This window comes from Flavobacterium sp. (genome assembly GCF_035456085.1).
GTDB lineage: Bacteria > Bacteroidota > Bacteroidia > Flavobacteriales > Flavobacteriaceae > Flavobacterium.
Genome location: NZ_DATIDY010000210.1, coordinates 1 through 41455 on the forward strand (window position 1 = coordinate 1; position 41455 = coordinate 41455).

General features: G+C 33.9%; 34 protein-coding genes and 1 pseudogene. 15 read left to right on the plus strand and 20 right to left on the minus strand.

Going from position 1 to position 41455, the window contains the following annotated elements:
* From VLC96_RS15980 to VLC96_RS15990, 3 genes are all read right to left on the minus strand, one after another.
* Nucleotides 1-409 (minus strand): lipoyl(octanoyl) transferase LipB (locus tag VLC96_RS15980; RefSeq protein WP_414655577.1); only part of this gene is annotated, 409 nt, incomplete at its 3' end.
* Nucleotides 410-522: 113 nt separating this feature from the next.
* On the minus strand, nucleotides 523-4068 hold the full coding sequence (locus VLC96_RS15985; RefSeq protein ID WP_325264517.1) for a T9SS type B sorting domain-containing protein: 3546 nt from the start codon (nucleotides 4066-4068) through the stop codon (nucleotides 523-525).
* Nucleotides 4069-4157: 89 nt separating this feature from the next.
* On the minus strand, nucleotides 4158-4898 hold the full coding sequence (locus VLC96_RS15990; protein ID WP_325264519.1) for a hypothetical protein: 741 nt from the start codon (nucleotides 4896-4898) through the stop codon (nucleotides 4158-4160).
* Nucleotides 4899-5385: 487 nt separating this feature from the next.
* On the opposite strand from VLC96_RS15990, the gene lysS reads away from it, so the two are divergent.
* From lysS to VLC96_RS16005, 3 genes are all read left to right on the plus strand, one after another.
* Nucleotides 5386-7089 carry a lysine--tRNA ligase gene (gene lysS, locus VLC96_RS15995; protein WP_325264521.1) on the plus strand — a complete coding sequence of 568 codons (1704 nt, stop codon included), beginning with the start codon at nucleotides 5386-5388 and terminating at the stop codon, nucleotides 7087-7089.
* A 98-nt stretch (nucleotides 7090-7187) separates the two neighbouring features.
* Nucleotides 7188-7418, plus strand: coding sequence for a DUF433 domain-containing protein (locus tag VLC96_RS16000; protein ID WP_325264523.1), 231 nt, complete (start codon nucleotides 7188-7190; stop codon nucleotides 7416-7418).
* Nucleotides 7418-7777, plus strand: a complete 360-nt coding sequence (locus tag VLC96_RS16005) for a DUF5615 family PIN-like protein (RefSeq protein ID WP_325264524.1) — start codon at nucleotides 7418-7420, stop codon at nucleotides 7775-7777. The genes VLC96_RS16000 and VLC96_RS16005 overlap by 1 nt, the downstream gene beginning before the upstream one ends.
* Here the strand turns inward: VLC96_RS16005 and VLC96_RS16010 are convergent.
* The 13 genes and pseudogenes from VLC96_RS16010 to VLC96_RS16070 form a co-directional block, all read right to left on the minus strand.
* Nucleotides 7774-8799, minus strand: coding sequence for a 2-hydroxyacid dehydrogenase (locus tag VLC96_RS16010; protein WP_325264525.1), 1026 nt, complete (start codon nucleotides 8797-8799; stop codon nucleotides 7774-7776). The two genes, VLC96_RS16005 and VLC96_RS16010, sit on opposite strands and share 4 nt — an antisense overlap.
* Before the next feature lie 229 nt (nucleotides 8800-9028).
* Nucleotides 9029-10648 (minus strand): LVIVD repeat-containing protein, encoded by a 1620-nt coding sequence (locus VLC96_RS16015; RefSeq protein ID WP_325264527.1) that lies wholly within the window; start codon nucleotides 10646-10648, stop codon nucleotides 9029-9031.
* A gap of 176 nt (nucleotides 10649-10824) precedes the next feature.
* A complete protein-coding gene (locus VLC96_RS16020) occupies nucleotides 10825-11796 on the minus strand; it encodes a transporter family protein (RefSeq protein ID WP_325264529.1) in 972 nt (323 codons plus the stop codon).
* A gap of 86 nt (nucleotides 11797-11882) precedes the next feature.
* Complete coding sequence (locus VLC96_RS16025; protein ID WP_325264531.1) at nucleotides 11883-12920, minus strand: cytochrome-c peroxidase; 1038 nt, start codon at nucleotides 12918-12920, stop codon at nucleotides 11883-11885.
* A gap of 49 nt (nucleotides 12921-12969) precedes the next feature.
* Entirely contained in the window at nucleotides 12970-13770 is an 801-nt protein-coding gene (locus tag VLC96_RS16030) for an MbnP family protein (RefSeq protein ID WP_325264534.1), read from the minus strand.
* Nucleotides 13771-14112: 342 nt separating this feature from the next.
* Nucleotides 14113-14478, minus strand: coding sequence for a hypothetical protein (locus VLC96_RS16035; protein WP_325264535.1), 366 nt, complete (start codon nucleotides 14476-14478; stop codon nucleotides 14113-14115).
* A gap of 370 nt (nucleotides 14479-14848) precedes the next feature.
* Entirely contained in the window at nucleotides 14849-17065 is a 2217-nt protein-coding gene (locus tag VLC96_RS16040) for a nitric-oxide reductase large subunit (RefSeq protein WP_325264537.1), read from the minus strand.
* Nucleotides 17066-17165: 100 nt separating this feature from the next.
* Nucleotides 17166-18440 (minus strand): alginate export family protein, encoded by a 1275-nt coding sequence (locus tag VLC96_RS16045; RefSeq protein ID WP_325264538.1) that lies wholly within the window; start codon nucleotides 18438-18440, stop codon nucleotides 17166-17168.
* A 12-nt stretch (nucleotides 18441-18452) separates the two neighbouring features.
* Nucleotides 18453-19013 (minus strand): SCO family protein, encoded by a 561-nt coding sequence (locus VLC96_RS16050; RefSeq protein ID WP_325264569.1) that lies wholly within the window; start codon nucleotides 19011-19013, stop codon nucleotides 18453-18455.
* 115 nt (nucleotides 19014-19128) lie between these two features.
* The gene (locus VLC96_RS16055; RefSeq protein ID WP_414655578.1) at nucleotides 19129-19908 is read right to left on the minus strand and encodes a formylglycine-generating enzyme family protein; all 780 of its coding nucleotides are present in this window, start codon (nucleotides 19906-19908) and stop codon (nucleotides 19129-19131) included.
* A gap of 25 nt (nucleotides 19909-19933) precedes the next feature.
* A pseudogene (locus tag VLC96_RS16060) lies at nucleotides 19934-20266 on the minus strand (c-type cytochrome); the annotation flags it as partial.
* Nucleotides 20267-20343: 77 nt separating this feature from the next.
* Complete coding sequence (gene nirK, locus VLC96_RS16065) at nucleotides 20344-21801, minus strand: copper-containing nitrite reductase (RefSeq protein ID WP_325264540.1); 1458 nt, start codon at nucleotides 21799-21801, stop codon at nucleotides 20344-20346.
* 419 nt (nucleotides 21802-22220) lie between these two features.
* On the minus strand, nucleotides 22221-23186 hold the full coding sequence (locus VLC96_RS16070; RefSeq protein ID WP_325264542.1) for a DUF438 domain-containing protein: 966 nt from the start codon (nucleotides 23184-23186) through the stop codon (nucleotides 22221-22223).
* A gap of 444 nt (nucleotides 23187-23630) precedes the next feature.
* Between VLC96_RS16070 and ric the strand changes: the two genes are divergently transcribed.
* The 8 genes from ric to VLC96_RS16110 all read left to right on the plus strand — a co-directional run bounded on the left by ric (nucleotide 23631) and on the right by VLC96_RS16110 (nucleotide 30822).
* Nucleotides 23631-24362, plus strand: coding sequence for an iron-sulfur cluster repair di-iron protein (gene ric, locus VLC96_RS16075; RefSeq protein ID WP_325264544.1), 732 nt, complete (start codon nucleotides 23631-23633; stop codon nucleotides 24360-24362).
* 28 nt (nucleotides 24363-24390) lie between these two features.
* Entirely contained in the window at nucleotides 24391-26502 is a 2112-nt protein-coding gene (locus tag VLC96_RS16080; RefSeq protein WP_325264546.1) for a ribonucleoside triphosphate reductase, read from the plus strand.
* A 115-nt stretch (nucleotides 26503-26617) separates the two neighbouring features.
* Nucleotides 26618-26785 (plus strand): anaerobic ribonucleoside-triphosphate reductase, encoded by a 168-nt coding sequence (gene nrdD, locus VLC96_RS16085; protein ID WP_325264547.1) that lies wholly within the window; start codon nucleotides 26618-26620, stop codon nucleotides 26783-26785.
* Nucleotides 26739-27455: an anaerobic ribonucleoside-triphosphate reductase activating protein gene (locus tag VLC96_RS16090; protein WP_325264549.1), complete on the plus strand. Its 717-nt coding sequence runs from the start codon at nucleotides 26739-26741 to the stop codon at nucleotides 27453-27455. The genes nrdD and VLC96_RS16090 overlap by 47 nt, the downstream gene beginning before the upstream one ends.
* Before the next feature lie 32 nt (nucleotides 27456-27487).
* Nucleotides 27488-27937, plus strand: coding sequence for a CopD family protein (locus tag VLC96_RS16095; protein ID WP_325264550.1), 450 nt, complete (start codon nucleotides 27488-27490; stop codon nucleotides 27935-27937).
* Between the two features lie 329 nt (nucleotides 27938-28266).
* Complete coding sequence (locus VLC96_RS16100) at nucleotides 28267-29409, plus strand: hypothetical protein (RefSeq protein ID WP_325264551.1); 1143 nt, start codon at nucleotides 28267-28269, stop codon at nucleotides 29407-29409.
* An 82-nt stretch (nucleotides 29410-29491) separates the two neighbouring features.
* On the plus strand, nucleotides 29492-29926 hold the full coding sequence (locus VLC96_RS16105) for an RrF2 family transcriptional regulator (RefSeq protein ID WP_325264552.1): 435 nt from the start codon (nucleotides 29492-29494) through the stop codon (nucleotides 29924-29926).
* A 152-nt stretch (nucleotides 29927-30078) separates the two neighbouring features.
* Entirely contained in the window at nucleotides 30079-30822 is a 744-nt protein-coding gene (locus VLC96_RS16110; protein WP_325264553.1) for a DUF3667 domain-containing protein, read from the plus strand.
* A gap of 57 nt (nucleotides 30823-30879) precedes the next feature.
* Here VLC96_RS16110 and VLC96_RS16115 read toward each other — a convergent pair whose 3' ends face one another.
* Nucleotides 30880-32694, minus strand: a complete 1815-nt coding sequence (locus VLC96_RS16115) for a hypothetical protein (protein WP_325264555.1) — start codon at nucleotides 32692-32694, stop codon at nucleotides 30880-30882.
* A gap of 259 nt (nucleotides 32695-32953) precedes the next feature.
* Between VLC96_RS16115 and nadA the strand changes: the two genes are divergently transcribed.
* The 4 genes from nadA (at nucleotide 32954) to VLC96_RS16135 (ending at nucleotide 39707) form a co-directional block, all read left to right on the plus strand.
* A complete protein-coding gene (nadA, locus tag VLC96_RS16120) occupies nucleotides 32954-33880 on the plus strand; it encodes a quinolinate synthase NadA (RefSeq protein WP_325264556.1) in 927 nt (308 codons plus the stop codon).
* Nucleotides 33881-33883: 3 nt separating this feature from the next.
* The gene (nadB, locus tag VLC96_RS16125; protein ID WP_325264558.1) at nucleotides 33884-35419 is read left to right on the plus strand and encodes an L-aspartate oxidase; all 1536 of its coding nucleotides are present in this window, start codon (nucleotides 33884-33886) and stop codon (nucleotides 35417-35419) included.
* A gap of 241 nt (nucleotides 35420-35660) precedes the next feature.
* A complete protein-coding gene (locus VLC96_RS16130) occupies nucleotides 35661-36830 on the plus strand; it encodes a S1 family peptidase (RefSeq protein WP_325264560.1) in 1170 nt (389 codons plus the stop codon).
* Between the two features lie 69 nt (nucleotides 36831-36899).
* A complete protein-coding gene (locus VLC96_RS16135; RefSeq protein WP_325264562.1) occupies nucleotides 36900-39707 on the plus strand; it encodes a DUF2135 domain-containing protein in 2808 nt (935 codons plus the stop codon).
* 196 nt (nucleotides 39708-39903) lie between these two features.
* On the opposite strand, the gene VLC96_RS16140 is transcribed toward VLC96_RS16135, so the two are convergent.
* The 3 genes from VLC96_RS16140 to VLC96_RS16150 form a co-directional block, all read right to left on the minus strand.
* Entirely contained in the window at nucleotides 39904-40155 is a 252-nt protein-coding gene (locus VLC96_RS16140) for a DUF6755 family protein (protein ID WP_173503714.1), read from the minus strand.
* Nucleotides 40156-40173: 18 nt separating this feature from the next.
* A complete protein-coding gene (locus tag VLC96_RS16145) occupies nucleotides 40174-40590 on the minus strand; it encodes a Rieske (2Fe-2S) protein (protein ID WP_325264565.1) in 417 nt (138 codons plus the stop codon).
* Nucleotides 40591-40830: 240 nt separating this feature from the next.
* Nucleotides 40831-41400, minus strand: coding sequence for a 4Fe-4S dicluster domain-containing protein (locus tag VLC96_RS16150; protein ID WP_325264567.1), 570 nt, complete (start codon nucleotides 41398-41400; stop codon nucleotides 40831-40833).
* Between the last annotated feature and the right edge of the window lie 55 nt (nucleotides 41401-41455).

Below are 41455 nucleotides of genomic sequence, written 5' to 3' on the forward strand. Positions count from 1 at the left end.
ATGCAATTCCATATTCTGCCAAAGTTAAAATGATGGCTTCTTCCAGAAAACGCAAGTATTTGTGAATATCAGAAAAGAAATTTTCTAAATCTAATATCGGATAACCTACAATTTGTCCAGGTCCGTGATAAGTTATGTCTCCACCACGATTGATTTTGTAGAAAGTTGCTCCTTTGGCTTCCAATTGTTTTTCGGAAAGTAATAAATTTTCTAAATCACCACTTTTACCTAAAGTATAAACGTGTGGATGTTCAACAAACAACAAATAATTAGGCGTTGCAATAGTGGTTTCTTCTCTCCTATTTTGGATTTTCAAATCGACAATTCCTTTGAATAATTCTTCCTGGTATTCCCAAGTCGATTTGTAATCTTTATTTCCTAAATCTTGAAGTTGAATCGTTTTGTTCATTTTTGCTGAAGTGATAAAATCTTAGATAAAAAGACTTTTTTTGCAAATGTACAAACTTTAAAAAGATGTTTAACCATTCTAACAGGTTTCCAAAAAAGGTTAGAAAAAAGAAATTACCGCTTTAGCGAAAAATGTCCTTTAAATTCCTCTTTATTTCCGTTTTCATTATACGAAACAACAAACCAATAATCTGTCGAAGGCATTTCTCTGCCTAAATACGTTCCATCCCAGCCTGGATCTTTAGAGGGGAAAAGTTGTTTTAATAATTTTCCATATCGATCATAGATAAAAACCACTGCTTCATTCTGAGATTTCAAATCCGAAATATCCCAGAAATCATTATAACCATCACTATTCGGCGTAAAATAATTAGGGAAATTAATCAGCAGAATTCTGTCTTTTGAAATTGGTTCAGAACACCCATTGGCATCAATGACTTTTATAGAATGATATCCACGCGAAATATTTTCGAACAAAGGATTTTTTTGAGGCATTCCGTCATCAAGTTGGTATAAATAATTTCCTTCGTCAGATGCTTTTATTTTTATCTGATTATCCCCAAAAGCTTTTGAAACTTCCCAATCAATTGACTTGAGAGTTGCATAATTAATTGTCACATTGATAGTTTGCTCAATCGCACATTCATTGAGATTTGGTGTAAAATGATAACTTCCATTTGCTGAATCATCAATTGTAGCTGGCTCCCAAATCCCTTTTATGCCATTTGGCGAAATCTCATTTAAAGCAGGAATTGCATTTCCTTGGCAAAGACTCAAATCCGTAAACCCTGGATTTTGTCGATCTCCTGAAACATTAATAGTTATTGGAGTTCTTTCACTTTCGCACAAACCAAGTGTTTGACTCACATAATACGTAGTTATTCCCAAATCTGAAGTAGAGGGAACGGTTGCGACATTCGAGACAGTTCCGCCTGTTGAGGCTGTCCCATACCAATTGAGAGTCGCGTTTGGTAAAGGAGTTGCATTTAATGGAGTTGCATTACTGTTTTTACATAAATGGTCATTTTCTATTACGGCCAATGGTGCAGGAATTGTTGGTTTGACTAGCGTAATTTGACTCGGAGCGGAAACGCAACCTGTCAAAATATCTCGTATAGTTATGGCATAAGTTGCGGGAGTAAGATTGGAAAATTGATTACTCGATTGATAATTTTGTTCATCCAAACGGTATTCATAATTCGGATTTAATGGAGAATTTACAACTATTGAACCAAAAGCATCTGTACACGTTGGATCTGTTCCCGTAATTGATGGTAAATCTGGCGAAATTGGCATTGTAACATCTAAATCAAAAGAATTATCACAGCCTGTTAATAAATCCGTTACCGTTGCAGTAAATTTTCCTGAAACAGCAACTTTGACAGGATTTGGTGTGTTTGCTGCTAAAGATGGTCCATTCCAAACTATTGTGCTGTTAACTATTGAAGAAGCTGCAGTCAAAAGTATTGCACAATCTTGATAAGCGTAAGAAGCCGTTATGTCCGGCAAAATAGCTCTTGGAGAATTCAACGTTACCTGATTGCTAACTTCCCGACAATTTGTTATTGTATTTCGAATAGTGATTGTATAATTTCCTTCGGGTAAATTAGCAAACAAAACATCGGGCTGAAAAGTATTCCCATCCAAACTATATTCGTATTCAATGCCTAAAGGAGAATCTAATTTTATACTTCCAACGGGGATCAGACAGGTAGGTTGACTTACAACACTTATCACTGGCACTGGACATAACGGATATGTTTTTGCAATAAATTCATCTGCTTCATAACAGCCATAACCGATTGGTTTCACTCTTAATTTTACTAAGTCATCTGGATTAAGATTCCCTACAAAGAACGAATTATCAGTAATTGTTCCGCCATCGATTACAGGTCCATTATTAACGGTATAACTTATTTCGTATCCTGTCGCTCCAGTAATTTTATCCCAATTAAATTGTATATCGTGCATTGTAAGCACATTATTTCCGATATACGGTTTGGATAACGGAGTTACTCTGACAAAAATATCTGTCTCGATCTCTAAATTCTTTTTGCTAAACGAAATATCATCAATTGCAAAATCATTACCAACAGAAGCATTATTTGAATTAATTATTTGAATATCAGCTAAATCTGATACCGTACCAGAAGAATAATCCACAGAATATTTAATCCAAGACCCACAAGCATCATCTGCAGGAGCAACAAAAGGATTAGCATTATAAACAACTCCATTTATAACTACAAAAAGTTTTGCCGGGTTTACATTTGACAGTGATTTTACCCAAAAACTAAATTGATAATCTGTTGTTCCCTCTACTCTGATAACCTGTTCCCAAACCAAAGAATTCGTAGCTGCAGAAAGATTGAAATCATCTCCATTTACAACCAACATATTTCCGATTCCGTAAGTATGATCACCACAATTTAAAAAATTAGAATCCCAGTCGGCAGGATTTGTTAGAACGCTATACGCTTTAGGCAAATTTTCAGAATTGGTAGGATAATATTTTTGAGAAGTATCAAATCCAGTATTTCCCATAGAAAAATCACCATTGTAAATTAAATTTTCTGTTCCCGGTGCATAGGAAGATTTTAAAATATAATTGGTCGTTACTGTAGGAGTCACAGTTTGTACAGGATTCAAAGGATCAGTAATCGAAGGATCGCGTGGAAACGAAAACCATTCGTATACACCATTCCCTCCGCTTGCTGTTAATACCGTACTTTCGCCTTTGCATAAATCAGTGTCACCACTTATCGTAAGTAATGGAGGATTAATTGGAATTACAACATCACACGAAGCCATCGCTCCATCGAGATCAACGACTGTGAGGATATAATTTCCCGGTTGCAAATGATCAAGATTAGGGATATCAATACCAGTAATTGCATCTTTGAGTTTCCACGAAGCAATGGTCGGAGTTCCTCCAATGCTGTAAGGAAACAATTCGGTTCCTTTTGAACCAAATGATAAAGAATAAGTTGCTGTTAAAGGAACGCCTTCGAGTAAAGAAAAATCATCTAGAGCAAAATCATTTCCAACCGAATTGATATTATCATCCCAAAGATTAATATTTACACAAGTATCTGTCGCTTTAAACCGATAAGTCACCTTTTGCCAACCATCTACTGGCAAAGGAGCCACCGTATTTCCTGAAACCAAAAGAATATCTGTTGCATTTGAAAAATCTATTCTAATATCAGCTTGTGTTGCAGCATTGGTTACCAAAGGAGAAATAGAGCGAACCCAATAACTAAAGGTATAGGTTTTACCAATTCCTAAGCCGCAAATTCCGGTTAAGCCGTGACCAACTTTCCAGAAATATTGCCCATTTCTAAGATCACCACCATCAACAACCAGCATTTGTTCACCTGTAGCACTGTGATCATCAACAGACAAAAAGCCAGAATTGAAATTCAAAGGATTGTCTGTTTGCGCATTGTTTCCTGGAACAGAATTTCCCGATAGCGGAGCGGTTAAAGTAGTGTAACCACCGCTGTCAAATTCAAAACTGGAACTAGCGCTATAATGTTCCATATTACCATCAACAAGTAACTCTTGAGAATTCCCTACAGCTATTACAAATAAAAAAAACAATAACACAGCAAGTGTATTGACATTGTTTTTTTTATATGGGGGTATATTATTTTTCAAAGTGACTGTTTTACAAAAGATTATGTAAAAATAGTCTACTTAATAATATGTTACAAGACAATTTTTTAATTAAATAAAATCAAAAAAAATTAATCCATTCTTTCCGATTCTAAAATCACTTCAAGATTCGTGATTGAAGGATTTTGTAAACAATCGGACAAAAGAAATTCAAGTTTTAGTGATTTTTTGTCGTTGCTAATTTGGGCGAGACGATTGGAAACTGATTGGATTTTTTGAGGAAAATGATAATCCAGAACATATTTTTGAACCAACTTATATCCTTTGTATTTCTCTTTTAGTTTTACAATTTCATCAGATTGTTTCTTTTGAAGCATAGTGTCTATAATTTTTACATTTCGGTTAAAATAATTTCCGTTATAATTATAACTTACTTTATAATAATGTTCCTCGGCACTTAGTGCATAATTATTTTTAATGTCATCAACGTATTCCTGCGTTTTGTAAAGATCAACTATAGCTTCTGGCTTTTCAAAATTTTGAATAATTGTGGTGCGGAATTCTTTGTCATAAGAACTCGCCTTTATATGAACTTTAACTTTACAATATTTTAAAAATACATTTTGATCCGCAACTGGAGTTCTGGAAAAAGTTTCGTGATGTTTGTTGATAAAATCTTCAAAAACATATGTCGAGTCTTTGAAAACATTTTCTTTGGAATAATTCTCTCTGGCAAGCAGCATATAACTATTTTCTTCTCTCAAATTATCGACCTCAATACTTCCGCTTCCGTCTGTGTTTAAATGAATGGTTTCGGTTACTTGGCAACTTACTGTTAAGAATAAAAGAAACAGCAGGAATATTTTTTTCATTTGGTTAAAACGCTAAAATTAAAATTCAGAAGAAGCGAAGTTAGACTATTTCTTACATGCTTAGTATTTTTTTGTCATTCAATTTCCTGCAAGATTTTTCCAAACCTTGTAGGTATGTTACTGAATCATTTCTTATTACATGTTTACCATTGCGTCAAAAGAAATACCTACAAGGTTTGAAAAAAAACCTTGCAGGAGGATCTTTAAATTAATTTCGTTTTGAACGTTTTGTCTAATGTGTTATGAAAATCTAAATCTCTATAATAACCCCGCTAGTAGTGAAAATCCTTGTGGGCTGGGGTTCAGCCTACAAGATTACTTCACTATACTTTTATTTTCATATGTGTTCAGTGAATTTCATTTGCAACGGATAGCGGGACTAAAGTTGATGAAAAACCGGGATTTTCTGTTGCCAAAAAATCTAAAAACTGCTTTCTGAAATTTGCAATCTATTTGTTATCTTTGCGCACTTAAAAAACAGTATATAATGGCCTTATCAGAACAAGAAATCATCCGAAGAGAGAAACTTCAATCTTTACGAAATTTGGGAATCAATCCTTATCCTGCTAATCTTTTTCCTGTAAATCATACTTCGAAGCAAATAAAGGAGTCTTTTGAAGAAGGTAAAAAGGTGATTGTTGCCGGGCGTTTGATGAGTGTGAGAGATCAAGGAAAAGCTTGTTTTGCTGAGTTGCAGGATAGCGAAGGACGTATTCAATTGTACGTGAATCGCGATGTTTTGTGCGAAGGCGATGATAAAACTTTGTACAACCAAGTATTCAAGAAATTGACCGATTTGGGAGATTTTATTGGAATCGAAGGAGAATTATTCACTACACAAGTTGGTGCGAAATGTATTCGTGTAAGTGGTTTTACGTTTTTGAGTAAAACTTTGCGTCCGTTACCATTGCCAAAAGTGGATGAAGAAGGAAAAGTTCATGATGCTTTTAACGATGCGGAATTGCGTTACAGAATGCGTTATGTGGATTTGACAGTGAATCAACACGTTAAAGAGACTTTTATCAAACGTACTAAGTTGTTCAACTCTATGCGTAGTTTCTTTAATAATGCAGGTTACCTTGAGGTTGAAACTCCGGTTTTACAATCGATTCCTGGTGGAGCTGCTGCGCGTCCATTTATTACGCATCACAACTCGCTTGACATTCCGTTATACATGCGTATTGCGAATGAGTTGTATTTAAAAAGATTAATCGTTGGTGGTTTTGATGGTGTTTATGAGTTTTCGAAAAACTTCCGTAATGAAGGAATGGACAGAACGCACAACCCGGAATTTACCGCTATGGAAATATATGTAGCCTACAAAGACTACAACTGGATGATGGAATTTACTGAAAACTTACTGGAACATTGTGCGATTGGTGTAAATGGAACTAGTGAAGCTACTTTTGGTGAACATAAAATCAACTTTAAAGCGCCTTACGCTCGTGTTACGATGACGGATTCTATCAAACATTTTACAGGTTTTGATATTTCTGGGAAGACAGAAGAAGAGCTTTTCGAAGCTGCAAAAGGCATGGGAATTGAAGTTGACAAAACAATGGGTAAAGGAAAATTGATTGATGAAATTTTTGGAGCAAAATGTGAAGGAAATTATATTCAGCCAACATTCATTACCGATTATCCTAAAGAAATGTCGCCTCTTTGTAAAGAACACCGCGACAATCCAGATTTGACAGAACGTTTTGAATTGATGGTTTGTGGTAAAGAAGTTGCGAATGCTTACTCAGAATTGAATGACCCAATTGATCAAAGAGCCCGTTTTGAAGACCAAATGCGTTTGGCTGAAAAAGGTGATGATGAAGCAAACGGAACTATTGATGAAGATTTCTTAAGAGCTTTGGAATACGGAATGCCACCAACATCTGGTTTAGGAATTGGAATGGATCGTTTGATGATGTTCCTGACTAATAATGCTTCGATTCAGGAAGTATTGTTCTTCCCGCAAATGAGACCTGAGACTAAAAAATCTCAAATTGAATTAACTGAAGAGGAGAAAATAATCTTAGTTTTATTAAAAGGAAACGAGAATAAAATGGATTTGGGCCAGCTAAAAGTTACTTCTGGTTTAAGCGGTAAAAAATGGGATGTTTCTATGAAAAACTTATCCAAACATGGTTTGACGAAAGTGACCGTTGATGGTGATTTAAAAATTGTGGAATTGGTGGAGTAATTATTTATTATAAATATATAATTTTAAAGGAGTTTCAAATTTGAAGCTCCTTTTTTTATATTGAATATTATCTTTATATTTGAGTAAAATTAAATGCGATGGAAAATCTAATTTCAAGAATCTCAATAAACCCTGATGTTTGCCACGGCAAGCCAACAGTCAGAAATATGAGATGGCCCATAGAAGTAATTTTAGACATGCTAGGTTCAGGAATGGAAATCACTGAAATTTTAGAAGATCATCCTGAATTAGAAAAAGAAGATATTCTAGCCTCTTTGTATTATGCTAAGTTATCTATTTCTGGAGATATTCTAAAGGAAGTGAGTTAATGAAATTTCTCTGCGACGTCCATATTTCTATAAAACTTGCAAAACATCTCAATAATAAAGGTTTTGAATGTATTCATATAAATAATATTCTAGACAAATGGTTTACATCTGACAGTAATATTGCAAAATATTCAGATGCAAATAATTTAACTCTTATCACCAAGGATTTTGATTTTAAAAATTCATTCCTTGTAAATAAAACTCCTAAAAAACTAATAAAGATTAATTTAGGCAATATATCAAACGCCCAATTAACTGAATTTTTAGATCGATGTATATTTGACATAGAAACCATTGATAATAACCACAATCAATATATGATTGAAATTGATACCCATTTTTTAAAAGTGACTATCTAAACCAACTGTGCCGCTTTATTTTCAATTTCCTTATTCTCTAGCAAAACTTGAATATTTCCTAATGTTACCAACGCAATCTGCTTTAAAGCCTCATCAGTGAAGAATGCCTGATGCGCCGTTACCAAAACATTGGGAAAACTCATCAAACGCTGAATCGCATCATCCTGAATAATATCCGCTGAAAGATCCCTGAAGAAAAGTTTTTCTTCCTGTTCGTAAACATCGATTCCTAAATAACCTATTTTTCCTTTTTTCAAACCTTCAATAACGCTTGCAGTTTCAATTAAAGCCCCACGGCTTGTATTGATAATCATAACTCGATCTTTCATCAAAGCAATTGATTTTTTATCAATAATATGTTCCGTATGCTCATTTAACGGACAATGCAGCGAAATGATCTCGGACTCTTTAAAAATAGTTTCTAATGAAACAAAAGTTACTCCATCCTTAGTCATTTCTGCGTCAGTAATGATATCAAAAGCTAAAACTTTACAGCCAAAACCTTTTACAATTTTTGCAAACGCTTTTCCAATATTTCCTGTTCCAATTATTCCAATAGTTTTTCCGTGCAAATCAAAACCCAACAATCCGTTTAATGAAAAATTCTGTTCTCGGACACGATTATAAGCTTTGTGGGTTTTGCGGTTTAAAGTCAAAATCATTGCTATGGCATGTTCTGCAACGGCTTCTGGGGAATAAGCTGGAACACGACAGACTTTTATTCCGAATTTTTTAGCGGCTTCCAAATCAACATTATTGAAACCAGCACATCGCAAAGCAATAATTTTAATCTCTTTTTTAGCCAGTTTTTTAATAACAGCTTCATTTACAACATCATTTACAAAAACACAAACAACATCCGTGTTTTGAATTAATTTTGCTGTTTTCTCATTTAATTGCGTATCAAAAAAATCTAATTTGTAACCAAAGTCAATGTTGTATTTTTCAAAAAAGACTTTGTCATAAGGCTGGGTTGAAAAAAAAGCAACTTTAGATGTATCTGATGTTTTCTTTGTAGACATAATAATGAGGTTGGTTTTTGATGATTCTAAAATTACAAATAACAATTGAATCCACCTAAAAAACACTGTGTTTCAATCACTTAAATTATCAGCTAATCACAATCCAACTTCAATTTTTAGAAAACAGTTTTCGGTTTAAAAGAAAGAAATCATTATTTATAATGTGCAACCATAAAAAAAGGAGCTTCAAAATCGAAGCTCCTTTTTAAGATATTCAGAGGCTAGTTTATTATTTCAATTTACCTTCATTTCTATCATCAATGTAATTTCCTGTAATTGTAACACCGCTATTTTTAGTTACAGTTCCAGTGATTATCATGTGTCCGCCTGCGCCTAAAAACTCAAGTTTAGCGCCGCTGTTCAAAATCACATTTCCATATACCATTAAATCTCCTTCGATTTTAAGAGTTCCATTAACAATTAAAGTAGAAGCATTTCTGGTTGTTCCAACGAATAAAGAACCTTTTATAGAAAATACACCATTGCTATTTACAGTAGCACCTTGATCTACAGCAAGATTCCCACAGTAATTAAGATTCTGATTTACATTAATCATATGAATCAAATAATCACCTTTATAATTAAACGTATCTCCTGAATTTACATTCAAATAAGCATAACCTGGATATTCAACGAAACTATCACAAGCAAGTGACGGAGCAGCAGGACTGATTTTTTTGATAATTTTTAATCCTCCATTTCCTGTTGCTACATAAATATAGTCTCCAACACTTTTTACATAATTCGATGAACCATCTAATTGGATAGAACCCAAAAGATTTAAATTATTATTTACGTTTTTGTAAACAGAAACACCAGCAGCTCCATTGGCAACATATACAAAATCACCGTTTACAGAAACAGCATTTGTAACTACATCGCTTGCATCAATACCTGTATAATCATGAGGTAAGTCCAAAGTTTGAAGCAAACTTCCTGAATTCAGGTTATAAACTTTAAGTCCTTGATATCCCTCAGAAACCAAAACATTATCCCTTTGAAAATCAATTGTTCTTTTGGCATCTGGAACATCTGTAGAAACAGAAAAAGCGATTTGCAAATCCAAATTGTCAGCATTAAAAATCTTCACGCCATTAGTACCACTTAAAACAACAATTTTGTTATTGATACTTCCTACAGCTCTCAAATCAGCAATTGGAATAGTAGTTTCTACAACATTTGTAGCTTTATCAATTTTAGCCAGAACTCCGTTGCTTCCAGAAACTCCAAAATATTTAGCATCTGCAACTGCGACTCCAGTTCCAACATTGCTTGTCAAAGAAACTGTGTCATAAAAGCTAGTTAATAATCCTGATTGAAGAGGCATTTTTCCAACGAATGCTGGAGTTTTTAACCCTGGATTCTGATCAATATCAACTGCTCCTGATAAATATAAATTACCGTTGTTGTACACAACCGTATTAACATCAATATTTGGTAATATTGCCTGAACGATTAACCTTGGGTTATTTGGTTGCGAAACATCAATTACATCAATCGCACCTAAATAAGCATCTCCTTCAGTATTATACGAAACATAAACATAATTATCCTTAGCATCAACGTGAGTTGCTTTCAGAGTTAAGCCGTTATACTTTGGAGGAGTGATTTCTGCCAATAAAGCCATTGGAAAATCAGAAGAAGTTTCTGTTGAAGGTTTACCTGTAATACCAGTTTTCAATCCAAAAACACCAGAATTATCATAGTTCATCCTAGCTGACAAACTTTGTGCACTATTGTTTAAAATAACTTTTGCATCTTCACTTCTGTTAGAATCGTTATCATCATTTTGACAACCTTGGAAAACCAATAAGGAGCATGCCATTAGCCCCAAAATACTTTTTTTCATTTAGTAATTAGATTAAGTTTAATGTTTTTTTGGGGGTATGCAAAATTACTTCTTTTTACATTATTTGAATCGCACGAACATTCTTTTGAAGAATAAAACTTTATAAACTTAAATAATCAAAATCTATATTTATATTTAACAAAAAAGACTTCAATCGAAGCCTTTTTTTAAGATTTTTATAAACTATAATTTAGGTTTATACTCCATCGATAATTGGCAACTACATTACCATTTGATAAATTTTGGTTCACAGGAGCTAAATAATTGAGGCCGAGCGACAATCGGTCTTTTCCAATCTCAACTCCAACTTTACTAAACAAAACATCTCCAGAGGTATCGTCTAACTTTAAACCATGCTGATAATTACTTTGATAAATTTCGCCAGCTAAACCAATTTGAGGGGCAATTGAAAGCGCATTTTTTTCATATAAATAATAAAAATTACCCGAATAATTGAATTGATTTCCGAAACGATATTCTTTTTGATTTTCAGTTTTAATGACATAATTAAGCATTGTATTCAGACCAAATTGTTTTCTTCTAATGGTATATTCTGTCGCCAATAAATAATCCCAACTGCCCGTTCCAACCTGATAACTAGGATTTATACTTCCGGCGCTAGCTTCATTAAATTTACCTGTTGGCATTTTGAATCCTCCACCCAGTTGCAACGTATGACTCACAATTGTACTGTCTTTATGCGTTTGATACAAAGTGTACATTCCCAAAACAGTAATATCACCCAGACCACTGATATCCTGCATTCCAGTTGCAGTTTCTCTATTGTGAAAATGATATGGAATCAATGCTGAAATTTGTACTTTATCTCCAACTGGAATTCTGCCCCAAACTTGTATTGTATTAAAATTTTCTACATACCAAGGAGAATTGCTATACAACCCGTCATTAGTTTTGTATTGTTGATTGAAATATCGGATTCCAACAAAATTTGCATTTAATACCGAAGCAAATCCCATGCTTCCGCCACTTGCCGAACAACCACAAGCATCGCAATCATCGCCTTCATCTTCTTCCAATTTTGAAAAATATTGATACTTGGCAAATGGATTTTTGGCAGTTAAAGTATCTTTTTCAGCAGCATTAGCCCATTGAAAAATAATTAGAAAAAGGATTAGTATTTTTTTCATTTTAATTTATTTTTTTAGCTTCTAAGTTGCTGAGAATCTAAGATGCTAAGAAACTTAGTCACTTAGATTCTTAGTAACTTTATCTTTTAATATTCAGAAAATCGTTTATCGGTTAGATATTGGTTGTCTGTTAAGGTTTTTAGAAAGGCAATTAATTTTATCTTTTCTATTTCAGTTAAAGCGATTCCGAGTGTTCCATTTTTATACAAAATTGGATCTAATGTTTCTGATGCAACAACTCCTGAATTATAATGTTCTAAAACTGCCTCCAAAGTAAAAAATCTTCCATCGTGCATGTATGGAGCCGTTTTTTCGATATTGCGTAAACTTGGAACTTTAAATTTATAATAATCAGATGTCAACTGAGTAACGCGATATCGTCCTACATCATTGACCGCCAGATTTACTGGCAAACCATTATTTCGAAATGAGTTGTCAGTAAACAAATCCGTTGCATGACAAGAAGAACATTTTGCATTAAAAATTACATAGCCATCTAGCTCTTCATTAGTCAATGTTCCGCCCGATTCGTGGCGACGATATTTGTCAAAACGCGAATTTGATGAAGTCAACATCACCATAAATTGTCCCAAAGCTTTAAGCATGTTTTCTGAATTGATTTCGCCATCAGCAAAAGCAATCTTGAACAGTTTTTGATATTCAGGATCAGCTTTCATCATCGCAATCGCTTTTGTAAAATTGCCATTCATCTCTACAGGATTAGTAAATGGAATCACAGGTTGTAAATCCAAATGATTGGTTGCCCCGTCATACATAAACGTAGTCTGATACGCCAAATTCTGTATTGGCTGTGTGTTACGAGTACCCACAGCGTTATCAACACCATGACTCACAGTATGCCCGTGATGTGTAAATGCATTTTGCTGAATATGACAAAATCCACAAGAAACCAGCCCATCCGAAGATAATCTACCATCATAGAAAAGTTTTTTCCCAAGTTCAAAACCTTTTTCTGTTGGTGGATTATTAGCCAAATCATACGCTAAAGCTGGAAAATTTGGCGGAACTTCAAATGCTAATGGAATGTTTTGATATACATCATCATTGTCTGTACAACTCCAGAAAAAAGGCAAAATGAGCAATAGTAAATATTTTACTTGCATATTTATTGTTTTAAAAAAAGCAGATTATAACCAACTACTTTTGTCCTTTTTAGTCGTTGTGAACATGCATTACTGTAAACATATTTGAAAGATTTGCAGTGATTAATGGCAAGTTTGTTCCTCCCATAATCATCGCTCCCATTCCTCCTTCATTATAATCGGAAAGTTTGATTTTATTTCTGCCATCAATAATTTTGGCTACATCTGCGAAAATGTGAATATCTGGAGTTATATTAGTTCGCACCAAAGCCTTAGTTGGTAAATCAAGCGTAACTTCGGTATAATTATAGTCAGTTCCTGTTTGTCCGGTATGAACCATAAACGAAGTTGGCGTTGTTACTGATGCTGAAGTGAAAGTACCTTCAAAAAGTACAAATTTATAACCTGCGCTCCAAGACCATAACATTCCGGCTTTGTCTGCAATGGTTAAAAAATCTCCTTGCCCTGATGCGCCTAAATCAAATTGCGCTTTATCAACACCTATTCCGAATTTAATTTTGGTATAATCGTCTGCAGGAATATTTTCTAATTCTATTTCGTGAGCTTCAGAATTATTTTCATCGATTACAAAATAACTTTTAGATTTTGGATAGATAAAAGTGGTCCCATCTTCTTTGGTCAAAACGATGTTACTGATAATGTATTTTATATCAGAAATTTTCAAAGTTTCATTTTGAGACGTAACGTTATTTTGTGTATTTAGAATCAAATTGCTGCTTCCAAAAACGTTGTCAAATTCTACTCCTAATTTTCCTTCTCCAGCTGTGGTTTCGTCATTATCGTTTGAACAAGAACCCAATGCAAGCGTGATAGCAACGAATGCTATTATTTTTATAATTTTAGATTTCATTTTTATTTTATTTTAATTTTAATAAATGCAAGTATTGTGATAGGTTGCATTAAACCTAAATTTAGCATTAGAAACAGATTATTTTTTTTAAACACATAGAAACATAGATTATTTAGTTCAAAAAAAGACACTTCGCTTGAGATAGATTACAGAGACTATGTGAAAAAACAGGGTTTTCTATTTTACCTATTTAGCATTTTCTGTATATCTATGCTTCTATGTGTTTAAATTTATCTAAACAATAATTCTAATGCGTAACCTTGATTAGAATAAATCATTTTAATACAATCCATACCTCATCAACTGCTAATCGCAACAGATTAAACAAATGAGTTTTACTATTTAAGAAATAAAAATGGGTGGGCGAAAAACAGCATCACTATCCAAATAGAAGTATAAATTAGAATAGTTTTGGTTTGCTTTTTCTTTATTTGAAGTATAAAAGGTATTGATTTTAAAAGATTTTATTTCTTCAAAATACAATACTTCAATTTGTTGAGTAGTAGTTTTTTTGTCCGATGATTTAGGATTTTCGGCATCTGATGCTTTGGCTAATTCTTTCATCAAATGACATTTACCATTACAATGCATCATGGGTTTTGCTTTATTTTCGCAAAGCACTTTTGAAATATAATCATAATTGACCACGTACTCAACAACCGGAAATATCGGTTTTATGAGCATCATTAGCACAATTATAAATATCATTTTTTTCATGGTGCAAAAATATAGATTAAAATTTGGTATTACACAGATAAAGTTAAAATATAGCTAATACAACCCGCTGGGTAAAATTATTTTTAACCACATAGAAACATAGAATTTATAGTGCTCAAAAAGGATTTGATAGTCGTTTTACTTATCACATAGCCAATCTATGTGGAAAATAGGCTTATTTCTATTTATTCTTACAAGGATTTGCTATTAAATCTATGTTTCTATGTGGTTTGTTTTTGTTCAAACTTGACCCGAGCGACAGTTTCATCCAACGGGTTAATACATTCTTTTTTACTACAGAATAAAAAAGCTTGTATTAGAATTTTGAATCTAGATACAAGCTTTTCGATTTATAGATAATCTAGTTTTTTCTTTTTAGATTATAAATAGTTTCACTAACTGCAAACCAACAGAAGTAAAAAATACCTACCGAGAAAATAATATCACCAACCATTCTCAACCATTTTAGAGTTTGAATCGTAGGAGAATAAAGCAACTCAGAATCTCTTGCAAAAGAATATCCTTTTGTGATAGAAGTATACGCCTGAATAATTCCAATAGGCAATAAACTTAAAAGCACCATTGCTATAAGTCCGATATTGAGACCCCAAAAAGCTCTTTTCAATTTTGTTTCGTCCCAAATTCTATCAGAATAAAAACGCAGACAAATTAGAATAAATCCCATCCCTAACATACCGTAAACCCCAAATAAAGCGGTGTGAGCATGTACTGCAGTTGTATTTAACCCTTGAATATAATACAGTGCGATAGGAGGATTAATTAGAAATCCAAATACACCAGCTCCAAGGAAGTTCCAGAAGGAAACCGCAATAAAAAAGTAAATTGGCCATTTGTATTTTTGCATCCATGACGTGCTTTTCAATAGCGACCAGTTTTCTTTTATTTCATATCCCATCAAAGTAAGCGGAACAACTTCTAAAGCACTGAAAGTAGCGCCAAGAGCGATCGCTTTTACAGGAGTTCCAGAAAAATATAAATGGTGTAAAGTCCCTAAAATCCCTCCTGCTAAAAAGATAGTTGCTGATGCAACCGAAACTCTTCCGGCTGTTTTAATCGAAATTATTTTCATTTGAGAGAAAATATAAGCGATAACAACTGTAGCAAATACCTCGAAGAAACCTTCGACCCAAAGATGCACAAGCCACCATCTCCAATAATTAATTACAGGCAAACTACTGTTTTCTCCATACATTAAACCTGAAAAGAAAAACATTCCAATTGCCATTACTGAAATTAGCAGTATCGTTAATAAGGATTTTGAAGCATCGTTTTTACGAATAGCAAAAACAATATGCTGGCTCACCATAAGTACCCATAATACTAATCCGACACCCAGTATTATTTGCCAGAAACGGCCTAAATCCATGTATTCATAACCTTGGTGGCCAAAGAAAAAGTTCATTGTCAGGCTTAAAAATTGGTGTACACCCAACCATTCTCCAAGCATAGAACCTAAAACGATAAACAATAAAGCAACAAACAAAAAGTTGATTCCCAGAATATGATATTTGAATTCTTTGCCCGAAATCATTGGAGCCAGGAAAAGTCCTGTAGCCAACCAAGTAGCTGCAATCCAGAAAACAGCCAATTGTGTATGCCAAGTTCTAGTAACCGAATAAGGAAGAAATTTAGATATTTCGAAACCAAAGAAAGCCTGTCCTTCTACGGTATAATGCACCGTAATGATACCTAAAACAATTTGCAAAACAATTAATAAAGAAATAATAAGGAAGTATTTCAGCACTGCTTTTTGCGAAGGCAAAAATTTTAGATTTATTAATGGATCTGACTGTGGCTTAGTTAGCAAATCTCCTTTTTCGTGATTACTAAGATAATAATACGTCAATACTCCGATGAAAAACAATAACAAAACAATAGACAAACCAGACCAAATAATAGAACTGTTGGTTATTGTGTTATTAATTAATGGTTCATTTGGCCAGTTTGAGGTATAAGTATAATCAGCATTAGGTCTGTTTGTACTTGCCGCCCATGAAGTCCAGAACAAAAAGGCATTTAGTTGCGCTAATTTTTTAGCATCCGTCAAAGCTCCTTTTGGAATAGCATATTGCTCTTTTCCCTCTGAGAAAATTTTGGTATAATGCGCTGTATTGCTTTTTGTCGCATTCAGACGTTCTGCCGAAATAGTGATTGTTTTGGTATTTTCATCATACGTATTGGTTTTGATGTCTTTGATCAATCGCGCTTTGAGGGCAGCTTGTTTTTCTACATCTAACTCGGCGTAAGTGGTATTAAACTCTTTTGCCCATGTGTCCAACATAAAAGTTGCTTCTTTATGGAGCCAATCGGCTGTCCAGTCGGGAGCTACATAACTACCATGTCCCCAAATGGAACCAACTTCCATTCCTCCAATAGATTCCCAAACATTTTGACCCGTTTGAATATCTTCTTTTGTATAAATAACTTCCCCTGTATTTTTTAATATTACTTTCTCGGGAATTGGTGGCTGAGTCTGGTAAATTTCTCTACCAACTCCTATAAGAACTATAAATGAGATTGCGACCACACTTATAAATGCTATCCAGGTTTTTTTCATTTTATTTTATTTAGATTACTATTTATTGAATTATTACTGTGATTTTTTTTGTGTTTTTATTTTGTCAAAAAAATTTGGGGGAACCTAATTATGAATGTTTTTATTTAAAAGAAAAAATCTGAGGATTAACGTTAATCATAACCCAAGCCCAATTGTTGGTATGATCAACATCGCCTCCTTTGACTCTTTGCATCGAATCGGTAGCGAACATTTGAGAATATCCACCTGTAATATTGATGTATTTATGAACGGCGTAGCCAGCAGTAAAATCGACTTCGGTTCCAAGATAGTTACTCATTTCGTTTGCATTAGCATCTAAAATCGTGTTGGCTGCGTTAAAAACATGAGGCAATAAATTGAATTGCCATTTGTTTACTGTATATCCAAATTTTAAGAAGGCATCTTGCAAGCCTACTGTATTTTTATAATTTCCAACATAGAAATAATCCATGTATCCGTTGAACCCATGATTCGTTCCAAAAATTGGATTGAATGATTTTATGTCGGTACTGGTATCTTTTTGACTTTTTCCTGAAACAAATTCATAACCCAAACCTGCTTTGAATTTATCTGTCAAAGCGTAATTAAAATTTATTGCGGCATCAAAAGCACTTACGTTTAAAGTATTGCTTTTTCCCGTTTGTCCATAGAACCAAAGATTCCCATCCCAACTTTTGCCTTTAGTGTTCATATACGTTCCGAATGTTTGCATATAATCTACTTTCAATTCTGGAAGTGGTGTTGGAATTGGAGGAGTTAATTTGTTTTCGAAACCTGTATTTAAGAACAATAAACTCGTATTTATTTTTCCAAATTCTGTGTGGTACCAAGCGTACTGCATGGTTTTGTAAGTAGCAACGGTATAGGGCGTAGCAATATCAGATTCTCCGTTGGCATTCAAAGCAAAGCCCATATCCAACTGGCTTTTGTTATTTTTATAGCTAACCAACACGGCATCGTGGCTTTGTGCCTGTGGAGCCCAATCAGCTTCACCAAGAATACGCTGGTTGTCATAAGAAATCACCTGACGACCTAGGCGTGTACTCCATTTTTCATTGAAATTATATTGTGCCCATGCCTCAAATATTTGGATTCCATTTACATCTGATTTGGTATTTGGCGCTACATCTCCCCAAACGCGGACATTTTGCATTGTCAATTTGGTTACGAACTTATCTTGCTTAAAATTTAAATTCAAACGTGTTCTGGAATTTATAAACTGAGCTGGGGTTTCTCCGTGTGGAATTGGCGCTTTATAACCATTTCTGAATTCGTAACGAGGCTTAATCTGCAAATTTGCATCAAATTCCTGGGCAAAAGTTGTCATGCTGGTCATTGGAATAAATAACAATGCCATTTTTTGTAGTAGCTTCATGTTGTTGATTTTTTAGTTTAGCTTAGCGGCTTCTTCGGTTATTTTTTGAACGGTTGCGTCAGAGTTCACACCCAATCCTTCTTGTTGGAAAACTAATTCTCCTTCGGAATTAAAAATACTTATAATATTAGAATGAGAAAAATCCAAAGGTGAAATTTTCTTGTAATTCACAGCCAAAACTGCGGCAAATTCTCTGGTATTTTCTTCAGTTGAACGCAAAAACTCCCATTGTCCGCTGTCCATTTTATTGGCAATAGCAAATTCTTTTAAGCGTTTTGGAGTATCGGTTTCGGGGTCAATGCTGATTAACACCAGTTCTACATTCTCTTTAATATTTTCCGGCAAACGTTTTTCGATATTGCGCATATCTGCCACTAATCTTGGACAAGCCGCTTTGCAGGAAGTGTAAATCATCACCATTACCAATACTTTCCCGCGCAAGTCTTTCATTTCGATGTTTTGACCATTTTGATTGGTCCATTCGGAAGGCAAATTGTAAATAGACAAATCCGAGATTGGTTTATCTTCTGCAGGAGTTCCTTTTTTATTACAACTTTCAAAACTAAAAAGCATAGCAAAAAGTGACAAAGCGAGTAAAATGGCTCCAGCTTTTCTGAAGAATCCGTTTTGTTTCTGAAATTGAATTACGTTCATTTTGATTAATTTTTATTAGATCCCGAAAGGTTTGTTAATCTTTGGCACATCGAAATCCCAAGTTTTTGGTAGTATAGCTCGCTTTGAGACTTCCTCTAAAAGCATAGCGCATGAAAGCCGCATAATTCATCAAGTCGGTAGCGTTTACTGATCCGCTTCCGCAAAAGAGATCCCTATCAGTGTCTTTATCCTTTCTGGATTCGCCCGAAAGAAAAATACTGTTGAAATCAGATGTCCATTCCCAAACTAAACCGTGCATATCATAAACGCCCCAATAATTTTTGAAAGTCTGACCAATAGGATTGGCATAGCTTTTTGGTTTTTCATACCAAGACAAAATGTATTTATTGAATTGTTCTTTGGTACGGGCATCAGTGCGTTTTTCATCAGCCATAGCGACATATTCCCATTCGTCCATTGTTGGCAAACGTTTTCCCTGACATTCGCAATATTTTTTGGCAGCAAACCATGAAACATTGGTTACAGGAGCATTACTCAAATTATTTTTTCCGTAATCAAAATCGCTTGCCCATTGATTGAGATAACTTTTATCAGCATACAAGCGTATTATTTTGGAACGGCTGTACACTGGATATTTTTTTACAAAAGCTAGGTATTCTGCATTGGTAACCGGATAAACATCAATATTAAATGAAGAAACTTTGACCGGTTTTTGAGTAGTCGCACCATAAAGTGGGACAAATGTCCCACCACTTATAGGCGCCATTTTTGCATTTTGACCATAAAGAGTCCCATCCATTAACATTGATATTAAAAATAAAAAGATGGCTGTCGATTTTTTAAATAGAAACATGGGAACTCTTTTTTGGTCAAATTTATTATTTTCTTTGAGCTTTCACCATTGCTGGAGTCACTACTTTTTTATTATTTCCCCAACTTGCATAAACATACGTTAGTACATCAGCAACTTGTTGATCACTCAAAGCCTGAGCTGGCATTGGTGTGGTGTATTTTTTTCCATTTACAGTAATTGGAGTAGATGACCCTTTGATTACTTGTTTGATAGCACGGTTAACATCGGCATTCAAATAATCGGATTTTGCTAATGGAGGAAATGCTCCTGGAATTCCAGCTCCTGTTGCCTGGTGACAAGCGATACACGTTTTTGTGTAAACGTCTTTTCCTTTGTTTGCATCCTGGCTAAAACCTTTCAATCCTAATCCAATTAGTGCAGCTGCTAAAATGTATTTCTTCATGATTTTATAAATATTTAAATTGTATTCTATTATTATCTTTGAGCTTTTACCATTGCTGGCGTAACGACTGTTTTATTATTTCCCCAACTGTTGTACACATAAGTCAGTACATCTGCAATTTCTTCATCCGATAGATTTTGACTTGGCATCACACTATTAATTTTTTTGCCATTTACAGTAATTTCTCCACTTAATCCTTTTATTACAGCTTGGATTGCTCTGCTTGGATTGGCATTCAAATAATCTGATTTTGCCAATGGAGGGAATGCTCCTGGTACTCCTTGCCCTTCGGATTGGTGGCACGCAAAACAAGTTGTTCCAAAAATTGCTTTCCCTGATTTAATTTGTTCTGGAACTGATTTGGCCACAATTGTTTTAGCTACTTTTTCACCTTCAGGCATATTTTGAATATTTCCACCTTCTGGCAAATAAATACCTTCCTGAGTTGTTCCTGAGTAAACTTTTTTGTTTTGTTCTCCTTCTACTTTCAGCATTCCCAAAGCGCCTTTATTGAAAGCCCTAAAGATAGAGTGATCTACTAAAATAAATGTTCCCGGAACATCAATTTTGAACTCAACAATTGCCGAACCTCCCGCAGGAATCATAGTTGTCTGAACATTTTTATTAATTGCATCACCGCCTTCAATATGCACTTTATCAAAAATCTCACCGATTACATGGAAAGAAGAAACCAAATTTGGTCCACCGTTACCCATATAAATACGAACAGTCTCTCCTACTTTGGCAGTCAAAGCTTTATCTCCTGCGATTGAACCCACTTTACCATTAAACACAACATAATCTGGTTCTTCTTTGATAGCTTTATTCATATCAAAAGGTTGAACCCCTTTTTCGCCATAAGCTCCTTTAGTATAAAAATCCCCTTGCATCACATAGAATTCTTTGTCAACAGGTGGCAAACCTCCTTCTGGTTCAACAAGAATTAAACCGTACATTCCATTAGCAATGTGCATTCCCACTGGCGCTGTAGCACAGTGATATACGTATAATCCAGGGTTTAAAACTTTGAAATTAAATACTTTTTCGTGACCTGGCGCTACTAGTGAAGATGTTGCTCCACCACCTGGACCTGTAACTGCATGCAAGTCGATGTTGTGTGGCAATTTATTATCTGGGTGATTTCTTAAGTGAAATTCAACCTCATCTCCTACTCTGGTTCTTATAAAACTTCCCGGAACAGAACCTCCAAAAGTCCAATAAATATACTTTGTTCCATCAACCATTTCGCCTTCCTGCTCTTTGATTTCTAAATTAACGACCAAGCGCATTGCTGGTCTGTCACCTACAGGTTTTGGTACAAAAGGTGGAGACGTTAGTTCCGCTTCTTTTTGTCCTTCGACTTTAATTTTTTGGTAATAATCTGCGTTTTTTTCTTCTTCTTTTTTGCTACAAGAGAAGAAAATAACAGCGGTAAACAAAGCAAAGAAAACTACTTTGCCGAAACTGATAAAATCAATTGTTTTTTTCATGATTAGCTATGTTTTTTAAATGAAAATTCTTTATAAAGGATAACGTTGTCTCTTATTTGTCTGGTAAAAGTATGATTTGAGTTTCAATCAAATAATGATAAATATCATATTTATTAACTTTTATATATACTTTAAAAAATAATTAGAAAAAAATGTAAATTACCTGAATTCGATTTATTACTATAAAGCGAAGTCAATGCTTCAAATTTAAATCGAAAGTTATTTAAGGACATAGGACAAAATATTTCAGTAATTTTATCAAAACAAACCATAAGAAATTAAATTGGTTAACAATTTGAAAATCAGTACATTAAATATAATATTTATTATATTTTTATGCAAATTTTTTCTACAAAAAATTTTAACCCAACTTAATTAATTATAAAACCAACATCGGTATTTTATAGAAAACATCAGTATTATTCCCAATCCAGCAATCTTTTTTCACCTTCAATTTTCTTAATATCAGTAATATCCTGAGACATCTCAATCACGCCTTTGTAATTTTTATTGACATCTCTCACAGCAAAATATCGGATATAAATCAAGCGATCTTTATAATTAATCCAAAATGAAGATTCATTTTGGGTTCCTTTTCTAAATTCCTCCAAAATTTTAAGCACCGTTCCAACGCTTTTCGGCGGATGGCAAAATTTCACTTCACGGCCAATTATGCCGGCACTTCTTGGAAAAACGCGTTCTTCGCCTCGGTTGTAAAAAATCACTTTATCATTTTCGTCCACATAAGTCAAATCTAGTGGCATGGTTCTTAATAGCAAATTCACTTGCTCGACCGTCATATAACCTTCATCATAATGCGAAGTGTTTTCGAGTGAAAAAGATAAATCTCTCTGCGTAAAATCCTGACTGGGATGAATATATTCGGCTTTGGGGAAAGCAGGTGGAGTTTCAGCAAGCATCCAGCCTATTTCCTCCTCGCCTTTTCGCATTTCTATCCAATCTTCATCTTGCAATAATTCTAATGAATTCGGGAACAAAACGGTTTCTTCTACTCCCAACAATCTATAAATACCATCTGTTAGAAATGGCGTATTGATACTAATTTTTTCTGGATTATTAGTTTTGATATAATATTGAATCAATCGGAACTGTTCTCTCAAATTGTCATGAAACGACCACATTCCTTGTGATGGTCCCGTCCAACCTCTTTTTTCCAAAAAAGGAAAAAGCTGATTTTCTTTGCGTGCAAAACGCTTCTCTATAGTTAATAATTGATGAAAAATATTGATGTATTTGGGTAAATCTTCCGAAGGATTTGTTGTTTTGATTTCTTCTAAAAGCGAAATAATTAATTCTCTTTCCTGAAAATAAATTGAAACTGGATGACCTTCGGCTAAGGCTTGATAATTTTCTGTAGTTGCCATACTATTTTATTTAATTGTAACACTAAAATTGAATCTGAATATTTTTTTATTCTAATAAAAGACATTGAAGTCCTTTATTTTTCGCAAAGATAAAGGATAGTTTTGTCTTTTATACAGAAATTAGAAAATATTTATGAAAAAAAATGTCTGCCAATTTTTACTGTACTAATATATATAGGTAACTTATTATGATAATTTTTTTTGAGTTTTCAACAATAAAATGTTCTTAAGTTCTGTCAAAAACATGATAAAAATCATATTCCTTTATCGCAAATAATCCTAAAATTGTTTAATCAAAAAATGAGAAAATAAAAAACCTACTATTTTCTTTTTCAACCATTTATAAGTAAATTAAAATATTATGTTAAATTAAGGACAAGTTTGTCTTTTATTTAAAAAATCACTATTTTTGTGGTATAATTTTAATCTTAAAAAAATAACAATATGGAAACTTTAGAGAAAATTACAATAGGTCAATATGTGGCAAAAGATTTTAGAACTGCAGCTTTATTTTCAAAATATGGCATCGATTTTTGCTGTAAAGGGAATAGAACTCTTGAAGAAGTTTGTGAGAAAAAAGAAATAAATCCAGAGCAATTATTAAACGAAATAGAAGTGATTTTAGCTTCTAAAAATGATTCCGGAATCGATTTTAATTCTTGGCCACTTGATTTATTAGCCGATTATATTGAAAAAAAACACCACCGTTATGTGGCTGAAAAAACACCAGTTCTTCTTCAATTTTTAGATAAATTAAGCAGAGTGCATGGTGCAAATCATCCTGAACTAATAGAAATTAACGAGCTTTTTAAAGGTTGCGCAGGAGAATTGGCTCAACACATGAAAAAAGAAGAGTTGATCTTATTTCCTTTTATCAAAAAAATGGTTGATGCAACAATAACTGATCGTTTAATTGAGCAACCTCATTTTGGGACTGTCGAAAACCCAATTGCCATGATGGAACACGAACACGATGCAGAAGGCGAACGTTTCAGAAAAATTGCTGAATTGAGCAACAATTATACACCGCCAGCAGATGGTTGCAATACGTATAAAGTAACTTTTGCGATGTTGCAGGAATTTGAAGAAGATTTACATACACATATCCATTTGGAAAATAATATTTTGTTTCCAAAAGCGATCAAACTTGAAAAAGATTTCAACGCTCATCTTTAAATAAATATAAAACATTAAAAAAATAACTATGGCCGAATTTGTCATCAAGAGAACAGGAAAGTACAGACCTTTTGAACCTTTTAAAATTAAAGATGCTATTGAAAAAAGCTTCAAAAGTGTCTCTGTAAATGTTGATGAAAATATTTTTGAAAGCATTTTAATTCAACTTGACGCAGAAGAAGTTTGGGCTGTAGAGGAAATTCAGGATTTAATTGAAAAAACACTTTTCGAGAAAAAGCATTTCGAAGTAATGCGTTCGTTTATGTTGTTTCGCCACACCAGAAAGCTGCAACGTGAACATGTCGAAGGTTTAAATGAAGACACGACTTATGTAGACAGCACGCAAACCATCGAAGAATATGTCAAACAAACCGATTGGAGAATCAATGCCAACGCCAATACATCCTACTCTAACGCAGGATTAGTGAATAATGTGGCGGGAAAAATTATTGCCAATTACTGGTTGGATAAAGTATATTCTAAAGAAGAAGGTTATGCACATCGAAATGGTGATCTTCATATTCATGATTTAGATTGCTTAACGGGTTATTGCGCTGGTTGGAGTTTGAGAGTGTTACTCAATGAAGGTTTTAATGGTGTGAGAGGCCGTGTAGAAAGTAGACCTCCATCCCACTTTAGAGAAGCTCTTGGACAAATGGCTAATTTTCTAGGGATTTTGCAAAGTGAATGGGCAGGAGCACAAGCATTTAGTTCATTTGACACGTATTTGGCCCCTTATGTTTTCAAGGATAACCTCTCTTTTGATGAAGTATTAAAAGCGGTTCGTAGTTTTGTATATAATTTGAATGTTCCCGCACGTTGGGGTCAGTCACCTTTTACCAATATCACTTTGGATTGGGTTGTTCCAGAGGATTTAAAAACACAGATTCCTACCAAAAACGATCATCATATTTTTGAAGATTGTGTCACAGCCGAATTATTAATCAGAGCCAAAAAAAGAGGTGCTTCCAGAGTTACGGATTTGAGATACGAACATTTCCAAAAAGAAATGAATCTTATCAACAAAGCGTATTATACGGTAATGACCGAAGGCGATGCCAACGGACAACCCTTTACTTTCCCTATTCCTACGGTGAATATTACTGAAGAATTTGATTGGGATGGAGAAAATACCGATCTTCTTTTTGAAAACACAGCTAAAATTGGTTCCTCTTATTTCCAAAATTTCATCGGAAGCCAATATATTTTAGATGAAAATGGTAATCAAGTTGAAAACGAGAATGCCTACAAACCAAATGCGGTTCGTAGTATGTGCTGTCGTTTGCAATTGGATTTGCGTGAATTGCTAAAACGTGGCAATGGTCTTTTTGGAAGTGCCGAAATGACCGGAAGTATTGGTGTTGTTACGATAAACATGGCTCGTTTAGGATATCTTAATAAAGGTAACAAAGAGGCATTGTACAAACAACTGGATCAGCTTTTATATATTTCAAAATCGACTTTGGAGAAAAAAAGAGCGTTTATCCAACAGATGTACGACCGCGGATTGTATCCCTATACCAAACGTTATTTGCAACATTTCAGAAATCACTTTTCAACAATTGGGGTAAACGGAATGAATGAAATGATTCAGAATTTCACCAATAATGAAGATACGATCACATCTGATACCGGAATTGAATTTGCAGCCGATGTTCTGGAACACATTCGCAACCGAATGAAAGAGTTCCAGGAGGAAACAGGTAATCTTTACAATCTTGAAGCCACTCCAGCCGAAGGAACGACATATCGTTTGGCCAAAGAAGATAAAAAACGTTTTGAGGATATTATCCAAGCTGGACAAGGCGAAAATATTTATTACACTAATAGTTCGCAAATTCCAGCAGATCATACAGAAGATCCTTTTGAAGCCTTGCTTTTACAAGATCAATTGCAATGCAAATACACAGGAGGAACAGTATTGCATTTATACATGAGCGAAAGAATAAGTTCTCCAGAAGCCTGCAAACAATTTGTCAAAAAAGTTATATCTAATTTCAGATTGCCATATATCACCGTAACGCCGGTATTTAGTGTATGTCCGGTACACGGATACTTAAATGGAGAACATGAATATTGCCCGAAATGTGATGAAATTTTGATTGAAGAAAAACAAAAAGAAAATCTTAATATAGTTTAGTTGTTTCAACGTTTAATGGTTTAAGATGCTTTAAGTTTAAACATTCTTAAGCCATTAAACAATTTTAAACTCAGTAATTCAGCAATTTAGTAACACAGTAACTTAAATAAAAACTATGAAAATAACGGCAGAACAAATTTTAGAAAAAAATCAGGAATCACGAACAAAATGTTTGGTGTATACGAGAGTAATGGGCTATCACAGACCAGTAGAAAGTTTTAATATAGGAAAAAAAGGTGAACACAGACAACGAACTCATTTTACAGAAGCAAGATGTTGCTAAACCAATCTATAACTTAACCCCGTTTACGTTATTAGATTATCCTCATAAATCAGCCTGCATTCTTTGGTTTGCAGGCTGCAATATGAGATGTCTTTATTGTTATAATCCCGAAATTGTTTTTGGCAAAGGAATTATTTCTTATGAAAATGCCATTCAATTTCTCAAAGGCAGAAAACAATTGCTAGATGCAGTAGTGCTTAGTGGTGGCGAATGTTTATTGCACAAAAAAAGCATTGACTTTATTACCGAAATCAAGGAAATGGGTTTCTTAGTCAAAATAGACACCAATGGATCAAAACCAGAAGTGCTTGAAGAATTAATTAAAAAAGGACTTATTGATTATGTAGCGCTTGATTTTAAAGCGATGCCTGACAATTTCGAAAAAATTACACAGTCTAATCTTTTTGTTGCTTTCGAAAAATCATTGCATTTATTGCTGCAAAAAGATATTCAATTTGAAGTTCGCACCACCGTGCATTCAGATTTATTAAAAAAAGAAGACATTCGCGAAATGATTTGTTATTTAGAAAATGTTGGTTATACAGGAAATTACTATATTCAACATTTTAAAAATGATGTTACCACAATTAAGAAACTGGAACATTCATTCAGAGAGCTAGAAAACGAATCCCTTTCGACAGAAAATATAAAAATATGTTTTAGAGGGTAATTTTGAACTAAAATTACAACACATAAAATCGTATGAATCATCATTTTTTGCTAATCATTCATCTTTTGAGCGCTGCCATCTGGGTTGGCGGCCATTTATTGATTTGTTTTGCTTATTTGCCACAAGCGCTAAAAGAGAAAGACCCTAAAATAATTTTGAACTACGAAAGAAAATACGAACCTGTTGGCATGACCGCTTTGGCTTTATTAATAATTACTGGAATTTTAATGGCGTACAAATATGGGGTAACAATTGAATATTGGTTCCAATTTGAAACTCCAATCGAAAAAGTGGTTTCTACAAAACTGTTTTTTTTGCTACTCACAGTTGCATTTGCATTGAGCGCACAATTCAGAGTTTTACCCAAATTAAAAACAGATTCCAGCAAATTACCCGAAATGACTTTTCACATTCTATCAGTAACAATCATCGGAGTTTTAATGCTAATTTTTGGATCATTTATCCGTTTTGGAGGTTTTTAAAAAGCATTGAAAGAAGTTTATACATGGTATAAAAATTATTAATCGCGAGGTGTAATCCAGTATAAATAAAAAAAATGAAACACATAGAAACATAGATTTTATACTTAATCTGTAAAGAATAAATAGAAATAGCACTAGTTTCACATAGATTACTATGTGAGAAGTGAAACGGTTATTTAGCATTTTTAAAAAAACTATAAAATCAATGTTTCTATGTGGTAAAAAAATAATTACACCCAACGCGTAAAATAATCACTTTGTTTTAACTAATCATCATGAAAAAATCCTGGCTCTTAATATGCTTTCTCAATTTTTTTATTGCAGCACTTATGGGCCTTTTTCTTCGTTTGATGTATGTTGTCCCAATTGAAGGTGTGAATTTTCAGTTTTTAATGCACGGACATTCTCATGTTGCCATGCTGGGCTGGGTTTACTTGATGTTATACTGTCTGATTATTCATTTTTTTGTACCAAAAGAAGAACAACAAAAACGCATCTACAATCGATTATTTTGGATTACCGAAGTAGCTGTGATCGGAATGATGATAGATTTTCCTGCCCAAGGTTATGCATTTGTTTCTATCTTATTTTCGACTTTGCATATTTTTTGCAGTTATTATTTTGTTCGTTTAATTTTGAGAGATGCCAAACCTAGCACTTTCCCTGAAAAAAGAATGTTGCGAACCTCATTGTTTTTTATGGTTTTCTCCACTCTTGGCGTTTGGTGTTTGGGTCCAGCTGTTGGATTATTGGGTAAGGCAAGTGCTTTCTACCAAATTGCGATTCAGTTTTTCCTTCATTTTCAGTTTAATGGTTGGTTTTTGTTTGCTGTTCTGGCGTTATTTTTTAACCAAATCAAAATAAATATAGATGAGAAAAGTTTTCGCCTATGTTATATTTTATTTGTGATCGCGACAGTCCTGACATTGGCCTTGCCTGTGAGTTGGTACCTTTCTAATCCTATTTTTTATTGGATAAATGTTGTTGGTGTATTATTACAATTAATTGCGATGCTACTTTTTATTCGAATTATTAAACCACAACTTAAAGCTTTTTTTACAGAATTATCTTTTTTAGAAAAAACGGTCTATCGATTTGCGCTATTTTCATTATTACTAAAAATCAGTATTCAGTTAGTAGTTTTGGTACCCGACTTGGCTCACGTATCACACGAAATCAGGAATTTTGTAGTTGGATACATTCATCTGACAATGTTGGGAATTATTACCGGCTTTCTGTTTGGATTTGTGTTGCAAAATAATTTCGTAAATAAAAGCGCAGTTTCGAAGTTCGGAATCAATATTTTTCTGTTGGGATTTGTTGCAACCGAAGTGCTTTTATTCCTTCAGGGCATTTGGTTGTATCTCAATAAAGGCACGTTTCCGAATTATTATTTGAATTTATTTTTAGCTAGTACTGTCTTACCTGTCGGCTTGATATTTGTATTAGCCAGCTTATTCAAAAAAACATAAAAAAACATCATTTTTTCAACCAAAACTACAGTGTTTTATAGTCAGAATAAAACTATTTTCTTAAATTTGTAAAAAACAAAATATGTTCTCAAAAACCTGCGAATACGGAATCCGAGCTACCATTTTTATAGCTTCACAATCTCATCAAAACAAAAGAACTGGACTAAAAGATATTGCAAAAAAAATTGATTCTCCAGAGGCTTTTACTGCTAAAATACTTCAAATTTTATCCAAAGATAATCTCATTCATTCTGTAAAAGGAGTTGGAGGCGGATTTGAAATTCCGCGAGAAACGATGAAAGATATAAAGTTGGCGCAAATAGTAAGAGCTCTAGAGGGCGATCGCGTCTTTACAGGATGCGGTTTAGGACTTAGCCAATGTTCTGATGCACACCCATGCCCGATGCATGAAAAATTCAAATCCATACGAAATGAATTGGCCCACATGCTTGAAAATACCAATTTGGAAGAATTAGCATTGGGAATTAAGAGCGGAGATACTTTTTTAAAATATTAATAAAAAACAATATTTTATTTGTTCGATATTTTACTTAATAAAACTAAAACGCGAAGGTTTGTTCCGTGATTAAATAAAATTTCTATTTTAACTTTTTAAATAAAACATTATATTTACCTGATAATGTATTATTTAGCCTTAAAAGTCTAAAGATGGAAATTATTTGTAAAAACTGCCTTCAAATCTACAAAGGTCATTATTGTAGTAATTGTGGACAACCCGCGGATACACACAAACTCAATTTTCATTATTTATTGCATGACATCCAACACGGATTTCTACATTTTGACAAAGGCGTAATCTATACGGCCAAGGAACTATTTACCAGACCTGGACATACAATCAGGGAATTTATTGAAGGGAAACGCGTAAGGCATTTCAAACCTATTTCTTTGGTAATTATTTTGGCAACAGCTTATGCAGCAAGTGCACATTTATTAAAAATAGATATGCCAATCAAAATTGAAGGGAATGGTGATCCAAATCAACATATCAATCCTAAAACAATAAGTGATTGGATAAATGCTCATTTTTCTTTGATAACCTTAGCCTTTATCCCTTTACATACTATAGGCACAGTAATTTGTTTTAGAAAGCAAGGGTATAATTTCATAGAATATTTTATCCTTAATACCTACAAAGCGGCTCAAAAATTATATGTATCAATTCTACTGCTCCCTTTGTTTTATTACTACAACGGAACTCCAACATTCAATAAATTATTTAATATTATTTTCTTTATTGATTTGATCTTATACATCTGGACCAATGAACAATTCTTTAATAAGCTATCAAAAATAAAAGTATTCTTTTTGACTATATTAACCTTTATCATCTTCGCGATACTTGCTATGACTACTGCGAGTGCTTTGGTAACTATTTTTGAAGTTTTTTAAATAATAAAATTGATAAGGCAAAAAAAAGACCTGATTTTCATCAAGTCTTTTTCTAATTTAAACTACTGCTAATTCCGGAATAAAAAGCTGTTGCAACTCATTCTTATACGAATGCAATTGTTTTTCAATAGTTTGTTTACTTTTCTCAAACCAATTACTAGAAGCTAATAATGATTGATAATATTCGATTCCCTCATTCAAATTGCTCTTGAAAGCGTTTAATTTTTTGATTTGAGGTCCTGTAATTTGCTCTGAAAATTCATTGATTTCATTTTTCAAATAATCAACATACATTTTCAATTCATTGATGATTACATTTGGGCGTTCGGTGTTTCCAAGCACAGAAGCATTTCCATAAATATGTTTTACCATATCCGCAAGAGAAACTTCTTTGTCGAAATAAGCCAAATTAGGTCCTGGACAAACAATAACTCCTTGAGATTGTCCTTTTATTTTAATATCATTCTCAAGATAAGCAGTATTAGCTAACCCAACACATAAACATGATTTCTCGGTAATGCTATTTTTCTTTTTATTGTAAGCCAATTGAGACAGAGAATCTTTTTCAGCTTCCAATTCTTCTAATTTTAAATCTTGGTAACTTTTAGAAGCTGGACACATTCCTTTTGGACCGTATTCTTTACTTAAAGCCAAGAATTTTTTCGGACAAGAACTTCCTGCTTTATTTGCGTCAATACGTTTCTGTCTAAAATAGTCATTAGTAGTTCCTTTTACAGCATTAAAACGAATTCCTAAAGGCGAAATACCACTCAAATAAAAATCATCTTCTTTTGATTTTTCCAATAATGCTCTAGTTTCAGAATCAACTGAAGTCGCTTCTGGAACCAATAAAAACGGTGATCCCCAACCTACAGAATCAACTTGATATTTTTCTAACAAAAACTCATGTTCTTCGGCAGTACCAACACCACCTTGAACAGTAATTTTCAATTCTAACGGCATTGCCGGAATAGGCATTCCTTTTGTTTCCAAAGCTTTTGCCATCAACCCATGGGCTGATTGTATTAATTCTTCTTTCTTTTGTTTAAATTCTTCCAAAATTGGACCTAACAAATAACCATCAGTAGCAAAAGCGTGACCACCACAGTTTAAACCAGATTCTATACGATATTCAGAAACCCAAAGTCCTTTTTTAGCGAGGAAATTTCCTTGTATCATCGCTGATCTGAAGTCACTTACTTTTAGGATAATTTTCTTTTGCAATTTGCCATTAGCATCTGGATAAAAGACTGGAAAGTTCTCAAAATAAGCGTACAATCTAGGATTCATTCCCGCAGAAAGAACCACTGATGAAGACAAATTGCTATTAGCAAAACCACGAAGTGAAGCATGCGCATCATTGAATTCTACTGGCAGTTGCTCGTTTTTGATAAAATTATCTTTATCGACTTTGGTCATTATATTCACATCAATTTCACCTGGAGAAAGATTCTCTTCCAGATAATTTTTGATAGAATCTTTCACAGCAATTCCTTCATCAATAAGGTTTTGAAGTCCTTTTTTAATTTCAGATCTATTAGGCAACATCGCAATATAATTCTCTAAAGCTTGTTTGCTTTCTGCTAATTCAACTTTAAATTTTTCGAATTTATCTTTTACGATAGTATCCATCAAATTCAAATAAGAAGTAACTCGTTGTGCTCTGTAATCATGAATCTTTTCTGTGATTTCCTGATACGGAATTTTAAATTTTTCGCTATAGAAAGCGTTCATTTTTTCGATTAAATCGTCATCGATAATAGAAACAACGGACGAAATTCCGTATTGTGCCACTCGTATCGGACTATCGATTGTATAAGCCAATCCCATTACTGGAATATGAAAAGTGTGTAGGGGTTTTTTAGTTGTCATATATCTAAAAATTCGGTAATTAAATTCTGCACAAAGGTCATTATACTAATTCGCTTAAAAGCTGATAATTATCATGTTATCAAGAAACATATTCCATTAAGTTTGCAGGTTGCCAAAGTCAGAATAAGATTTTTTTTAACAAAAACGTCTTTTTTGAGTTTAATTAGATAGCTTCAGTACAGATGTAGCTTCAAAGTTTTACCTTATATTTGCATAGAATTAATCTCAATTAAAAAAACACCATTAAAGTTTTTAAAAAATGAAAAGTCTTAAAGAGCGTATATTGGAATTGAAAAAAGAAAAAAATGCGGTTATACTCGCGCATTATTATCAAGAATCCGATATTCAAGATGTGGCTGATTATGTGGGAGACAGCTTGGGATTATCTCAAGAAGCAATGAAAGTTGATGCCGATATTATCCTTTTTGCAGGAGTTCACTTTATGGCCGAAACTGCCAAAATATTAAACCCAACCAAGAAAGTTATTTTACCAGATTTAAAAGCAGGTTGCTCACTGGCTGAATCTTGTCCTGCCGACTCATTCAAAGAATTTACAGAAGCTCATCCTGATCATATTGTAATTACTTATGTTAACTGTTCTGCCGAAGTAAAGGCGTTGACAGACATTGTGGTAACATCATCAAATGCAGTTAAAATTGTAGAATCTATTCCAAAAGACAAACCAATTATTTTTGCTCCAGATAAAAATTTAGGTAAATATGTAATGGAACAAACGGGCAGAAAAATGTTGCTTTGGGATGGATCATGCGTGGTTCACGAAGCATTTTCGCTAGATAAACTGATTGCTTTGTACAAACAAAATCCAGACGCTGAAATCATTGCACATCCAGAATCTGAAACGCATATTCTAAAAACAGCTAATTATATTGGGTCTACTGCAGGAATGATTAATTATGTAAAAACCAATCCAAGCAATAAATTTATTGTCGCTACAGAAGCTGGTATTTTGCATAAAATGAGACAGGAAGTACCAAATAAAATTCTGATTCCAGCTCCTTCAAACGAGGATAATACTTGCGCTTGCAGTGAATGTGGTTACATGAAAATGAACACATTGCAAAAAGTATATGATTGCTTACTAAATGAAACCCCCGAAGTTAATGTCCCAGATGACATTAGAGAAAAAGCATTAATCCCTATCGAACGTATGCTCGAATTATCATAATAAATGAGTACAACCAATTATTTAATTATAGGTTCTGGAGTTGCAGGTTTGACATTTGCACTCAAAATGGCCAATCGTTTTCCTGAGAGAAATATCACTATTATAACCAAAGCTAACGCTGACGAGTCAAATACAAAGTACGCCCAGGGCGGAATTGCAATTGTTACTGATAAAACTGAAGATTCGTATCAAAAACATATTGAAGATACTCTGATTTGTGGAGACGGATTGTGTGACGAAGCTGTAGTTAAAATGGTTGTCACCGAAGGCCCAAAACGATTAAAAGAATTAATTGAATGGGGAGCTCAATTCGACACGAATGCCAAAGGAACTTTTGACTTGGGCAAAGAAGGCGGGCACTCAGAAAACAGAGTCGTGCATCACAAAGACCAGACCGGGCATGAAATCCAACGCGCTATTTTGGCACAAGTAATGCAAAAAGAAAACATTACTGTACTGGATCATCATTTTGCTTTAGAATTAATTACTCAAGATAATCGTTGCGTAGGTGCTTATGCACTTGACGAAAAAACTAACGAAATCCTTACTTATCAATCTGATTTCACATTATTGGCAACTGGTGGTATTGGACATCTTTATGGACACACCACAAATCCTATCATTGCAACGGGCGACGGAATTGCAATGGCATACCGCGCAAATGCTGTGATTAAGGATATGGAATTTATACAATTTCACCCAACTGCATTAAACGACAATAGTAGCGATTCCAAATTTTTAATATCAGAAGCCGTTCGTGGTTTTGGTGCTCGTTTGAGAACCAAAAAAGGCGATTTCTTCATGCAGAACTATGATTCAAGAGGAGATCTGGCATCCAGAGATATTGTTTCTCAAAGCATTGATTTGGAACTTAAAAAATCGGGCGATGAGTGTGTTTATTTAGATTGTACGCATTTGGATATGATTGCTTTTAAAAATCATTTCCCAATGATTTACAAACATTGCAAAGACTTGGGCATTGATCTTGAGAAAGATTGGATTCCTGTAGTTCCTGCCCAACATTATTTATGCGGTGGAATTGTCGTTGATCGCAATGGAAAAACATCTGTAGAAAATTTATTTGCTTGTGGTGAATGTTCCCGAACAGGTTTACATGGAGCTAATAGATTAGCATCGAATTCTCTTTTGGAAGCTTTGGTTTATTCGGATAAAATATATCATTATTTGGCCGACAATCCATTCGTAGCTTCAGAAAAAACTAGCACTGTCCCAAATTGGCCTATTCAATCAAAAACCAAAACCTCAACTGAATATATTGCTACAACCAAAGCAAAACTGCAATTATTGATGCGTCAAAATGCAGGAATTGTGAGATTTGATTCGGATTTATCAAAAGCCAAAGAAACGTTGAAAAACATGCAAATTGAAATTAACGAAATCATTCAAAACCACTTAGTTTCAACTGAATTGTACGAATTAAACAACATGATTGACATTGGATATCTTATCGTTCAGCAATCAATCGAGCGAAATGGAAATGCAGGTGGATTTGTAAAATATGCCTCAAAGGACATTTAATAAAACCTAAGATATAAAAAAACAGTCTTCAAAAAATATTTTGGAGACTGTTTTTTTTTTTGCATAAAACTCACTCATACCTTTTTAAAATCAAGCACTCGAATAAGCTAAGTTTTTTAAAGATACATGAAATATTTATCTATTTTGATGTATTATATTTGTTAAAATAATTATAATTTATACATAAATTACTACATTTGAAAAATTAAAATAGATCCATAATACAAAACAATAAAACATAATGAAAATTAGAAAAATTGAACCAAACGGAGATTTAACACCTATTGGCAATAAAAAAAGTCGTTTCAAAAGAGCATTTATTATTTTAGGAAGTATAGTTTTTATATCACTATTTTCTTTAACTGGTTATGTATATTATAAAAAAGAAAGAAAAAATATTTGCTTAGGTTCAGACACCAAAATATATAATACATATAAGGATGCAGTTGTACTAATCAAACACAGATATGGATATTTTGCAAAAATCAAAGGAATAGAAATCCAGATTAATGAAGATGAAGATGCAAAAGAAGAAACAATTTACGGAACAGGTTTTTTTGTTAATAGAAAAGGAAATATAGTTACCAATAACCACGTTTTGCAACCATGGAATTCGTCAAATGAGGAAAGCGAAAAAGTGAATAGCAATATACGAAATCTGAGAATGAAGATTGCTTCAATTCTTACCACAGATGTTTCTGAAGACGACTATGAAAATTTCATCAGTCGCAATTGGAAAACAGCGTCTGTATATGATGGAGATGAAGGTGATGATGAAGGTGACGATGAAGGAGATTATGAAGATAATGGTGAAGCAAATCAAGAGTCAACAGGTGAGGATTTTGTCAGCTCTAATGACGCAGAAACAGATACAATAAAAGAAACTACCGATATTGCCGCAGCTATTCCAGTTAAAGAATATGTCTCTAAAGATGATATTGAAGTATATGTAAAAACCATTGAAATTGAGGTTGCACTCCATGACTCAGAGGGAAATTGGCTAAGTTGTGAAATCAATAAAATTTCAGAAGACTCCAATATTGATTTAGACCTTTTACAGTTGACAAATCATGAAACACCACAAAGTGTAGAAAACATTGTCGATCTTGACAATGCAGTTGAAGATGATCAATCTTTAATGCCTGGACAAAAAGCAATAATGATTGGTTATCCGTTAGGAATGGATTTGGCTCAAACAAATTCAGGAATTAAAGTCCAACTTTACAACGGTCAAATCAGTAAAGAATCGGATGGTAATAAAATCCAATATAGCATCACTTCTACGCATGGTGCCAGTGGCGCTCCGGTATTTAATGAGTGTGGCTATCTGATTGCAGTCAATTTCAGTGGAATCGATCAGGTTCAAGGAATCAATTTTGGAATTGTTGCTAAACATATTAATGACCTATAATTGAATCATTAGGCAAAAAACTAATTGATTTTTTCTCATTTCTAATCAAATAAAAAACATCATTTTCACATGAATAAAATTTACAATTTATGCGCACTACTCTTTTTTAGTGTCGCTTTTTCACAGATTCCAACACTAGACATTCAAAATCTAAAAACGCATCCAGTAATACTTCAAGAAGCAAAAATTGACACTAAGATTTTCGGAAATCTTGCTACTACAACAGCAACTTATACGTTTTACAATCCTAGTGAACGACTTTTAGAAGGAAAACTAACTATTCCTTTGCCTGAAGGTGTGAGCGTAAGCGGCTATGCACTGGACATTAACGGAAAGATGAGAGATGCGGTTCCTGTCCCAAAAGAACGTGCCAAAGAAATCTTCGAAAGTGTCGAAAAAAGAAATGTAGATCCAGGTATTATTGAAAAAGTAGAGGGAAATAATTTCCGAACAAGAATCTATCCAATTCCTGTGAGAGGTAGTAGAACAATTAAGATTACTTATCATCAGGAACTTAAAAATGCTGCAACTGATTATCAGTATTTTTTAAATTTTGCTAATTCAACAGCAAGTATCCCGAAATTTAGTTTGAAAGTATTGATTTCTGAAAATGCTGTAACACCAAAAATTATAGAAAATCCAGATGGCAGTTTTACTTTTCAAAAACAGGGAAATCAATGGGTAGCCGAAATTAACAAAGAAAATTTCAGACCAAACGAAAGTCTAAAAATAGCAATTCCAAAAATAAATCAGTCTTCTAATGTTCTTTTGCAAAAGGCCTCTGACGACAAATCGTATTTTGCGGCAAGCGTATCTATGGATTTCCCCGTGAAAGAAAAACCGAAATCTCAGAAAATTGCCATCATTTGGGATAATTCGTTTAGTGGGTCAAAGCGAAATCATGATAAGGAAATTGACTTTCTTAATGCCTATTTTTCAGAAAACAAAAATAGCTCGGTAACTTTTGTTCTTTTGAATAATGTTTTAGAAAAAGCTGAAGATTTTACTGTTTCAGCAGGAGATTGGAGTAAGCTGAAAAACAGAATTATTACTCTCCAATATGATGGTGGAACTGACTTTGGCGCATTAAAAGAAATTTCAGGAGTTGAGGAATATCTTTTATTTTCTGATGGGATTTCAAACTTTGGCGATTTAACCATAAAATTCAAAAAACCGCTAAATAGTATTGTAAGTACACCAACTTCAGATTTTAATCTGCTTAAACTTTTGGCGTTTCAATCAGGAGGGAATTTTATCAATCTTAATGAATTAGATACTCAGTCAGCCCTAAAAACATTCAACAGACAAGCAGTTAAATTTTTGGGTTTTAAAGAAAATGCAAATATACAAGAGCTGTTTCCAAATGTTGGAAGTGTCGTAAATGAACCTGTTAATATATTTGGAATTTCTACTCCAAATTTGGGCAAACTTACTGCAGTCTTTTCAGTAGGAAATAAAAATTATGAAGTACCTGTTGATTTTAGCACAGCTGTGGAGACAGATAATTGGCCAATTTCACAATTTTGGGCACAAAGAAAAATCAATGACCTTGAACTTAATCCAACTCAAAATCGCGACGAAATCAAAAATCTAAGTGAACAATTTGGAGTAGTAAGTAAAAATACCAGCCTTATCGTATTAGAAGATATTTATGATTATGTGCGTTACAAAATAGCTCCGCCTCAGGAATTATTATCAGAATACAACAAAATCGTTTCTCAAAATAAAAGACAAATTTTTGAACAAAGAAAAAACCTTCTATCAAAAGCTTTTGATGTAACACGCGAACTAAAAACCTGGTGGGAAGCTGAATATAAACCTAAAGAGAAAAAGTTATATCCAACAGTTTCTAAGCAAGCATTAAGTGAAGCGGTAAGCACCAATAGTGAATACAAGTCAATGGCTGAAAACGAATCAGATCAAAACTTTTCTACAGCTAAACCAAGAGGAAAAATAACTTTGATAGATGTAGAAAGCAACGAAGAATACATGAAAGATTTTCAGGCTTTACAAACACCTGAATTGATTTACCAAAAATATTTGGAAAATCGTTCAAAATATGAAAAGCAGGTTTCTTACTATTTTGATATCTCAAAATTGTTATTCAAAAAGGGAGAAAAAGTACTTTCTTTAAAAGTTTTAAGCACATTGGCCGAACTTGATTTGGAAAATGAAGAATTGTACAAGACAATACATTATCTGCTAAAACAAAGAGGAAATTATGAAAAAGAATTGTGGATAACCCAAAAAATTCTAGAATGGAGACCTTTTGATGCTCAAAGCCACAGAGATTATGCACTGGCATTGTTAGATAATAAAAAGCCTCAGGAAGCTCTTAATATCTATAAATCGATGCTATATCAGGAGTATACCGATGAAATTTCGATGAGAGATAATGGTATTGAAGAGATTTTGATTATCGAAATCAACAATATTCTGATTCAAAACAAAAATGTTGATGCAAGCAAAATTGACGACCGATTAAAAGTAAGTCTCCCAGTAGATATTCGAATAGTAATCAACTGGAATAAAGACAATACCGATATTGATCTTTGGGTTACAGATCCTAGAGGCGAAGATTGCTCCTACTCCAATAAATCGACAGAAATTGGTGGTAGATTAAGCAATGACTTTACTCGCGGTTTTGGGCCAGAACAATTTTTATTAAAAAATGCTATTAAAGGAAAATATAAGATTAAAACTAATTTCTTTGGCGAAAGACAAAATATGCTTTCCGGACCTTCAACTGTAATGGCAGAAGTGTATTTACACTATAATGATGGAAGACAAGAACGTAAAATTGCTGTTTTCCAAAGTCAGAAACAAAACAAGCGCGAAAGCGACAGCAAAATTCTTATTGGGGAATTTGAGTTTTAGAAATAAGCATATAAATACCGAAGATTACGCTTCGGTATTTTTTTTACTTTTCCAATATTTTACTCTAATTCAACACCTTGTATGAAATAGAAGTAAGTTATCGAAGTAAAACGGATAATCCGAAATAATTAATCTTTCGACATAAAAAATCCCGGCCGTTAAACCAGGATTGTAATAAATAAGGGCTTTCCAGCCTCTATTTTTGTTGCGGTTTATTCCCGGAAGGCAGATAATACAACCAACTAAAGCCTATTAAAAACAAAATTAATGAGGCAATAAATGCGGGTATTAAAATTTCCTTATTATTTTCTAAAGCATTGTTCAACGAGGCGTACAGCAACCAAATCTGTATGGTGACATTCAAAATTAATATGAATATCAAAGTCGAAAGAATGTTATTGAGCTTGTTGGGATTCGCTTGATTTTGACTGGTTCTAAAGGTACTCATAGCTTTCTGTTTTAGTTTTTACACGGCATGTTCTTCATGCTGTGACGCTTTGACATAGATGTCATTTTCTTTGAAAAAAACTTCTAAACTTGGTAATGCTCTTGGAGGAGGGCCTGCCAGAACATCTCCTGTTTTGGCATCAAAAGAGCCTTCGTGACATGGGCAATGGATGATTCCAGTGCCGGGTTTGTAAAACACGGAACACGAAAGATGAGTACATTTTTGCTCGTAAGCTTTGAAATCCCCATTTTCGAGGTGAATCAAAATATAGGGAATTGTACTTCCCTCAATCACAAAAGCGCGGGTTCCACCCAATGGAACCTCATCTTTCTTGCATACAAAATGTTCTCCTTCGACTTCTTCTTTCGGAAGCAGATAGGCTTTGGCTGCTACAAGTCCGCTGCCAACCATCAGTCCGCCTGAAACCAGGGTCAAGAATTTGGCAAAATCACGACGGCTTACATTAGTCGCCTGTTGTTTGAGGATTGGAAAGTCTTTCTTCCAATTTTTATTTAAATTATCTTCTTTTGACATTTTTTTATCTTGTAAAAAGTTTTGTTTCAAGTTTAATGTTTAAGGTTTCAAGTTTTTCAGAAGTTATCTGCAAACTAAAAATCTAAGCATTTCGATTTTCTATATTCTACTCTCTATTCTCTAAAATCTTAATACTTATACTTAGTATATAATTAGCTCTGTACTTCCCTTCGGCATCATGATATTCACCTTGGTGTTGACAATTTCTTTACCAAAAATGAAAGTATTAATTGGCGTACTGTTCGGACGCATCTCCTCGATTTCGGCTCTTGTTCCATAAAACAAAGCACCACTTGGACAAACCGTAGCGCACATTGGTTTTTTGCCAATGCTGGTTCGGTCGTAACACATCGTACATTTCATCATCAAGTCGTAGGACTCTTCCTTTTTCGGCACGCCAAACGGACAAGCCAAAACACAATTGGAGCAACCAATGCATCTTTCGGTATTGGCAGTGTGCACAATTCCGTGTTCATCTTTCGATATCGCATCGGCGGGGCACACATTGGCACAAACCGGGTCGTCACAATGCATACACACCTGAACGGTGGTTTGCACCGTCGAAGCCCGATCCACATAATTGACGCTGATTAAGGATTCCTGACCGTTAGTCTCACATTCGGCGCAGGCCATTTCACAGGCTTTACAGCCAATGCAGCGTTGCATATCTATAAAAAATTCTTCGTGTATATTAAAATTAGTATAATTCATCCTTTGTTTTTACAGATTAAACACTGGCATAAGCGGTAGATTCTTTTGCAGGAGG

Excerpts from the sequence above, each read along its gene's own strand:
- VLC96_RS16050 (WP_325264569.1), bottom strand. The coding sequence starts at position 19,013 with ATGCTTTTTAGTTTTGAAAGTTGTAATAAAAAAGGAACTCCTGCAGAA.
- VLC96_RS16100 (WP_325264551.1), top strand. The coding sequence starts at position 28,267 with ATGGGCCTTTTTCTTCGTTTGATGTATGTTGTCCCAATTGAAGGTGTG.
- VLC96_RS16140 (WP_173503714.1), bottom strand. The coding sequence starts at position 40,155 with ATGAGTACCTTTAGAACCAGTCAAAATCAAGCGAATCCCAACAAGCTC.
- VLC96_RS16130 (WP_325264560.1), top strand. The coding sequence starts at position 35,661 with ATGAAAATTAGAAAAATTGAACCAAACGGAGATTTAACACCTATTGGC.
- VLC96_RS16030 (WP_325264534.1), bottom strand. The coding sequence starts at position 13,770 with ATGAAATCTAAAATTATAAAAATAATAGCATTCGTTGCTATCACGCTT.
- ric (WP_325264544.1), top strand. The coding sequence starts at position 23,631 with ATGGAAACTTTAGAGAAAATTACAATAGGTCAATATGTGGCAAAAGAT.
- nadB (WP_325264558.1), top strand. The coding sequence starts at position 33,884 with ATGAGTACAACCAATTATTTAATTATAGGTTCTGGAGTTGCAGGTTTG.
- nrdD (WP_325264547.1), top strand. The coding sequence starts at position 26,618 with ATGAAAATAACGGCAGAACAAATTTTAGAAAAAAATCAGGAATCACGA.
- VLC96_RS16000 (WP_325264523.1), top strand. The coding sequence starts at position 7,188 with ATGGAAAATCTAATTTCAAGAATCTCAATAAACCCTGATGTTTGCCAC.
- VLC96_RS16105 (WP_325264552.1), top strand. The coding sequence starts at position 29,492 with ATGTTCTCAAAAACCTGCGAATACGGAATCCGAGCTACCATTTTTATA.
- VLC96_RS16055 (WP_414655578.1), bottom strand. The coding sequence starts at position 19,908 with ATGTTTCTATTTAAAAAATCGACAGCCATCTTTTTATTTTTAATATCA.
- nadA (WP_325264556.1), top strand. The coding sequence starts at position 32,954 with ATGAAAAGTCTTAAAGAGCGTATATTGGAATTGAAAAAAGAAAAAAAT.
- VLC96_RS16095 (WP_325264550.1), top strand. The coding sequence starts at position 27,488 with ATGAATCATCATTTTTTGCTAATCATTCATCTTTTGAGCGCTGCCATC.
- VLC96_RS16110 (WP_325264553.1), top strand. The coding sequence starts at position 30,079 with ATGGAAATTATTTGTAAAAACTGCCTTCAAATCTACAAAGGTCATTAT.
- VLC96_RS16115 (WP_325264555.1), bottom strand. The coding sequence starts at position 32,694 with ATGACAACTAAAAAACCCCTACACACTTTTCATATTCCAGTAATGGGA.
- VLC96_RS16070 (WP_325264542.1), bottom strand. The coding sequence starts at position 23,186 with ATGGCAACTACAGAAAATTATCAAGCCTTAGCCGAAGGTCATCCAGTT.
- VLC96_RS16025 (WP_325264531.1), bottom strand. The coding sequence starts at position 12,920 with ATGCAAGTAAAATATTTACTATTGCTCATTTTGCCTTTTTTCTGGAGT.
- VLC96_RS16080 (WP_325264546.1), top strand. The coding sequence starts at position 24,391 with ATGGCCGAATTTGTCATCAAGAGAACAGGAAAGTACAGACCTTTTGAA.
- lysS (WP_325264521.1), top strand. The coding sequence starts at position 5,386 with ATGGCCTTATCAGAACAAGAAATCATCCGAAGAGAGAAACTTCAATCT.
- nirK (WP_325264540.1), bottom strand. The coding sequence starts at position 21,801 with ATGAAAAAAACAATTGATTTTATCAGTTTCGGCAAAGTAGTTTTCTTT.
- VLC96_RS16040 (WP_325264537.1), bottom strand. The coding sequence starts at position 17,065 with ATGAAAAAAACCTGGATAGCATTTATAAGTGTGGTCGCAATCTCATTT.
- VLC96_RS16020 (WP_325264529.1), bottom strand. The coding sequence starts at position 11,796 with ATGAAAAAAATACTAATCCTTTTTCTAATTATTTTTCAATGGGCTAAT.
- VLC96_RS16015 (WP_325264527.1), bottom strand. The coding sequence starts at position 10,648 with ATGAAAAAAAGTATTTTGGGGCTAATGGCATGCTCCTTATTGGTTTTC.
- VLC96_RS16045 (WP_325264538.1), bottom strand. The coding sequence starts at position 18,440 with ATGAAGCTACTACAAAAAATGGCATTGTTATTTATTCCAATGACCAGC.
- VLC96_RS16035 (WP_325264535.1), bottom strand. The coding sequence starts at position 14,478 with ATGATATTTATAATTGTGCTAATGATGCTCATAAAACCGATATTTCCG.
- VLC96_RS15990 (WP_325264519.1), bottom strand. The coding sequence starts at position 4,898 with ATGAAAAAAATATTCCTGCTGTTTCTTTTATTCTTAACAGTAAGTTGC.
- VLC96_RS16005 (WP_325264524.1), top strand. The coding sequence starts at position 7,418 with ATGAAATTTCTCTGCGACGTCCATATTTCTATAAAACTTGCAAAACAT.
- VLC96_RS16135 (WP_325264562.1), top strand. The coding sequence starts at position 36,900 with ATGAATAAAATTTACAATTTATGCGCACTACTCTTTTTTAGTGTCGCT.
- VLC96_RS16010 (WP_325264525.1), bottom strand. The coding sequence starts at position 8,799 with ATGTCTACAAAGAAAACATCAGATACATCTAAAGTTGCTTTTTTTTCA.
- VLC96_RS16150 (WP_325264567.1), bottom strand. The coding sequence starts at position 41,400 with ATGAATTATACTAATTTTAATATACACGAAGAATTTTTTATAGATATG.